The 54,549-nt window shown below is 57.3% G+C and carries 61 protein-coding genes, 1 tRNA gene, 1 other RNA gene and 1 pseudogene (2 of these 64 running past the window's edge); 47 read left to right on the top strand and 17 right to left on the bottom strand.

Annotated elements, in window-relative coordinates; genetic code table 11:
• From ODJ80_RS10385 to ODJ80_RS10345, 9 genes are all read left to right on the top strand, one after another.
• Positions 1–804 carry the 3' portion of a dihydroorotase gene (locus ODJ80_RS10385; RefSeq protein ID WP_263042012.1) on the top strand. 462 nt of this gene lie to the left of the window's left edge, so the window shows 804 of its 1,266 coding nt (coding positions 463–1,266); its start codon lies off the left edge, out of view; the stop codon is at positions 802–804.
• Positions 805–859: 55 nt separating this feature from the next.
• Positions 860–1,795, top strand: coding sequence for an orotidine-5'-phosphate decarboxylase (gene pyrF / locus ODJ80_RS10380; protein WP_263042011.1), 936 nt, complete (start codon positions 860–862; stop codon positions 1,793–1,795).
• 15 nt (positions 1,796–1,810) lie between these two features.
• Positions 1,811–2,569, top strand: a complete 759-nt coding sequence (locus ODJ80_RS10375; protein WP_263042010.1) for a dihydroorotate dehydrogenase electron transfer subunit — start codon at positions 1,811–1,813, stop codon at positions 2,567–2,569.
• Between the two features lie 13 nt (positions 2,570–2,582).
• Positions 2,583–3,494 carry a dihydroorotate dehydrogenase gene (locus ODJ80_RS10370; protein WP_263042009.1) on the top strand — a complete coding sequence of 304 codons (912 nt, stop codon included), beginning with the start codon at positions 2,583–2,585 and terminating at the stop codon, positions 3,492–3,494.
• Positions 3,488–4,150, top strand: coding sequence for a histidine phosphatase family protein (locus ODJ80_RS10365; RefSeq protein WP_263042008.1), 663 nt, complete (start codon positions 3,488–3,490; stop codon positions 4,148–4,150). The genes ODJ80_RS10370 and ODJ80_RS10365 overlap by 7 nt, the downstream gene beginning before the upstream one ends.
• Positions 4,147–4,575, top strand: coding sequence for a Holliday junction resolvase RuvX (ruvX, locus tag ODJ80_RS10360; RefSeq protein ID WP_178862874.1), 429 nt, complete (start codon positions 4,147–4,149; stop codon positions 4,573–4,575). The genes ODJ80_RS10365 and ruvX overlap by 4 nt, the downstream gene beginning before the upstream one ends.
• 105 nt (positions 4,576–4,680) lie before the next feature.
• Positions 4,681–5,553: a DegV family protein gene (locus ODJ80_RS10355; protein WP_263042007.1), complete on the top strand. Its 873-nt coding sequence runs from the start codon at positions 4,681–4,683 to the stop codon at positions 5,551–5,553.
• Positions 5,554–5,915: 362 nt separating this feature from the next.
• A complete protein-coding gene (mgtE, locus tag ODJ80_RS10350; protein ID WP_263042006.1) occupies positions 5,916–7,250 on the top strand; it encodes a magnesium transporter in 1,335 nt (444 codons plus the stop codon).
• A 105-nt stretch (positions 7,251–7,355) separates the two neighbouring features.
• On the top strand, positions 7,356–8,402 hold the full coding sequence (locus ODJ80_RS10345; protein ID WP_178862871.1) for a Gfo/Idh/MocA family protein: 1,047 nt from the start codon (positions 7,356–7,358) through the stop codon (positions 8,400–8,402).
• Positions 8,403–8,511: 109 nt separating this feature from the next.
• On the opposite strand, the gene ssrS is transcribed toward ODJ80_RS10345, so the two are convergent.
• Positions 8,512–8,716, bottom strand: a non-coding RNA gene (ssrS, locus tag ODJ80_RS10340) — 6S RNA.
• A 62-nt stretch (positions 8,717–8,778) separates the two neighbouring features.
• Positions 8,779–9,078 (bottom strand): DUF1292 domain-containing protein, encoded by a 300-nt coding sequence (locus tag ODJ80_RS10335; RefSeq protein ID WP_178862870.1) that lies wholly within the window; start codon positions 9,076–9,078, stop codon positions 8,779–8,781.
• Positions 9,079–10,293: 1,215 nt separating this feature from the next.
• Here ODJ80_RS10335 and ODJ80_RS10330 point away from each other — a divergent pair.
• The 8 genes from ODJ80_RS10330 (at position 10,294) to ODJ80_RS10295 (ending at position 17,782) form a co-directional block, all read left to right on the top strand.
• Entirely contained in the window at positions 10,294–10,860 is a 567-nt protein-coding gene (locus ODJ80_RS10330) for a hypothetical protein (RefSeq protein WP_263042005.1), read from the top strand.
• A 125-nt stretch (positions 10,861–10,985) separates the two neighbouring features.
• A complete protein-coding gene (locus ODJ80_RS10325) occupies positions 10,986–11,417 on the top strand; it encodes a GtrA family protein (protein ID WP_263042004.1) in 432 nt (143 codons plus the stop codon).
• Between the two features lie 60 nt (positions 11,418–11,477).
• Positions 11,478–12,761, top strand: coding sequence for an LCP family protein (locus ODJ80_RS10320; RefSeq protein ID WP_263042003.1), 1,284 nt, complete (start codon positions 11,478–11,480; stop codon positions 12,759–12,761).
• A 24-nt stretch (positions 12,762–12,785) separates the two neighbouring features.
• Complete coding sequence (locus ODJ80_RS10315) at positions 12,786–14,096, top strand: LCP family protein (RefSeq protein WP_263042002.1); 1,311 nt, start codon at positions 12,786–12,788, stop codon at positions 14,094–14,096.
• Positions 14,097–14,129: 33 nt separating this feature from the next.
• A complete protein-coding gene (locus ODJ80_RS10310; RefSeq protein ID WP_263042001.1) occupies positions 14,130–15,050 on the top strand; it encodes a nucleotidyltransferase family protein in 921 nt (306 codons plus the stop codon).
• Between the two features lie 325 nt (positions 15,051–15,375).
• The gene (secG, locus tag ODJ80_RS10305) at positions 15,376–15,624 is read left to right on the top strand and encodes a preprotein translocase subunit SecG (protein WP_178862860.1); all 249 of its coding nucleotides are present in this window, start codon (positions 15,376–15,378) and stop codon (positions 15,622–15,624) included.
• Between the two features lie 131 nt (positions 15,625–15,755).
• The gene (locus ODJ80_RS10300) at positions 15,756–16,487 is read left to right on the top strand and encodes a GNAT family N-acetyltransferase (protein WP_178862856.1); all 732 of its coding nucleotides are present in this window, start codon (positions 15,756–15,758) and stop codon (positions 16,485–16,487) included.
• 14 nt (positions 16,488–16,501) lie between these two features.
• Positions 16,502–17,782 (top strand): methionine gamma-lyase family protein, encoded by a 1,281-nt coding sequence (locus ODJ80_RS10295; protein WP_263042000.1) that lies wholly within the window; start codon positions 16,502–16,504, stop codon positions 17,780–17,782.
• Positions 17,783–17,838: 56 nt separating this feature from the next.
• Here the strand turns inward: ODJ80_RS10295 and ODJ80_RS10290 are convergent, their stop codons facing one another.
• The 4 genes from ODJ80_RS10290 to ODJ80_RS10275 are packed head-to-tail and all read right to left on the bottom strand — an operon-like array spanning position 17,839 to position 21,233.
• The gene (locus tag ODJ80_RS10290; RefSeq protein WP_263041999.1) at positions 17,839–18,744 is read right to left on the bottom strand and encodes an alpha-hydroxy acid oxidase; all 906 of its coding nucleotides are present in this window, start codon (positions 18,742–18,744) and stop codon (positions 17,839–17,841) included.
• A gap of 38 nt (positions 18,745–18,782) precedes the next feature.
• On the bottom strand, positions 18,783–18,935 hold the full coding sequence (locus tag ODJ80_RS10285; RefSeq protein WP_178862850.1) for a FeoB-associated Cys-rich membrane protein: 153 nt from the start codon (positions 18,933–18,935) through the stop codon (positions 18,783–18,785).
• 9 nt (positions 18,936–18,944) lie between these two features.
• Positions 18,945–20,990: a ferrous iron transport protein B gene (gene feoB / locus ODJ80_RS10280; protein WP_263041998.1), complete on the bottom strand. Its 2,046-nt coding sequence runs from the start codon at positions 20,988–20,990 to the stop codon at positions 18,945–18,947.
• Positions 20,991–21,011: 21 nt separating this feature from the next.
• Positions 21,012–21,233 (bottom strand): FeoA family protein, encoded by a 222-nt coding sequence (locus ODJ80_RS10275; protein WP_178862846.1) that lies wholly within the window; start codon positions 21,231–21,233, stop codon positions 21,012–21,014.
• Positions 21,234–21,544: 311 nt separating this feature from the next.
• Here ODJ80_RS10275 and ODJ80_RS10270 point away from each other — a divergent pair, with 311 nt between their 5' ends.
• From ODJ80_RS10270 to ODJ80_RS10250, 5 genes and pseudogenes are all read left to right on the top strand, one after another.
• Positions 21,545–22,321 (top strand): type III pantothenate kinase, encoded by a 777-nt coding sequence (locus ODJ80_RS10270; RefSeq protein ID WP_178862844.1) that lies wholly within the window; start codon positions 21,545–21,547, stop codon positions 22,319–22,321.
• Positions 22,322–22,506: 185 nt separating this feature from the next.
• Positions 22,507–23,673 carry a lysylphosphatidylglycerol synthase transmembrane domain-containing protein gene (locus ODJ80_RS10265; protein WP_178862842.1) on the top strand — a complete coding sequence of 389 codons (1,167 nt, stop codon included), beginning with the start codon at positions 22,507–22,509 and terminating at the stop codon, positions 23,671–23,673.
• A complete protein-coding gene (locus ODJ80_RS10260; protein ID WP_263041997.1) occupies positions 23,663–24,115 on the top strand; it encodes a cytidine deaminase in 453 nt (150 codons plus the stop codon). The genes ODJ80_RS10265 and ODJ80_RS10260 overlap by 11 nt, the downstream gene beginning before the upstream one ends.
• Positions 24,112–24,546 (top strand): annotated as a pseudogene (locus tag ODJ80_RS10255) (GNAT family N-acetyltransferase); the annotation flags it as partial. The gene ODJ80_RS10260 and the pseudogene ODJ80_RS10255, both read left to right, overlap by 4 nt.
• Before the next feature lie 147 nt (positions 24,547–24,693).
• Positions 24,694–25,155, top strand: coding sequence for an HD domain-containing protein (locus tag ODJ80_RS10250; protein ID WP_263042026.1), 462 nt, complete (start codon positions 24,694–24,696; stop codon positions 25,153–25,155).
• Between the two features lie 53 nt (positions 25,156–25,208).
• Here the strand turns inward: ODJ80_RS10250 and ODJ80_RS10245 are convergent, their stop codons facing one another.
• A complete protein-coding gene (locus ODJ80_RS10245; protein ID WP_178862840.1) occupies positions 25,209–25,790 on the bottom strand; it encodes a uracil-DNA glycosylase in 582 nt (193 codons plus the stop codon).
• A gap of 149 nt (positions 25,791–25,939) precedes the next feature.
• Between ODJ80_RS10245 and ODJ80_RS10240 the strand changes: the two genes are divergently transcribed.
• Positions 25,940–26,497, top strand: coding sequence for a PduL/EutD family phosphate acyltransferase (locus ODJ80_RS10240; protein ID WP_442863913.1), 558 nt, complete (start codon positions 25,940–25,942; stop codon positions 26,495–26,497).
• A gap of 189 nt (positions 26,498–26,686) precedes the next feature.
• On the opposite strand, the gene ODJ80_RS10235 is transcribed toward ODJ80_RS10240, so the two are convergent.
• The gene (locus tag ODJ80_RS10235) at positions 26,687–27,565 is read right to left on the bottom strand and encodes a LysR family transcriptional regulator (RefSeq protein ID WP_263041995.1); all 879 of its coding nucleotides are present in this window, start codon (positions 27,563–27,565) and stop codon (positions 26,687–26,689) included.
• A gap of 132 nt (positions 27,566–27,697) precedes the next feature.
• Between ODJ80_RS10235 and ODJ80_RS10230 the strand changes: the two genes are divergently transcribed.
• Positions 27,698–28,726, top strand: a complete 1,029-nt coding sequence (locus tag ODJ80_RS10230; RefSeq protein ID WP_178862835.1) for a YeiH family protein — start codon at positions 27,698–27,700, stop codon at positions 28,724–28,726.
• 39 nt (positions 28,727–28,765) lie between these two features.
• Here ODJ80_RS10230 and ODJ80_RS10225 read toward each other — a convergent pair whose 3' ends face one another.
• From ODJ80_RS10225 to uxaC, 7 genes are all read right to left on the bottom strand, one after another.
• Positions 28,766–30,913 carry an ATP-dependent helicase gene (locus ODJ80_RS10225; protein ID WP_263041994.1) on the bottom strand — a complete coding sequence of 716 codons (2,148 nt, stop codon included), beginning with the start codon at positions 30,911–30,913 and terminating at the stop codon, positions 28,766–28,768.
• A 184-nt stretch (positions 30,914–31,097) separates the two neighbouring features.
• A complete protein-coding gene (locus ODJ80_RS10220; RefSeq protein ID WP_178864158.1) occupies positions 31,098–32,399 on the bottom strand; it encodes a TRAP transporter large permease in 1,302 nt (433 codons plus the stop codon).
• 3 nt (positions 32,400–32,402) lie between these two features.
• Positions 32,403–32,882, bottom strand: a complete 480-nt coding sequence (locus tag ODJ80_RS10215) for a TRAP transporter small permease (protein WP_263041993.1) — start codon at positions 32,880–32,882, stop codon at positions 32,403–32,405.
• Between the two features lie 17 nt (positions 32,883–32,899).
• Positions 32,900–33,934, bottom strand: a complete 1,035-nt coding sequence (locus ODJ80_RS10210) for a TRAP transporter substrate-binding protein (protein ID WP_263041992.1) — start codon at positions 33,932–33,934, stop codon at positions 32,900–32,902.
• Positions 33,935–33,961: 27 nt separating this feature from the next.
• Positions 33,962–34,816 carry an SDR family oxidoreductase gene (locus ODJ80_RS10205; RefSeq protein WP_263041991.1) on the bottom strand — a complete coding sequence of 285 codons (855 nt, stop codon included), beginning with the start codon at positions 34,814–34,816 and terminating at the stop codon, positions 33,962–33,964.
• 34 nt (positions 34,817–34,850) lie between these two features.
• Positions 34,851–35,900, bottom strand: coding sequence for a mannonate dehydratase (gene uxuA / locus ODJ80_RS10200; RefSeq protein WP_263041990.1), 1,050 nt, complete (start codon positions 35,898–35,900; stop codon positions 34,851–34,853).
• A 34-nt stretch (positions 35,901–35,934) separates the two neighbouring features.
• Positions 35,935–37,341 (bottom strand): glucuronate isomerase, encoded by a 1,407-nt coding sequence (uxaC, locus tag ODJ80_RS10195; protein ID WP_263041989.1) that lies wholly within the window; start codon positions 37,339–37,341, stop codon positions 35,935–35,937.
• Positions 37,342–37,518: 177 nt separating this feature from the next.
• Between uxaC and ODJ80_RS10190 the strand changes: the two genes are divergently transcribed.
• Positions 37,519–38,370, top strand: a complete 852-nt coding sequence (locus ODJ80_RS10190; RefSeq protein ID WP_263041988.1) for an AraC family transcriptional regulator — start codon at positions 37,519–37,521, stop codon at positions 38,368–38,370.
• 397 nt (positions 38,371–38,767) lie between these two features.
• On the opposite strand, the gene ODJ80_RS10185 is transcribed toward ODJ80_RS10190, so the two are convergent.
• A tRNA-Leu gene (locus ODJ80_RS10185) sits at positions 38,768–38,854 on the bottom strand.
• 179 nt (positions 38,855–39,033) lie between these two features.
• On the opposite strand from ODJ80_RS10185, the gene ODJ80_RS10180 reads away from it, so the two are divergent.
• From ODJ80_RS10180 to ODJ80_RS10095, 18 genes are all read left to right on the top strand, one after another.
• The gene (locus ODJ80_RS10180; protein WP_263041987.1) at positions 39,034–39,990 is read left to right on the top strand and encodes an ROK family protein; all 957 of its coding nucleotides are present in this window, start codon (positions 39,034–39,036) and stop codon (positions 39,988–39,990) included.
• A gap of 5 nt (positions 39,991–39,995) precedes the next feature.
• A complete protein-coding gene (locus tag ODJ80_RS10175) occupies positions 39,996–41,048 on the top strand; it encodes an aldose epimerase family protein (RefSeq protein ID WP_263041986.1) in 1,053 nt (350 codons plus the stop codon).
• 88 nt (positions 41,049–41,136) lie between these two features.
• Positions 41,137–41,556 carry a bis(5'-nucleosyl)-tetraphosphatase gene (locus ODJ80_RS10170; RefSeq protein WP_263041985.1) on the top strand — a complete coding sequence of 140 codons (420 nt, stop codon included), beginning with the start codon at positions 41,137–41,139 and terminating at the stop codon, positions 41,554–41,556.
• Positions 41,557–41,675: 119 nt separating this feature from the next.
• A complete protein-coding gene (locus ODJ80_RS10165; RefSeq protein ID WP_263041984.1) occupies positions 41,676–42,704 on the top strand; it encodes a stage III sporulation protein AA in 1,029 nt (342 codons plus the stop codon).
• On the top strand, positions 42,607–43,086 hold the full coding sequence (locus ODJ80_RS10160; protein ID WP_178864168.1) for a stage III sporulation protein AB: 480 nt from the start codon (positions 42,607–42,609) through the stop codon (positions 43,084–43,086). The genes ODJ80_RS10165 and ODJ80_RS10160 overlap by 98 nt, the downstream gene beginning before the upstream one ends.
• 30 nt (positions 43,087–43,116) lie before the next feature.
• The gene (spoIIIAC, locus tag ODJ80_RS10155; RefSeq protein WP_178864169.1) at positions 43,117–43,311 is read left to right on the top strand and encodes a stage III sporulation protein AC; all 195 of its coding nucleotides are present in this window, start codon (positions 43,117–43,119) and stop codon (positions 43,309–43,311) included.
• Positions 43,312–43,313: 2 nt separating this feature from the next.
• Positions 43,314–43,703, top strand: coding sequence for a SpoIIIAC/SpoIIIAD family protein (locus tag ODJ80_RS10150; protein ID WP_263041983.1), 390 nt, complete (start codon positions 43,314–43,316; stop codon positions 43,701–43,703).
• A gap of 13 nt (positions 43,704–43,716) precedes the next feature.
• Positions 43,717–44,829 (top strand): stage III sporulation protein AE, encoded by a 1,113-nt coding sequence (locus ODJ80_RS10145; protein ID WP_263041982.1) that lies wholly within the window; start codon positions 43,717–43,719, stop codon positions 44,827–44,829.
• On the top strand, positions 44,826–45,293 hold the full coding sequence (locus ODJ80_RS10140; RefSeq protein ID WP_263041981.1) for a hypothetical protein: 468 nt from the start codon (positions 44,826–44,828) through the stop codon (positions 45,291–45,293). Before ODJ80_RS10145 ends, ODJ80_RS10140 begins: the two co-directional genes overlap by 4 nt.
• Before the next feature lie 24 nt (positions 45,294–45,317).
• Positions 45,318–45,848, top strand: a complete 531-nt coding sequence (locus tag ODJ80_RS10135; RefSeq protein ID WP_263041980.1) for a hypothetical protein — start codon at positions 45,318–45,320, stop codon at positions 45,846–45,848.
• Positions 45,849–45,894: 46 nt separating this feature from the next.
• On the top strand, positions 45,895–46,458 hold the full coding sequence (locus ODJ80_RS10130; protein ID WP_263041979.1) for a SpoIIIAH-like family protein: 564 nt from the start codon (positions 45,895–45,897) through the stop codon (positions 46,456–46,458).
• Positions 46,459–46,616: 158 nt separating this feature from the next.
• Entirely contained in the window at positions 46,617–47,036 is a 420-nt protein-coding gene (gene nusB, locus ODJ80_RS10125) for a transcription antitermination factor NusB (protein ID WP_263041978.1), read from the top strand.
• The gene (locus ODJ80_RS10120; protein ID WP_263041977.1) at positions 47,029–47,967 is read left to right on the top strand and encodes a Kae1-like domain-containing protein; all 939 of its coding nucleotides are present in this window, start codon (positions 47,029–47,031) and stop codon (positions 47,965–47,967) included. Before nusB ends, ODJ80_RS10120 begins: the two co-directional genes overlap by 8 nt.
• Positions 47,964–49,169, top strand: a complete 1,206-nt coding sequence (xseA, locus tag ODJ80_RS10115; RefSeq protein ID WP_263041976.1) for an exodeoxyribonuclease VII large subunit — start codon at positions 47,964–47,966, stop codon at positions 49,167–49,169. Before ODJ80_RS10120 ends, xseA begins: the two co-directional genes overlap by 4 nt.
• Before the next feature lie 2 nt (positions 49,170–49,171).
• Positions 49,172–49,396: an exodeoxyribonuclease VII small subunit gene (locus tag ODJ80_RS10110; RefSeq protein ID WP_442863911.1), complete on the top strand. Its 225-nt coding sequence runs from the start codon at positions 49,172–49,174 to the stop codon at positions 49,394–49,396.
• Entirely contained in the window at positions 49,374–50,258 is an 885-nt protein-coding gene (locus ODJ80_RS10105; protein ID WP_263041974.1) for a polyprenyl synthetase family protein, read from the top strand. Before ODJ80_RS10110 ends, ODJ80_RS10105 begins: the two co-directional genes overlap by 23 nt.
• Positions 50,259–50,305: 47 nt before the next feature.
• A complete protein-coding gene (locus ODJ80_RS10100) occupies positions 50,306–51,130 on the top strand; it encodes an RluA family pseudouridine synthase (protein WP_263041973.1) in 825 nt (274 codons plus the stop codon).
• 30 nt (positions 51,131–51,160) lie between these two features.
• Complete coding sequence (locus ODJ80_RS10095; protein ID WP_330672313.1) at positions 51,161–52,021, top strand: zinc dependent phospholipase C family protein; 861 nt, start codon at positions 51,161–51,163, stop codon at positions 52,019–52,021.
• Between the two features lie 92 nt (positions 52,022–52,113).
• On the opposite strand, the gene rpmB is transcribed toward ODJ80_RS10095, so the two are convergent.
• The gene (rpmB, locus tag ODJ80_RS10090; RefSeq protein WP_016406415.1) at positions 52,114–52,302 is read right to left on the bottom strand and encodes a 50S ribosomal protein L28; all 189 of its coding nucleotides are present in this window, start codon (positions 52,300–52,302) and stop codon (positions 52,114–52,116) included.
• A gap of 151 nt (positions 52,303–52,453) precedes the next feature.
• Here rpmB and ODJ80_RS10085 point away from each other — a divergent pair, with 151 nt between their 5' ends.
• The 4 genes in view from ODJ80_RS10085 to ODJ80_RS10070 are tightly spaced (at most 15 nt apart) and all read left to right on the top strand, a layout consistent with a single transcriptional unit that may run on beyond the window.
• Positions 52,454–53,149 (top strand): site-2 protease family protein, encoded by a 696-nt coding sequence (locus ODJ80_RS10085; protein WP_178864181.1) that lies wholly within the window; start codon positions 52,454–52,456, stop codon positions 53,147–53,149.
• Positions 53,150–53,152: 3 nt separating this feature from the next.
• On the top strand, positions 53,153–53,866 hold the full coding sequence (locus ODJ80_RS10080; RefSeq protein ID WP_178864182.1) for a segregation and condensation protein A: 714 nt from the start codon (positions 53,153–53,155) through the stop codon (positions 53,864–53,866).
• Entirely contained in the window at positions 53,863–54,420 is a 558-nt protein-coding gene (scpB, locus tag ODJ80_RS10075) for an SMC-Scp complex subunit ScpB (RefSeq protein ID WP_263041971.1), read from the top strand. The genes ODJ80_RS10080 and scpB overlap by 4 nt, the downstream gene beginning before the upstream one ends.
• Positions 54,421–54,435: 15 nt before the next feature.
• Positions 54,436–54,549, top strand: the 5' portion of a protein-coding gene (locus tag ODJ80_RS10070) for a hypothetical protein (RefSeq protein WP_263041970.1). 561 nt of this gene lie beyond the right edge of the window; only the first 114 of its 675 coding nucleotides appear in the window; it begins with the start codon at positions 54,436–54,438; the stop codon falls past the right edge of the window.

The raw sequence follows: 54,549 nt of genomic DNA, 5'->3' as shown, positions 1-54,549 counted from the left end.
GTGGTGAATACCCGCCGCCTGCTGGAGGCATTGGAACAGGCCCCCTCTCTGGGGCTGACCGTCACCGCCCACTGCGAGGACTTGTGCCTAGCTGCCGGTGGCCTGATGCACGAAGGAGAGATCTCCCGCAAGCTGGGGGTGCCCGGCATCCCCGCCGCCGCCGAGGACTGCGGCACCGCCCGGGAAATCGCCGCGGCAGCTTCTATTGGCGCTCCCATCCACATCTGCCACGTGAGCACCAAGGGCTCGGTGGCCCTCATCCGGGACGCCAAGGCCCGGGGGGTAAAGGTCACTGCGGAGACCTGCCCCCACTACCTGCTGCTCACGGACAAGGCCCTGGAATCCCAAGACGCCGACTACCGCATGAACCCGCCCCTGCGCACAGAGGAGGACCGCCTGGCCCTCATCGAAGGTTTGCAAGACGGCACTTTGGACGCCATCGCCACGGACCACGCCCCCCACACGCCCCAGGAGAAGGCGGACTTCCTCAAGGCGCCCAACGGCTCCATCGGCATGGAGACGTCCTTGGCCGCCACCCTCACCGCCCTGGAAGGGGAGCTGACCCTTCTCCAGGTGATTGAGAAGATGAGCACCAACCCCGCCCGCATTTTGGGTATCCCCGCGGGGACCTTGCAGGTGGGCGCCAACGCCGACGTGGTCCTCTTCGACCCGGAGAAGAAGTGGGTGGTAGACCCGGAGAAGCTCCACGGCAAGAGCAAGAACACGCCGTTCAAAGGGATGGAGCTCAAGGGCAAGGTGGCTTTGACCATCTTCCGGGGCCGCATCGTCTACGACGGCCGCTGACATCGCAAAAACGGGGAGACCCCCGGGAAATATTCATAAGGGAGAGAATGATTTTATGTCCATGGATAAACTGATCGAGAAGATCGTGGAGAAACAGAACCCCACTGTGGCGGGCTTAGACCCCAAGCTCAGCTACATCCCGGAGCACATCCGCAGCGCAAGCTACGAGAAGTACGGCAAGACCCTGGAGGGTGCGGCGGACGCGCTGCTCCAGTTCAACAAGGGCCTCATCGACGCCCTGTGCGATGTGGTCCCCGCGGTTAAGCCCCAGGCCGCCTACTATGAGATGTACGGCTGGCAGGGTGTGAAGGTCCTCACAGAGACCATCGCCTACGCCAAGAGCAAGGGCATGTTCGTCATCACCGACGGCAAGCGCAACGACATCGGCGCCACCATGACTGCCTACGCCGCCGCCCACCTGGGCTCCACCACCGTGGAAGAGGAGACCTTCGAGCCCTTCGGCGCGGACGCCCTCACCGTCAACGGGTACCTGGGCACCGACGGTATCCAGCCCCTGCTGGAGGTGTGCGGTAAAGGGGACAAGGGCATCTTTGTGCTGGTAAAGACCTCCAACCCCTCCTCCGGCGAGCTCCAGGACAAGCCCCTGGCCGATGGCAACACCGTCTACCGGGCCATGGGCGCCATGTGCGAGGGCTGGGGGGAGAAGCTCCCCGGCCAGTACGGCTACTCCGGCGTGGGGGCTGTGGTGGGCGCCACCTATCCCGCCCAGCTGGAAGAGCTGCGGGCCGCCATGCCCCACACCTTCTTCCTGGTGCCCGGCTACGGCGCCCAGGGCGGCGCTGCCGACGATGTGGCTCCCGGCTTTGACAAGAACGGCCTGGGCGCTATCGTCAACTCCTCCCGGGGCATCATGTGCGCCTGGCAGAAAGAGGGCGTGGACGGCCAGGAGTACGCCGCCGCCGCCCGCCGGGAAGCCATCCGCATGCGGGACGAAATCGTGGGCCGCATCGGCCAGATCAAGCTGCCCTGAGGAAGGAGAAAGATCATGAAATACGATTCCAAGCCCTGCAAGCTGCTCTCTGTCCGGCAGCTCACCGGGGACGTGTTTGACTTTGTGCTGGAAGCCCCTGCCCTGGCGGCTGCGGCTCAGCCGGGCCAGTTCGCCCAGATTCTGGTGCCGGGCCACACCCTGCGCCGGCCCATCTCCATCTGCGGCATTGACAAAGCCGCCGGCACCCTGCGTTTCGTGTTCCAAATCCGGGGCCAGGGCACCGCGGAGCTGGCCCAGTTCCAGCCCGGCAGCACCATTGAAATTCTGGCTCCGCTGGGAAACGGTTTCCCCATCGACCCCGAGAAGCGCACCCTGCTGGTGGGCGGCGGCATCGGCGTGCCGCCCCTGTTGGGCGTGGCTGCCCAGCTGGGGGAGAAGGCCATCGCGGTGTTGGGCTTCCGCAATAAGGACGCCGTGATTTTGGAGGAGGACTTTCTGGCCGCTGGGGCAAAGACCCTCATTGCCACCGACGATGGCTCCTACGGCCACCACGGCCTGGTGACGGACCTGTGCCAGGACCAGGAGTTCGACTGCGTCATGGCCTGCGGCCCGGCCCCCATGCTGAAGGCGGTAACGGCCTTGGCGGAGCAGCGGGGCGTGCCCTGCTACGTCTCCTTGGAGGAGCGTATGGCCTGCGGCATCGGGGCCTGCCTGGGCTGCGCCGTGGCCCTCTTGAACGAGGACGGCGCCCAGTATTTTGGCCATGTGTGCAAAGACGGTCCGGTGTTCGAGTCCCACCGGGTGGCATGGTAAAGGAGGCAGAACAATGGCAGATTTGCGCGTAAACGTAGCTGGCGTGGAGTTTCAGAACCCCCTCATCGCCGCCTCGGGCACCTTTGGCTTTGGCCGCGAGTACAACGAATTCTATCCCCTGTCCGCTTTGGGGGGCATCTCCTGCAAGGGCATCACCATTAAGGAGCGGCCCGGCAATCCGCCGCCCCGTGTGACGGAAACCCCCGGCGGCATGCTCAACGCCGTGGGCCTGCAAAACCCCGGCGTGGATCACTTTATTGAACACGACCTGCCCTGGCTCTCCCAGCAGGGGACAAAGATCATCGCCAACGTGGCGGGCAACGCCCCCGAGGACTACTGCGCCACGGTGGAGAAGCTGAACGACACCTGTGTGGATATGATCGAGCTGAACATCTCCTGCCCCAACGTAAAGCAGGGCGGCGTCCAATTCGGCACCACCACAGAGGGCGTGTACGGCATCACTTCAGAAGTGCGCAAGCACTGCAAAAAGCCCTTGATGGTGAAGCTCTCCCCCAACGTGACGGACATCTCCGAGATGGCCGTGGCCGCGGAAAGTGCCGGTGCCGACGCCCTCTCCATGATTAACACCCTCACCGGCATGCGCATTGACATCCGCACCCGGCGGCCCATCATCCGCAACAACACCGGCGGCCTGTCCGGCCCGGCGGTGCTGCCCGTGGCCTTGCGGATGGTGTGGCAGGCCAGCCAAAAGGTGAAAATCCCCATCGTGGGCCTGGGCGGCATCTCCACCTGGCAGGACGCCGTGGAAATGCTCCTGGCGGGGGCCACTGCCCTGCAAATCGGCACAGTGCTGTTCACCGACCCCTACGCCCCCATCAAAATTGCCCAGGGACTTTCCCGCTATATGGACGAAAACGGCATCCAGGGCCTGTCTGAACTGACCGGAGGTGTAAAGCCTTGGTAACCACCCTGTACATCATCCGCCACTGCCAGTCGGCTGGAAACGCCGGCGGCCGGTTCCAGGGCCGGTTTGACGGGCCCGTCAACGAACAGGGGGAGAAGCAGCTGGAATTGCTGTCCCTGCGCTTTCGCAACGAGCATTTGGACGCCATCTATTCCAGCCCTCTTATCCGGGCCTACCGCACGGCGGAGGCGGTGAACAAATTCCACGGCCTGCCCATCTGCAAGGATGAGGGCCTACTGGAGATGGATGTAGGGGAAATCCAAAATAAGACCCTTTCCGAAATCGCGGAAGAGTATCCCCAGCTTGCCCACAACTGGGACCACGCCCCGGACTTGTGCGTGTTCCCCGGCGGGGAGACCATGGCCCAGGTCTATGAACGGGTGGGGGAGACCATCCAGCGCATTGTGGAGGAAAACCCTGGAAAGGTGGTAGCTGTGGTCACCCATGGGGGCTTTATAAAGAATCTCAATGCCCGCATCGTCTATGGTTCTGTTGAGGGGTTGCGGAAAAGCGCTGTTTTCGGCAACACCAGCGTGAGCATCCAGGAGGCGGAGGGCGGCGTTCTTCGCTGGAAGTCCGTCAACGACATGTCCCATCTGCCGGAAGAGCTGCAAAAGGCCCCCATGCAGTACACCTTCCACACGGAGGCGCTATGATTATCCTGGGCATCGATTTGGGCAAGGCCCGCACCGGCGTGGCCATTTGTGACAAAGGGGAGCTTTTGGCTTCCCCGCTGACCGTCGTGCAAGAGCATAACCGGGAGCGCCTGGTGGACCGCCTGACCGCGCTGGCTCAGGAGAACCGGGTGGAGCTTTTGGCGGTGGGCCTGCCCCGGAACATGGACGGCAGCGAGGGGGAGAGCGCCCAAAACGCCCGGGACATAGGCGCCCTGCTGGAGGCTGCCACCGGCCTGCCTGTGGAGTTTGTGGACGAGCGGGGCACCACCATCACGGCCCACGGCTATCTGAACGACACCAACACCCGGGGCAAGCGCCGCAAAGCCGTGGTGGACGCCGTGGCCGCGACGGTGATCTTGCAGAACTACCTGGACGCCCGCCGCCTGCGCCGCTCCCAGGAGTAATCCTGTAATAATCACAGAACTGGTTTACTTTCTTTTTGAAATCCAGTATACTTAACTTAATAAGAGTTGTATTGGATGCGCGAAACGCGCGGAGAGGAGACCAGTATGGGAAATTATCGCATCATCACAGATTCTACAGCGGACCTGACCCCAGAGCTTATTCAGGAACTGGATGTCCAGGTCATCCCGCTCTGCTATATGATGGGTGGAAGAGTGTATCACAACATTCCCGGCGGCGGAGAGATGACAGAACAGGCTTTCTATGCCAAGCTGCGGGCTGGCACAATGTCCACCACCACCCAGGTGAATTCCGAGGAGTTCCTCCATGTGTTTACCCCCTTGTTAGAGGGGGGAGAGGACGTGCTTTACATCGCCTTTTCCTCCGGTTTGAGTGGCACCTGTCAAAGCGCGGTTTTAGCCCGGAATGAACTGAAAAAGCGGTTCCCCAACCGCCGGTTGGAGGTTTTCGATTCTCGCTGCGCCTCTATGGGAGAGGGGCTGCTCGTTTGGCACGCGGCCAAGCTGCGCCAGCAGGGGAAAAGCTTAGAGGAGGTCCTGGCCTGGCTGAAGGAAAATGTGCTGCGGCTTTGCCACTGGTTCACGGTGGATGATTTGAACCATCTGAAACGGGGCGGCCGTGTTTCCACGGCCACTGCGCTGGTTGGCACCATGCTGGGCATTAAGCCTGTGCTCCATGTGGATGACGAGGGCCACCTGATCCCTGTTTCCAAGGTGCGGGGCCGCAGGCAGTCCCTGGACTCCCTGGTCAAGCACATGCAGGAGACTGCCATTGATCCGGCGGGGCAGATGGTGTTTATCAGCCATGGCGACTGCCTGGAGGACGCCCGCTATGTGGAAGAGCAGGTGCGCCAGCGCCTGGGCGTGCAGGAGGTGCGCGTGGGGTATATCGGGCCCGTAATCGGCGCCCACTCCGGGCCGGGGACAGTGGCTCTGTTCTTCTTGGGAAAAGAGAGGTAATTTCACAAAAAAAGCCTGCGGAGATTTAACATTCCGCAGGCTCCTTTTTTCTTGACAAATCCCCGGGAAGCGAGTAAAGTAATACTGGCGGTTTTCTGGTGGAAGACCGCCGGAGCTTTTGAAAAAAGAGGTGAGCAAGGTGATCGTTCCTCGAAGTAGCGGCGGCACAAGACCCGGGGGGGAAGGTGCGGCTGAAGATGTTTTAAATCCTGCTTTGGGCAGGTCCCCTTGCTGCCAGGTGTTTTTCTCATACAAGGCAGGTTTCTAAGGGGAAGGCGGCTCTGTACCGCGGTTTGCTGCGCTTTCGGTTTTGTGTTGTAACATTCCCTCCCATACAAATTTTGTGATGTGGAGGCGGGCCTATGCGCGAAGAGATCTTAGAGCTTTTGGAAGAGAAAAAATATCCTCAGATTGCCGCCCTGGTCAAGGACATCAACCCGGCCGATGCGGCGGCCTTGCTGGAGGATTTGCCGGAACAGAGCATGCCCATCCTGTTCCGTCTGCTGCCTAAGGAACTGGCAGCGGATGCCTTTGCCTATATGGATGGCGACGCCCAGGAGATTCTGGTGCGCGGTTTCAGCGACAAGGAGCTGGACGAGGTGATGGGCGAGATGTTCTTGGATGACACGGTGGATCTGATCGAGGAGATGCCCGCCAACGTGGTGAAGCGGATCCTTCGCCATGTGGATGAGGATACCCGCAAAATGATCAACCAGGTGCTCAATTATCCCAAGGACAGTGCTGGCAGCATTATGACCATGGAATACGTGGATCTGAAGCGCAGCATGACGGTGGAACAGGCCTTTGACCACATCCGCTCTACCGGCGTGGACAGCGAGACGGTGTACACCTGTTATGTTACAGACAGCCGCCGGAAGCTGGAGGGCATTGTCACGGTGCGTGAATTGCTTCTGGCCCCCAAGACAGAGCTGCTGCGGAACATCATGGAGACCAACGTGAAGTTCGTCAGCACCCATACGGACCAGGAGGAAGCTGCCCGCCTTTTGAGCAAGTATGACTTCTTGGCCCTGCCTGTGGTGGACGCGGAGGAGCGTCTGGTGGGCATCGTCACGGTAGATGATGCCATGGATGTTATTCAGGAAGAAGCCACAGAGGATATGGAACGGATGGCGGCCATCGCCCCCTCTGATAAGCCATATATGAAGGTTTCGATTTTTGAAAACTGGAAGAAGCGGGCGCCTTGGCTGTTGTTTTTGATGATCTCCGCCACTTTTACAGGGAGCATTATCACCCACTTTGAAACGGCGTTGGCGGCAAACCTGGTGCTTTCCAGCTTCATCCCCATGCTGATGAGTACGGGCGGCAATACGGGCAGCCAGGCGTCCACTACCATCATCCGCAGCCTTTCCCTGGGGGAGATCCGCTACCGTGATATTCCCCGGGTGCTGCTAAAGGAGTCCAGCACCGCTGTGTTGTGCGGCGCGACTTTGGCGGTCGCCAATTTTGCAAAGCTGATGCTCCTGGATCATGTGGGCATCCCCGTTGCACTGGTGGTTTGCCTGACCATCATGGCTGTTGCGGTGGTGGCGAATATGCTGGGAAGCCTGTTGCCGATGCTGGCCAAGCGCATTGGTTTGGATCCCACGGTGATGGCCAGCCCGTTAATCAGCACCATATTAGATGCTGTAAGCTTGATTATATTCTTTAATATTGCGGTGGCGGTGCTGGGTATTTAAAGGTTTTGGCCGCTGCCAAATAAGTTTTGCGTTGTATGACAAGGGCAGGCGGAAGCTTTTTCCCTGCCTTGTGCATAAATCTATTTCTTTTCGGAGGAATTTACAATGGGAAGAATCGTTAATGTTGCCGTAGTTGGCTACGGCGGAATGGGCGGCTGGCATACCCGCCGGCTGCAGGAAATCCCGGAAGTGCATCTGGCTGGTGTGTATGATATCCTGCCGGAGCGCAACCAGGCCGCAGAAGAAGTGGGAATTCATGCCTACAGCAGCTACGAGGAGCTGCTGGCTGACCCCAATGTGGATGTGGTTACGGTTGCCATTCCCAACGACGCCCACAAAGACGTGTGCATCCAGGCCATGGAGGCCGGCAAGCTGGTTATCAGTGAGAAGCCCGTTACCACTTCTTCTGCCATTTTGGAAGAGATGATCGCCGCTTCTGAGCGCACCGGCTCTGTGTTCACTGTGCATCAGAACCGCCGTTGGGATGAGGATTTCCGCGTGGCTGAGAAGATTGCCAAGTCCGGCGACTTGGGCCGCGTGTTCTCCATCCAGTCCCGGGTCCATGGCTCCCGCGGCATCCCCGGTGACTGGCGCAACACCAAGGAGCACGGCGGCGGAATGGTGCTGGACTGGGGCGTCCATCTGCTGGATCAGATGAACATGATGATGGGCAAGATGCCCAAGACCGTATATGCCACCCTCTCCAACGTGACCAATGAAGAGGTGGATGACGGCTTTACTGCCACCTTTACCTTCGACGAGGGGCTGGTCTTCACTGTGGAAGTGGGCACCAGCAACTTTATCAACCTGCCCCGTTGGTACATCCAGGGCCTGAACGGCACCGCCCAGATCGACGATTTCGCTGTCAACGGCAAGATCGTGGTGGCCACCAGCGACGAAAAGCACGACGCTGTGCCGATCATTACCGCTGCGGGTCTGACCAAGACCATGGCGCCCCGCACGGATGACACCATTAAGGAGATGCCCCTGCCCCGCATCGACTGCGATATCCACGACTACTATCGCAACATTGCTAAAGTGGTCAATGGGGAAGAGAAGCCCATTGTCACGCTGGATCAGCAGCGCGAGGTTATGCGCCTGATGGAGGCTATTTTCGAGTCCGCTGAAAAGAACGAGGTTGTCGCCTTCTAAAATGGAAGAAAAAAGGCCCGCGGTGGCAGAAAGCACCGCGGGCCTTTTTTGTAGAGAACGGCAGTATGGGAAAAGGCCGCAGGAAAAAATCCTGCGGCCTTTTTGGCAAAAAAATCCCGCCCGACCGTATCGCGCAACTCAATAACCTGCTACATAAAAGCAGGTGGGTGCCCCCCCTCCTGTTTCACGCTCCCTTCCTCCAGCAGCCGGCAAAAGCCGTGCCGGGAGGTCTGCAATCCACAGGCGGAGACAGGGCTCCCTTTCAATCGAGTGTAGGGTTATATGTGCGCAGTCCGCGAATCGGGCAGGAAATTGATTCTTCTATGCAGCGAGAGGGAAGAGCATCCCTTTCCAGCATACGCGGAAGAGGGGTGGATTATTCCTCTTCGCCGTCGAAATACGCCTCGTTAAAGCGCTCCTCAAAGATGCCGGCCAGCTTATCCAAAAGGGCGTCATCGTCCACCTCTTGCAGCTGTTCCTCGCCATCCTCTTCAATGACTTCAAAGATATAATATGTCTCCGCATCCGAAGCGATTTCATCCGGCTCCTGCTGCGTGGGGACCAGGGCCAAAAAATGGCCGTCATCATTTTCCAGCTCGTCAATAATCTCGAACTCGTGCTCCTGGCCTTCGTCATCCAACAGGGTGAGAAGGTCGGCTTCATACTCATGATCCATTTGCACACGCTCCTTTCTCCAGAAGTCATTGTACCGTAAAAAGCAGGTATAGTCAAGCAGAGATTTTTTACAAAGGGTCTGTTTCTTCACTTTTGGGCGGAAAACAGCCCTCCCAAGGGAGGAAGATAGGTTCAATAAAAAAATTCAAAATATTTGAAAAAATCTGTTGACAAAATGGCCGATGGGCGCTATAATATAGGCGTAGACAAGGAAAAGAGAAATCTACCAAATCTACATCAGGCAGCTTCGCTTAGACCGGAAGTAAGTGAAGGGAATGGAACAGCTTGTTTTCCAACAAAGGAATTTCTTCTTGAAGATTCTTAGATGACATCTAAAAAGAAGAGAGATGGAAAAGCTGATCAATTCTTTCAGGTTGAAAACGGTGAGGAGCATTGTGAAAAGGGATTGAGTCGTGAAATCCTAGTAAGGTAGGGAAAGCTTTCGTAATGTGAGTAGCTGCAAAGGCAGCGAAAGATGAAAAGCAGACGGCTCAAAAAGCGAAGCAGGCCAAAAATAATTTTGCAGAAAGGCGGGTGAGTCCCATGGGCCAAAACGAACCTCAGAACTTGGAGTCTGCGGACTCACATTTCGCAGACTAAATAGATTTAAAAATATAATAGAAGGAAGGTTCCTAATTCTGATCATTCCTCAGATGCTGGGAAACCAATCAGGCATGGATCTGTTTTAAGACCGTAACTTTTATGCTTAGTAAAGCGTGACCAACGCCATTTTGATGGCTGGTAGATAAATGAACGGTGACATTAAAACGGTACTGATATGCCGGAAAACTGGGTAAAGACCAATGTACTAGTTCATTATGCTGAATGATGAATTCCTGTAAAAGAGAGAAAATGTTTTTCTCCTGCACAGGAAACAGTATAAAGGGATACCAATGGAAGATGGTTCTCAAAGATGGATGGCAGACCGGTTTGATCAAGCGGCTTTGTGACGAGAAAGCAAAGAAGCGTAAATCGTTTGCAGGCTTTGGAACCAGTTCAAGTTGGAATTAATACCTACGTAAAATAAAAGGGGCTTTTGGGGTGTTTCTCAAAAGCCCTTTTTGTATGCCTGTTTCTGCCATTGTTTTTTGCCGCCAAAATCCCTTCTTTTTCCTCTTGTTCTCAAAAGCTGCGCGTGCTATAATAAAGTCCGAAAATAAGTTGCGTTCTTTATCAGCAGGCCATTCAAAACAAAAAGCAAGGGGCAGGTGTCTTCATGGGGAAAAAGTCTTGGGAACGTCTTTGTGAGGAAAGAGAGTTCAATGCCTTTTACCAGGCGCTGGCGCAGCAATCCGGTTTTGAACAGATTGGCCGGTTTTTGCAGCACGGGTCCACCACCCGGCTAATGCATTCTGTGGCGGTGGCTTACTACAGCTACCGGTTGGCTAAGATCACCCGCTTGTCTTTTCACTGGGAAGAAATGGTGCGGGGGGCTTTGCTTCACGATTACTTTCTTTACGACGCCCAGGACGGAGACCCCGCACACAAGTGGCATTGGACCCGTCACCCCGGGATTGCCGCAGAAAACGCGAAACGTGAAATGCCACTCACCGCGATTGAAGAGGACACAATCCGCTGCCACATGTTTCCTCTCACAGTAAAGCCCCCCAAATACAGGGAGGGCGTTGTGGTCTCCCTGGTGGATAAGGCTTGCTCGGTGTATGAATTTTTTTCCCGGCGGACGCCTTATGCCAAATTGCAGGAGGACGTTGTAGGCGCTTCCTCCGCGGCTGGACCTCAAATCATCGTTTTGCTGCCGGAAATGGCGGGGAAAAGGCTGTAGTTCCCTTGCATGATGCAGAAGCTCCCGTGTGGGGGCTTTTTTCTTGCCATTTCCCAGTTTTTCTGCTATACTAAACTGTTGTGAAACCTAGGCGGGTGTCCCCGCGGCTGAGAAAGGAAAAAGCCATGGAAAAGTGGAAGGCACTGTTTTTTAAATATAAGGAATTGATTCTTTATGTTTTTTTCGGCGGTCTAACCACCCTGGTGAACTGGGGCGGCTATTGGCTGCTGGCAGATCTGTTTCATGTGCCCTATCTGTGGGCCACTGCCATTGCCCAAATCGCCTCCATCTTGTTTGCCTATGTGACAAACAGAATTTGGGTCTTTGAGAGCAAGGCCAAAGGCTGGGGGCCTGTGTTGGGAGAAATGGTGCGTTTCTTTGGCTGTCGGGCCTTTTCCTTTGTGTTAGATTTGGTGTGCATGCGGGTTGGCGTGGGAATGTTGCTCATCAATGACAAGGTGATGAAGCTTCTTTCCAACATCATCGTTATCATCGTCAACTATGTGTTCAGCAAGGTGTTTGTTTTTCGTAAATCCCAGGAAAAACAGGGACATTGACGTGGCACCCGCTTTCGGGTATAATAGTAAAAATTATGTCAAGCAGGGAGGACTTTTCCCATGGCGCGAAAAAGTCAGGAAAGCTACCAGCAGTTTGAGGACGTTTCCAGCTATTCTTCCTCCAAGGAATACAAAAAAAGGAAAAAGAACCGGCGGGGCCGCGCGGTGCTGCGGGGCATAGGCGTGTTCTTTTGCCTCTTGTTCATCCTCTTTGGCAGTGGTTTGGTCTATGTTTCCACCGGCCTGCTTTCCGATTTGACCACCACCTCCATCGCCAAGGACAACGAGACCCTGGGGATTGATCCGGAAAATATCGTTATGGATGACAGCGTCCGCAATATTGCCCTGTTCGGCGTGGATTCCCGCAACGGGGATTTTACCGGCCTTTCCGATGTGGTGATGATCCTTACGGTGGATAACAAGCATGGGAAGATCAAGATGACCTCGATCCTGCGGGACAGCGAAGTGCAGATCGAGGGCGAAAGCTACAACATGGGCTACTTGAACTATACGGATAAAATTAACGCTGCCTACCAATACGGCGGGCCGGAGCTGGCCATCCGTACCCTCAACCAGAATTTCAGCGTCGATGGCTCCAGCTTGAATATCCGGGACTACGTCACGGTGAACTTTGCCAACATGGCCGCCATCGTGGACGCTTTCGGCGGGGTAGATATCGAGCTCACCGCTGAGGAAGTGGGTGCAGTCAATGACAACCTGTGGGCCCTCAGCCAAGAGGTGGAGCAGCAAAAAGAAACCGATCAGGCAAACGGTACCTACGAGGAACAGACCTACGCGGAGATCACCTCTGAGGATTATATCCCGGATATCAACGGGGAGATCAACATTGCTTATGGCGAGTATGAGGATGGTACATACCACTTAAACGGCAATCAGGCAGTGGCCTATGGGCGCATCCGCTATGTGGACAGCGACTGGGGCCGTGTGGAGCGCCAGCAGACGGTGCTGATCGCCTTGGTGAGCAAGCTGACCGAAATGGGGATTTCCGATTATACCAGCCTGATCTCTCAGCTGATGCCCTATTGCGAGACCTCTTTGGACCTTGCGGATATTGTCTCTATGACCCCGATCCTGTTTACAGGGTTTTCTATGGATCGGATCAGCGTGCCGGATCCTGATTATGAAACTGACCTGTTTAGCGATTATATCGACAATGTCTATCATATGCAGTACAGCACAGAAGGCGCGGGAGAGCGCATCAGCGCTTTCATCTATGAGGAGGATTCCCCCTATTGGGAGATTTATGGAGATACCTCGCAGGTGACCAGCAGTGAAAGCAGCGCCAGCGGCGCGAACGGAAGCAGCAGCGGCTCGGAGGAATAAGCCGGGCCAGCGCGGAGGAATGGAATGGGTTATCGAGACTATCAGAACGGCCCCCGCCACAGCGGGGGAAACCGTGGGCAAAATGGCGGACGTTCCCGGCGGGAGCCCCTGCGGGACCACTACTATTATGAAGAACCGCCCCGCGGATGGAAAGAAGGGGACGCCTTTCAGGACATTTCCAGCTATTCCTCCCCGGAAAAGCGCCGGGCCGACCAGAAGGCCATGGAGGAACAGCGCCGTTCTGCCCAGCGTGCTTCCGGCAGAAACGCGGGGAAAAGCGGCAAAAACAGCCAGGATATTTACAGCAGCAGCCGTCCCGTCCGTTGGAAAAAGTCCGGCTTGGGAAAGAAGATCGTTGCGGTGCTGCTTGTTCTGGTCGTGGTTTTGGCTGGAAGCCTCGTCTATATGCTCAGCGGCCTGACGATGACCTCGATCTCTAAGGATTCCGGCTCCCTGGGCATCCAGTCCGGGGCTTTTTCCGATTCTCGAATCGTTAACATCGCCCTCTTTGGCCTGGACGCCCGGGAGGATACGGACAGCGGCCGCTCGGATGTGGTGATGGTTCTCTCTGTGGACAAGCGGCACCACACCCTGAAGCTTACCTCTATTTTGCGGGACAGCGAGGTGGCGATTGAGGGCTATGGGTATGATAAGATCACCCACGCCTATGCCTATGGCGGGCCAGAGCTTGCGATTAAAACCATCAACCAGAATTTCAATTTGGACATCAAAAATTATGTTACAGTCAATTTCCATCAAATGGCAGAGATTGTAGATGCCTTTGGAGGTGTTGACATGGATTTGACTGCCGACGAGGTCTATCAGCTCAACCAGAACCTTTGGACCCTGAGCCAAGAGTCTCCCGGTACGGTGGTATCCTCTGATTACATTCTCAATATCTATGGGGAGATGGACCTGATCAACGGCCCCTTTGAGGGCGGCACCTACCATCTGAATGGCAACCAAGCTGTGGCTTACGCCCGTATCCGCCACATCGACAGCGACGATGTGCGGGCCTCCCGGCAGCAAGAGGTGCTTCAGGCCCTGCTGCAGAGCCTGAAGAAAAAGAACATATTCCAGATCCCCGGCCTGGTCCGCAAGGTCTTTTCCGTCTGCGAGACATCCCTCAGCGTGGGGGAGATGCTCTCTCTGACACCCATTGTCTTTGGCGGGCTGAACTTGCAGACCCTCTCCATCCCCGGAGAGGAAGAGCAGGCATACGGCGCTTACACAGATAGCGGCAGCTGGGTGTATGAATATGATTTGACGGCGGCCTCCCAACACATCAGCCGTTTTATTTACGAAGAGGAATCCCCCTATTATACAGGGGAATGATAAGACCAGAATACAAAAGAGAGGACGAGTTATATGAGCGATCCCGTATTGGTCATTATGGCTGCCGGAATGGGCAGCCGGTACGGCGGCTTGAAGCAGATTGATCCGGTGGGGCTGTGCGGGGAGAAGATCATCGACTTTTCCCTGTTTGACGCCCGGCGGGCTGGCTTTAAAAAGGCCGTCTTCATCATCAAAGAGGAGCTTCTTCCCGATTTCCAGGAGGCCGTGTTCCAGAAGGCCTCTCAATATATGGAGATTGGCTGGGTGTTCCAAAAGCTTACGGATGTACCGGAGGGCGCCGTGGTGCCGGAAGGCCGCGTAAAGCCCTGGGGCACAGGGCACGCGGCTCTCACTGCCGCCCGGATTTTAGGGGACGCTCCCTATGCTGTCATCAACGCCGACGATTTTTATGGCCGGGAGGCCTTTGAGAAAATTTACAAGTTTCTCAAAAATGCCCAAGATGGGGAAAAGCTGGATTTCGCCATGGTGGGCTTTTACCTGAAAAACACGGTTACGGAAAACGGCTATGTATCCCGGGGCGTGTGTGAAACAGCCGGCAGGATGCTGCGGGGGATTACAGAGCGCACCCGCATTGAGAAGAAAAAAGATGGTATTGCCTATTCAGAGGATGAGGGACAAACTTGGATCCCCCTGTCTCCGGACGCGGTAGTCTCCATGAACCTGTGGGGCTTTACCCCCGGCTTTACCTCGGCATTAGAGGAGGATTTCCGGCGCTTCTTCCAAGAAGATGTGCCGAAAAATCCGGAAAAAGCGGAGTTCTTCCTGCCCTTTGTGGTCAACGACCTGCTTGCTCAGGGAAAAGCCCAGGTGACGGTGTTGTCCTCTGCGGACAAATGGTACGGGGTCACCTATAAAGAGGATAAGGAAAAGGTGGTTGACGCGATTCGGACCATGACAGAGCAGGGACAGTATCCCTCGCCCCTGTGGCAGTAACACCCTGAAAAAAACTGGCCCTTTGGCGCCTCCCCTGCAGGAAAAGCGGCCAAAGGGCGAGCGGCCGGAGCCCTTGGGAACTGGATATTCCGCGATGCCCCCCAAAGAGCCCCGGTCCTTTTGGACGATATCCCGTTCTTCCAGGCAGCAAACGCTTTCCTGGCCGCTTGACCATAGTGTGGGCAAACTGTGCGGGTTTATGCAGCTGCGCGGAATTTTTTCCGGGACATGCTTGCAAAATCCCGTCAGATATGGTATGATAAACACCGTTATTTTGGATATGCCACTATCCCCGTGGAACGCTTTTAGGAGGAATCAGAAGAACATGAACCCTATTGAGATCATCCTGGGCATTGTGCTGTTGCTCTTTGCCATTGCCATCATCATCGTGATCCTGCTGCAGGAAGGCAGCCAGAAAAACCTGGGCGTTGTCACCGGCGGCGCAGACACCTTCCTCTCCAAGAACAAGGCCCGCTCGGTGGACGCTTTCCTGTCCCGCTGGACCAAGTTTATCGCCATCGGCTTTTTTGTCCTTGTAATTGTCACTAACATCATCCTGTATTTTGTGGTGTGACGTCAATCCTGCGCCGGTTGTTTGGTAAAGGCGCGGGTGGTGCCGCGTTTTATCCGCATCGGGCTCCCATGCGCCCCGCGATCTCGCGGGGCGTTTTTCATTGAGTTGATAAGAAAGGAGGAAACACCTGCGTGATACGCCTGGTGGAAAGAGAGCAGGACCAGCGCCGCCTGCTGGCTTTGTGTGAAAAGACAGCCTTTGGTTGCAAGATCGCCTCTTGGGCTACCGCCTATGGATTTGATAAAAGCTTTGCCTGCTTTTGGCTGGATACAGAAGCGGATGTGGTGTTCTGCCTTGCGGATGGTGTGATGCTGCTTTCCGGCACCGTGCTGGATGGTTCCTCTTTGCGGGTGTTTTTCCGTGCCGTGGGGGCGAGAGAGGTTTTTTGCGCTGTGCGAAACGCAGAGGCGCTTGGCCTGCCCAAGGCCGTCTCAGGGGATGTGTTAAGGCATCCTTTGGCGCATGGAGAGGCGCCGCCCATGCCGCTGTTCCCAGTGAATATCCGGGAGATTTACGCCCTGCTGGAGGAAAACAGCATGGTGGAAGAATTTGAACCCTTCTACCTGGACCTTTCCCACAAGCTCCGGCATCAGGCCGCCTTGGCTCTTTCTGTGCCAGGGCGGGATGGGCTGCGCGCCTGCGCGGTGGTGTCCTCCATCACGCAGCGGGGAGCGATCCTTTCAGCCCTGGCCGTAGAGGAGTCCTCCCGCCGCCAGGGGCTGGGATCTGCGCTGGTAAAGAAAGCGGAATCCTATTTCCCTGGAAAGACCATGTATGTCTTCCGGGAGAAGAATAAAAACAAGGAATTTTACCGGGGCCTGGGTTACACCAAGACAGATACCTGGGTTCATGCCAAGCTGTAAGGAGAGGTACCCCTATGGAGCTTTATCCCTATTTTCACATTGCCCCCAAGCTGCTGGAGGCGGCCCAGCGGGCCGAGGAGTTGGCCCGGCCTCAGTTTCGGGAAATCGAGTCCATCCAGCGCTACAACCAGCAGAAAATGCTGGCCGCGTTCAACCGGGCCGGTGTCAGCGAGAGCCACTTTGTGGGAAGCACCGGCTATGGCTACGGAGACCGGGGCCGGGATGTGCTGGACCAGGTCTACGCCTACGCCTTTGGCGCGGAGGACGCCCTGGTGCGCCACAACTTTGTCAGCGGCACCCATACCCTCACAGTTGCCTTATTCGGTGTTTTGCGGCCGGGAGACAAGATGCTCTGCGTCACGGGCACTCCCTATGATACCATTCAGGGTGTCATTGGCATGAGTGGCCGGGAAGAGCCCGGCTGTTTAAAGGAGTTCGGCATTCAGTATGAGGAGCTGGACCTGCGGCCCGATGGCATGCCCGATTTGGAGGCCATGGAACAGCGGATCAGCCCGGAGTACAAAATGATTTATATTCAACGTTCTCGGGGCTACAGCCTGCGCCCTTCCTTGCGGGTGGAGGACATCGCTCCCATAGTGGAGATAGCCAAGCGCAAGGCGCCGGATTCCATTGTCATGGTGGATAACTGCTACGGCGAATTTGTGGAGCGGGAAGAGCCCCTGGCTGTGGGCGCCGACATGATTGCCGGCTCTCTCATCAAAAACCCCGGCGGCGGCATCGCCCCCACCGGCGGCTATATTGCGGGCCGCCGGGATCTGGTGGAGCTGTGCTCCTACCGGTTGACCACCCCTGGTACCGGCCGGGAGATTGGCTGCACCCTGGGCAACAACCGGGAGCTGTTCATGGGCGCCTTCCACGCGCCCCATGTGGCTGGAGAGGCGTTGAAAACCGCTGTGTTTGCCTCCGCTCTGTTCTCTCAGCTGGGCTTCGGCGTTACCCCCACGGTGGAAGAGAAGCGCGGGGACATCATCCAAGTGATGATGCTGGAAAACGCCAAAAACTTGATCGCCTTCTGCAAGGGCGTGCAGAAGGGCGCGCCGGTGGATTCCTTTGTGGTGCCCGAGCCCAGCGACATGCCCGGCTACGACAGCCAGGTGATTATGGCCGCTGGCGCTTTTACCCTGGGCTCCTCCATCGAGCTCTCCGCCGACGCCCCCCTCCGAGAGCCCTACGCCGCCTGGATGCAGGGCGGCCTCAATTACCACAGCGGCCAGCTTGGCATGCTCTTGGCAGCCCAGGAGATGCTGGACGAGGGCCTGTTGAACCTCCAGTAAAAACACGCAGCAAAAAGCCGCCGGGCCATGCCCGACGGCTTTTCTTGTGGGAAAAATCAGTGCAGATGCTTCCCGTCTATCCACAGCAGGGAGGTGTCGATATGCCGGACGTCCCGGGAGCCCGTGCGGGCCATGGCCGCCGCCAGTTCCCCGGTGATGTCCTCCAAGGTGTGCTGGCAGCCCTCCGGGCCCTGCTGCTGGATGGGCGGCATCAACGCCCGGCCTACGCCTACGCCGTCGGCCCCAAGGGCCAAAGCCTTAAAAACATCCATACCGTTTTCAAAAGATCCGTCTACAAAAACAGGGATCTTTCCCTTTACGGTCTCTACAATTTCCGGCAAAACCATCAATGCCGGCACCGCAGAGGCCATAATCCCGTGGTGGTGGGAGACCAGGACACCGCCCACCCCGGCGTCTAAACACTTCTGGGCGTCCTGGGCGCTGAGCACCCCCTTGATGAGGAAGGGCAGCTTGGTGCGCTTGCAGTAGGAGGCAATCTCTGCCAGCGTCTTGGGGCGCATGGGCATGCCCAGCACGTTGTCCGGCTGGCCCTGGCCGTTAAAGCTGTGGTCAATGTCCATGCCAATGGCCACAGCGCCAAGTTCTTCCGCCTGCTCCATGCGGGAGAAAATCTCTCTTTCATCCGCATAGGGCTTGATAATCCGCACCAAAGGCACGCCGGTTTTGGCGATTTCCCCGTACTGCTCCAGGCTGGTCATGCCCACCCAGGTGAGGGCCCCGGCTTTGGCAGCGCCCTGGGCCATCTGCACCATGCCGTCCCCGTCTTTCCCCGGGATATGGGAGAGGGCGGCCGTCATCACCGGTGTGGAAAATTTCCTGCCGAACAGCTCCACAGAGGTGTCCGGTACCACCGCATCCATGTACCGTGTCTCCACCAAAATCCGCTCAAAATACCGCTCCGTAATGGCGTTGGAATCTCCTGGCTTCCGCCGCGTTTCCATACAGGCAACTCCTTTCCACTGTGCCCGCAGGCACGCTTTCAGCGCTTCTTACATTGGGAAAGCCGGTTGGAGCACCCGCTGCACCCAGCGCAGTGGCCGCCGCAGCCTTTGCGCCTGCGGATGGATCTTCCCGCGAAATACACAGCCACCGCCAGTAATGCCAGCAGCAGCGCGGTAAAAAATGTCCCCATGGCGCCGCCTCACACAAACAACAGGCCAATATGGTACACTGCGAAGGTGATAACCCACGCCACCGCGATCTGGAAAACCGCCGTCAGGCCCACCCATTTCCAGCTGCCAGTTTCCTTTTTGATGGTGGCCAGCGTGGCCGCGCAGGGAACATACAGCAGGGAGAAGGTCATCAGGCAGTAGGCGTTCAGCGGGCCAAAACCAATGGCAGAAAGGGCGCTCATCAAAGAGGCCATGCCCTCGGTGGAGGTGATGCTGGTCACCCCGAAGAGCACCGCTGTGGAAGACACCACCACTTCCTTGGCAGAGATGCCTGCAATCAGTGCCACTACAATCTGCCAGAACCCCAAACCGATGGGGGAGAAGAAGGGTACGATAAACCGGCCGATCATGGAGCCAAAGGTGTTGCCCATGTCCTGTGAGTACCCAGAGGGGCCGAAGTTCAGCAGCACCCACATGATGATGGAGGCTACAAAGATAGTGGTACCCGCTTTGGTGAGATAGTCCTTCACCTTTTCCCACACATAGATGGCAATGGTCCGCGCGCTGGGAGCCTTGTACTCCGGCAGCTCGATGAGCAGGGAATTTTCCCGCTGCTTTTTTCGGTCCATCAAGTGGAGGACAAAGGCACTGGCAATGGCAACCAAAATCCCCAGCAGATACATGGAATAGGCCACCAGCAGCGCGTTCTCCGGGAAAAACAGCTCGGAAAAAAGCACATAGATGGGCAGCCGGGCGCTGCAGGACATAAAGGGCGTGATCAGCATGGTCTTGTACCGGTCACGCTTGTTCTCCAGGGCACGGGAAGCCATAATGGCGGGCACCGTGCAGCCAAAGCCCAGGATCATGGGGATGAAGGAGCGCCCGGAAAGCCCCAGCCTACCCATAATGCTGTCCATCACATAGGCCACCCGGGACATGTATCCGCTGTCCTCCAAAAAGGCCAGAGCCAAAAACAGGATGAAGATATTGGGCAAAAACAGCAAAATGCCGCCCACGCCGGCGATGATGCCGTCCACTATCAGGGAGTTGAGCAGCGGCGCCACATGGAGCGCCTCCAGCCCGGCGGCCACCCCTCCGGAGATGGCGTCCAGCCCCAGCTGGAAGTAGCCTTTCAGCCAGTCGCCCACCGTAAAGGTGAGGAAGAATACCAGCGCCATAATGCACAGGAAGATGGGCAGGCCCCAAATCCGGTGGGTCAACAGCTGGTCGGCCTTGTCAGTCAGCGCTTCCTTGGCGGATTTGTTTACCAGCACCTCTTGGATGACCTCGTCGATGAAGTCATACTTCTGGTTGATGATGTCCTTCTCATAACTGCGGTCCAACACGTCTGGAAGGTCCACCGGATAGTCCCGGGTGATCTCCGTGTCGTTCTCCAGCAGCTTGATGGCGTGCCAGCGCAAGTTATCCAAATCAGGATATTTCCGTTTCAGCGCCTCCATCAGCAGGTCGATCTTGTCCTCAAGCGCATCGCTGTACACCATCACATATTCTTCGTGGTGGTCGTGGCGGTGGCGGGTCTGCTCGGTGTGGTGGTGGCTGGTGGCCTCTGTGGCCTTTTGGTCTTTGTGGTGGGCTGCTGCGTGCATCAAAATATCCAAGCCGGTCTTTCGCCGGGCGGATACCGGGATTACCGGAATGCCCAGCATTTCCGGCAGGCGGTGCAGGTCAATTTCCATGCCCCGCTTCTGCACAATGTCCATCATGTTCAGCGCCAGAATAACCGGCTTTCCCAGCTCAATCAGCTGTAAGGTCAGGTACAGGTTACGCTCCAAAGAAGAGGCGTCTGCTACATCAATGATGACATCTACGTCATCACTCAAAATATACTGCCGGGTCACCTGTTCCTCCATGGTGTAGGAGGTTAAACTGTAGGTGCCCGGCAGGTCCACCAGCTTGTACTCGTGATCGTGGAACTGAAAGAGTCCCTCTTTTTTCTCCACCGTGACGCCGGGCCAGTTGGCCACCTTCAGGTTGGCCCCGGTATAGGCGTTGAACAACGTGGTCTTGCCGCAGTTTGGGTTCCCCACAAACCCAATAGATAGCTCGTGTGCCATAGATTCCCATTCCCCCTTGTTTTACAGCGCTGCTACGCCAATGTGGGAGGAGATCCCCCAGCCCACAGCAAAACGCGTGCCCCGTACTTTGATAATCATGGCGCCCCTGCGTTTTTTTCGCAGTATAGAGATGGTGCTTCCCTCGATCAGCCCAAGGGCCTCTAAGCGTCGTTCCAGCTCCACAGGCAAATCCAGCCCTTTTACAATATATTGCGCGCCTGCGTTTCCCTCCTGCAAGGTCATTTGGAAAATCCCTCTTTTCTCAAAAAATCGCCGCTCAGGGCGGCGGAAGAGGAAGGACAAGGGCCTGCTGAACCCTTAAGCCCTCTCAAGTTAGTTCACTATAAACAAACTAGCACATCCCTCCCCAATTGTCAACTTGTTAGTTTTGACTACTTCTTCAAAAAGTTCGCCGCTTTCCCATTGCGCAGGGGGTTAACGCAAATTTTTCTGGGATTTCTTCCGCTTGTGCGGAAACTGTGGTATACTGAAAACCCAAAGCTGTGCGGCGGGCTTGCCCGTCTGTGTAAACCATGGAAAGCGAGGCGCTTTGTATGCTGTTAGCGTTGGATGTTGGAAACACCAATATTACATTAGGGGTATTTGACGGGGAGCGGTTGCTGTTTGTTTCCCGCATGGCCACGGACGCCTCCCGCATGGAGGATCAATATGCCATTGAGCTTCGCGACATCCTCCATCTCTATGGGGTGCGCCGGGCCAACATCACCGGCGCGGTGCTCAGCTCCGTGGTGCCGAAGCTGACAGGCTATCTTTCCCACGGGGTGGAAAAGCTCTTTTCTGTCAAGCCCCTTATCGTCAGCTATGAGACCGTAAAGGAATTTCTGCCCATTGCCATTGACCAGCCAGAAACCACGGGCCCCGATCTGATTGCTGGGTGTGCGGGAGCGAAGGCCCTGTATTCCTGCCCCTGCATTGTCATCGACCTGGGCACGGCCACCACCCTGGTGGCTCTGGACCGGGAGGGGGTAATGGTGGGGGGCGCCATTGTGCCCGGCGTGGGGATCTCCCTGGATGCCCTCACCAGCCGCGCTGCGCTGTTGTCCTCGGTCAGCCTAGAGCCCCCCGCCCATGTGGTGGGGCGCGATACGGCGGAGTGCCTGCGTTCCGGTGTGCTCTACGGCGCTGCGGCTATGCTGGATGGGTTGTGCGACCGAATGGAACAGGAGCTGGGCTACCCCTGCCGGGTCATCGCAACGGGAGGCTTGGCCGGCCTGGTGGTTCAGCACTGCAGGCGGCAGGTAGAGTGCAGCGATACCCTTCTTCTGGAAGGGCTGAAAGAAATTTATCTCCGGGCGGGCGCAGAGCGCTGAGATCGTAAGGAAACCGTAAGAGTGCCGTATTTGCATTGAAGGGGCAGCCGTGGTACAATAAATACCGTGTTTGCGGAAGACGCGCTTGGCTTTGATTCTTTTTTGATTTCTTTTCGGTATTCTGTACTGTGGGGGAGAAGCCAGGTTGTCTCCCGCCCTATTTTGTGCATTGGATCGGTGGACTTATGGAAAAGATGGAACAGAAAAAGCAAGAGTGCGCGAAGGCGGAGAACGTGGCTCCGGCAGGGGAAGAGAAGGGGAAAAGGCGGAAAATCCCCTGGAGCATGCTTTACATTGTGGCTACCATTGTGGCAGTGCTGTTGTTTGGCTTATTCAACCGGGAGTTTGGCAATGTGTTCCGCACCATCGCCAACCTGACTCCCGGCTTTTTGACCCTGGGTGTGGTGGTCAGCCTGGTGTATTTCCTTTTCGAGGGGGAGATTTTCCGGCTGCTGCTCCATAGCCAGGGATACCACATCAGCGTGCTGGAGGGCTTGAAAAACGCCCTTTTGGGCCTGTACTATTCCTACATCACCCCCAGCTCCACTGGCGGCCAGCCGATGCAGTCGGCTTATCTGCTGCGGGATAAAAAGATCCCTGTGGGCATTTCCACGGCTGCGCTGATCATTAAGTTCATGTGCTTTCAGTGCGCCTTTGTTTTGGTATCGGTGGCGTCCTTTGTGGGAATGTACACGAAGCTGGCTGCGGAGAACCCAGGTATCATTCCGTTTATAATTTTAGGGCTTGGAATCAATGGCTGCTCCATTGTGTTTTTTGCCTCCTTGTTCCACAAGCCCATCCTGCATCAGATTTGCCGGTTTGCCAAATGGCTGATGGGACGGTTTGGATTCCTGCGCAGGCGCACCGGCCTTTTGAACTCCATCGACCGGTTTGAAGCGGACTTCAGCAGCTATACGGATGACTTTAAAGGAAAGCAGAAAAGCCTGATCGCCGCGATGCTGCTGTCCATTCCGCAGTTCATCTTGCAGATGAGCGTCATCTATTTTATTTTCCGGGCCTTTGGCTATCACGATGTAAGCTACCTTGAGGTGCTGGCGGTGCAGAGCATGCTGCAGGTATCGGTTTCCTTCATGCCCATGCCCGGGGCCTCCGGCGCGCAAGAGATCGGTTTTTCCTCTTTTTTCCGCAACTATTTTGTCAACGACGACCTCTATGCCGCTGTGATGGTCTGGCGCTTTTTTACCTATTATCTCGTGGTCATCGCCGGAGCCATCCTGGTGGTGGCAGACCAGTTTGTGTACCGCCGGAAGAAGCTGCGGGAGGCGCTGGCTTCTCCAGTGGCAGAGAACGTGGAGGAATATAAAGAGGAGGGAACTCAAGATGAATCGTGAGGCCGGGATAGAAGAGACCCTCTACCGCTTGGCGGTGGAGCTCATACAGAAAAGATACCCCAAGGGCTGGGGCGGCGCGGCAGTGCTGCGCACAGAGCAAGACCACTACCTGACCAGCGTGGCCCTGGAGACCGCCAACGCCAGCGCAGAGCTGTGCATTGAAGTGGGCGCTATGTGCGAAGCCCATAAGCTGCAAGAGCGGGTCACCCATGGCCTGTGCCTGGTGCGGGAGGATGAGCAGAGCCCCTTCACGGTGCTCACGCCCTGTGGCATCTGCCAGGAGCGCTACCGCTTCTGGGGTGAGCAGGTGAAAGTGGCGGTCACCACGCCGGACAACTCTCTGCGGTTCGTTTCCTTGGGAGAGCTCCAGCCCTACCACTGGAGCGCCGCTTACCCGCCGGAGGAGCTGGAACACTATCAGCCTAGGGAGGAACTTCTATGAAGGTCCTTGAAACAGAGCGCCTGATCCTTCGCCCCTGGCGGCTGGAGGACGCGGCGGACATGTATGCCTACGCCAAGAATCCCAACGTGGGCCCCAATGCCGGCTGGAAGCCCCACGAGAGCGTGGAGGAATCCCGGGCCATTTTGGAGAGCTGGATTCACAGCGGCGCGGAGGAGGACATTTGGGCCATCGTCCCCAAAGAGACGGGCCGGGCCTGCGGCTCCATTGGCCTCCACCAGGACGGCCGCCGCCCAGGTGTGCCCAACTGCCGGGAGCTGGGCTACGTCCTGGGCCAGGAGCAGTGGGGCAAGGGCTACATGACCGAGGCCGCTAAGGCGGTCCTCCGTTACGGCTTTCAGGAGTTGGGCTTGGGGCTTATCTCAGTACGTCATTCTTCTTACAATCAGCGCTCCCGCCGGGTGATCGAGAAATGCGGCTTCCACTATGAGGGCACTATGCGCCAATACAACCGCCTGTACGATGGCACCATCTTGGACGGCTGTTTCTACTCCCTTACCGCCCAGGAGTTCGCCGCGGGGAAGCCCGTGCCCCGGGACAACAGTGCCTTGGCCCGGGCCATGTGCCGCTACGAGGGGGACTGCGTCCAGCGGGTCAACCATTTTCTCAAGGTTCACGGCTTCGCCAAGATTATTGGAGAGGGGGAGGGCTACCCGCCGGAGATCCGCCAGCTGTTAGAAGCGGCAGCCCTGGTCCACGATATCGGAATCCGTCCCAGCCTGGAAAAGTATGGCAGCTCCGCCGGCCCTTACCAGGAAAAGGAGGGCCCCGCCGTCGCGAAGGCCATGCTGGAGGAACTGGGGTATCCGCCCGCCTTTGTGGAGCGGGTGTGCTTTCTGGTGGGCCACCACCACACCTACACCGCCATAGACGGAGTGGACTATCAGGCTTTGGTGGAGGCGGATTTCCTGGTCAACATTTCCGAGGACGGTATGGAGCGCCCTGCCATTGAAACGGTTGAGAAGCAGATTTTCCACACGGCAGTGGGCAAAGAGCTTTTGCGGACCCTGTACCTCGCATAAGGTTGTAAATGGAAGAAGCGCCGGAGAGATTTCTCCGGCGCTTCTTGTGGGTTCTATCCTTTTTTTGCGATGTCACACCCCAGTTCGTCGATCTTTTCCCGCAGCTTCAAATAATCCTCGAAAGCGGCGGGCTTTTGAGCGGGGTTGCGCAGCAGGGCGGCGGGGTGAAGGGTTGCCATCATCAGGGTTTCCCCCTTCTCAAAGAAGATGCCGTGTTCCTTGGTGATTTTGATGTCCGGCTTGATGAGCTTCATGGCGGCAATGCGACCAAGGCACACCAAGATCTTGGGCCGCAGCAGGGCGAATTGGTTGCGGAGATAGCCGATGCAAGCCTCCTGTTCCTCGGGCTTGGGGTCCCGGTTCATAGGGGGGCGGCATTTCACAATATTGGTGATATACACATTCGTCTTCCGGTCTAGGTCCACAGCGGCTAAAAGCTTATCCAGCAGTTGGCCGCCCCGGCCCACAAAGGGCTCTCCTTGCAGATCCTCGTTTTCTCCGGGCCCTTCCCCCACGAACATCACCTGGGCCTTGGGGTTGCCCACGCCGAACACCACGTGGTTTCGGGTTTCGCAGAGAGCGCACTTCCGGCAGCTCAGACAGGCTTCCTCTAATTCGCTCCAATGATTCAGCATAATGTTCTCCTTACAGCGTGGATTCTCGTTCAAAATTGTACCACAGGCAGGCCGCCTTGTAAATTCCCATTGAAATTTTCCTTCTCCGGTAGTACAATGAGAGTGCAAACTGCTGGATGTTATTAAAGGAGGAATTTCCCGTGAAAGTTATGGTCGAAACATCCGCCCATCATGTCCATGTTTCCGAGGCGGACCTGGAAGCCCTGTTTGGCAAGGGCGCTACTCTCACCAATAAAAAGGACCTTTCCCAGCCTGGCCAGTTCGCCTGCGAGGAAAAGGTGGAGGTTGTGGGCCCCAAGGGCACAATGAAGATGTCCATTCTGGGCCCCACCCGTCCTGAAACCCAGGTGGAGATCTCCCTGACCGATGCCCGCAAACTGGGCGTCACCGCTCCCATCCGGGAGTCCGGCGATCTGGAAGGCACCCCCGGCTGCGTGCTGCGCGGCCCCGCTGGGGAAGTGACCATTGAAAAAGGCGTCATCGCCGCTAAGCGCCATATCCACTTCAACCCCGACGAGGCCAAGGAAGCCGGCGTAGTGGACAAGCAGGTGGTCTCTGTGAAGGTGGATTACAACGGCCGCAGCCTGATCTTCGGCGATGTGGTGTGCCGCGTCAGCCCCAAGTACGCCCTGGCCATGCATGTGGATACGGATGAGTCCAATGCCGCTGCCCTTCCCGGCACTGTGGACGGGGAAATCATCCTGTAAAAATCGAAAAATAGTATACAGAAAAAAGAAAGCAGGCGCTGTTCACAATGCGTCTGCTTTCTTTTACATCCGCTATTTTTACTATTTTTAAGCCAGCCAAGCAATCGTTCTGCAGATTAGAGGGAATAACTAACCGAGATACCTTTGAAGTCGTCCCTTGGAGGGATTCTGGACGAAGGCCATGCTTTTTCACCCCTCTTGCAGAAGCTGAAAAATCCTGCGGAATTCTTCCTCGAATACGCTTCCCTGCTGCCAGAGAAAGGTAAAATCGTGGTGGATGGAGCAGTCCTCCAAGGGGATTTCCTGCAGCAATCCAGACTCCAGTTCTCTTTGTACCACTGGCTGATAAAAGAAAGAAACCCCCGCCCCCGCCTTTACCAGGCTTTTGATCAGATTTAGGCTGCCTAGCTCCGTCCAGCGTCTAAAACTCTCCACCGAGAGGTTGTTGGCCTCCAGAACCCGTTCTAGAATGCTGCGCGTGCCGGAGCCAGGCTCCCGCACAAGAAGCCGCTCCTCCAACAGGTCTTCCAGACGGTGTACCGGGCGGGTGAAGGCGTAGCCGGGGGCCGCCACGGGGATATAGCGCTGTGTGCTGTAAACAAGGCCATCGTAAGCGGAACGGTCAAAGTTTCCTTCCACTATGGCGAAGTCAATCTCACCACGGTCCAGCAGAGAGAGCAGTTCCTGGGTGTTGGCGGCCAACATCCGCAGCCGGAGTTCGGGGTCCTTTTGAAGCAGGCGCAGCAGCGGCTCCGGCATGATGTATTCTCCGATGGTTAAGGTAGCGCCAAACCGCAGAAGGCGCTCCTTTCCCATTTGGCGCAAGGACTCCTGCAAACGTATCGCGTCCTGGCGCATGGTGCGGGCAGTACGGAGAAACAGCTCGCCTTCCTCTGTCAAAAAGAGCTGGCGGCTTTTATAGCGGAACAGCTTTCTGCCATATTGCTCTTCCAACGCCCGAACCTGCTGGGATACAGCCGGCTGGGTGATATGCAGCAGGCTGGCCGCCTTGGTAAAATTCATCGTTTCGCAGACCGTTAGAAAGGTCTCTACGCGAGGGTCCAGCATGGGCTCACCTCCTTCTCTTATTATAATATATATTTATTAAAAAATAAAGAAATATAATTTTACAGAATTGATTTTTTGGGATATAGTGGAACAGCAATCCAATTCTTCAAAAGGGAAGGGAAGCGGTTCCATATGAAAAAAATCAAAAGCAATCTCCCCGGCATAGGCCTGTGTTTGGCCTTGGCGGTACCCAGTTGGCTTCTGGGACGAGTATTCCCCTTGGTGGGAGGTCCGGTGTTCGCCATACTGATAGGCATGGTGATCTCCTTGTTCTACCGGCAAAAGGGGGGTGCTCAGGCAGGCATAGCTTTTACCTCTAAGAAGATCCTACAATATGCAGTCATTCTGCTGGGGTTTGGGCTGAATTTATCGCAAGTGGCCCAAGTGGGGGCCATGTCCTTGCCCATTATCCTCTCCACCATTACCACTTCTCTGCTGGTCAGCTTTGCGCTGTGCAAGCTGATGAAAATGCCAGCCAATATCTCCACTCTCATAGGAGTGGGCTCCTCCATTTGCGGAGGCTCGGCCATTGCTGCCACCGCCCCTGTAGTGGGTGCGGACGACGAGGAAATAGCGCAATCCATCTCTGTCATTTTCCTTTTCAACATCGCCGCCGCCCTGATCTTTCCCACGCTGGGAGGTTTTCTGGGCCTCTCGGACCAAGGCTTTGGTCTCTTTGCGGGCACCGCGGTCAATGACACTTCTTCGGTCACAGCGGCCGCGGCTGCCTGGGACGGCATGCATCCTGGCGCCAACACCTTGGATTATGCCACGATTGTTAAACTCACCCGTACGTTGGCCATCATTCCCATCACGCTGGCTCTGGCGCTTTGGCGCACTGCGGGGGCCAAGCGCTCTGGCGGAAGCCGGGAAAACCGTTTTTCCCTGAAGAAGGTATTCCCCTTTTTCATCCTGCTTTTTGTGCTTGCCTCCCTGATCACCACAGCTGCCACCTCTCTTGGCGTTCCCGCGGACTTTTTTCAGCCCTTTAAAGAGCTCTCCAAATTCTTTATCATTATGGCCATGGGGGCCATCGGTCTAAACACAAATCTCGTCAAGCTGGTGCGTACCGGCGGTAAGCCCATTTTGATGGGGTTGTGTTGTTGGGCTGCCATTGCCGCAGTCAGCCTGGGCATGCAGCGTGTGCTGGGAATTTGGTAAACGCGGCCCTTGTGGCAGGAAAACTTGTCCGCTGTCTCTTCAGCACAGTTCCAGCTTCACCCGGAAGGAGATTTTGCGGGGGGTTGCCATCCCGTCAAACAGGATGACATAGGCGCCCTTGTCACGGTCTGTCTCCAGAACGGTCCCCTCCCCGAAGAGGAAGTGCCGGACGCGCTGCCCTTCCGGCAGGATGGGCGCCTCCTCTTCCGGAAGGAGGCTCTGGCTGTGGCGGATGAAGTTTTGCGCCTCCTGAAGCAGCCCTTCCTCAGGCGGCTCGGTAAAGGAAAGCAGGCTCGGGTCAATCTCCAGCAGAAATCGGGAGGGATAGCGGGGAGAGCCGTCAAAATTTCTCCCGTCTGCTTCCGAGAGGTACAGCCCCTTTTCTGCCCGGGTAAAAGCCACAAAGGCCAGCCGGCGCTCCTCCTCCATTCCCGGCAGGGTACGCACTTTCCGAGAGGGGAAGATGCCCTCATTCATGCTGCAGAGGAACACATAGGGAAACTCCAGTCCCTTGGCCGCATGCACTGTCATCAGCTTTACCTGGTCTCCAGGTTCTCCCGTGTCCGCGTTGGTAAACAATGCCACATGGTTTAGATAATGGGGCAGGGTGACTTCCTCCCCGCAGGTGGTCTCATATTCATAGATGGACTGTTTCAGTTCGGCAAGGTTGTCCAAACGCTCCTGGCTTCCCTCTGTCCGAAGCATGGCCTCATAGCCGCTGGCGTTCAGCAGAGCGGACAGCACTTCTGAGACGGGCCTGCCTTCGTAGTTTTGAGAAAAATCCTTGACCAGCGAGAGAAACTGCTTTGCCTTGGTCCCTTGGAAAAGGGGGCCGTCCACATGATCCTCCAGCGCTTGATAGAGGGAGCAGCCCTGGGCCTCCGCGGCCTCCTGCAAAAAGGCCATACGCCGCTTGCCCAGGTTCCGTTTAGGGGTGTTGACCACCCTCCGGAAGGAGAGATCATCCTGATAGGCAATCATCCGCAGATAGCTCAGGGCGTCCTTGATTTCCATTCGATCGAAGAACTGCACGCCGCTGTAAATGGCATAGGGCACCTTTTCCCGCAGCAGCACCTCTTCCACCGCCCGGGTCACATAGTGGGCGCGGTAGAGCACTGCCATTTCCCGGTAGGGGACGCCCTGGCGGTGCAGCTCCTGGATCTGCCCAGCAATCCAGCCGGCCTCTGCTTCCTGGCTGCCGGCAAGGTGGCACACCACCGGGTTACCGGAGGGCAGGGTGGGGAGGAGGTCCTTCTTAACGCGGTGGGCGTTCTTGTCGATGAGGGAGTTGGCCGCCGCTAAGATCTCTGGAGTGGAGCGGTAGTTCTCCATCATCAGGATTGTTTTTGTCCCGGGAAACGCTTGGTCGAACTCCAAGAGGAATTTCACATTGGCGCCCCGCCAGGTATAGATGGTCTGATCCGGGTCCCCCACGATGAACAGGTTTTTGTGATAGCCGCACAGCACGGTCATCAGGTCGTACTGCAGCTGGTCGATGTCCTGAAATTCATCGACCATGATGTATTCCAGCCGCTCTTGCCATTTCAGGCGTATGTCCGGGTGTTCCTCAAAAATATATAGGGAGAACTTGATCAGGTCGTTGTAATCCAGCCCAAAGCACTTTTTCTCCTGGTAGAGGTACCCGTAAAAGATGATGTCTCTGGCTCCGCTGGCCTGGTCATACTTTTCCTTCAGGGTGTCCAGCGGCAGGGTGATCATGTCCCGGTAATACTCTGGGTCCTTGAAAAGCTTGCGAATCTCGATCATATCCCGGGCGGCGGAAAAGGTCATATCCCGCAGGGTCAGGCCCCGTTCCTCATAGATGAGCTGCAGCATGGAGTCAATGTCCCCGTTGTCCAGCACCAAAAAGCTCTTGGGATATTGGACGGCGTGGCTGTCCTCCTGCAGGATGGAGACACAGAAACCGTGAAAGGTGTTCACGTATCCGGTGTCGTTGTCTCCGGTGAGCCGGTGGATGCGCTGGCGCATCTCGTTGGCAGATTTGTTGGTGAAGGTGACGCAGAGGATGTTGCCCGGCAGAATACCCAGTTCGTTGACCAGATAGGCAAACCGGTGGGAGAGGGCGCGGGTCTTTCCCGAGCCTGCCCCGGCAATGACCCGCACGAACCCCTCAGTGGAAGTGACAGCCTGGCGCTGGGCGCCATTAAGACCTTGCAGCAAATCCATGGTGAACCCTCCTGAGCAGAACATTTGTTTTTATTATACCAGAAAAGATTCTTCAGAACAAGAAGTCAGAAGATGTTTTGCGACAGCGGCCGCTGCTAAATGGGTTTGCGGGTAATTGAAAATGGAAAAGGGCCTTCGCGGTGCGAAGGCCCTTTTTTGCATGTTCTCAGCCAGAGGGACCGGCCTATGCCAGCCCTGTGAGCTGGGGCAGAATCATACTGACCGCGGGGATATAGGTCACCAGAAGCAGCCCCACGAGGATGGCTACATAATACCAGAGCATGTAAGGCATGGTTTTGGAGAGGGTGCTCCGGCCCACCTTGATGGCCACAAACAGGGTGTTGCCTACGGGCGGCGTGATGTTGCCAATGCACAGGTTGTACACCAGCACCAGGCCGAAGTGGATGGGGTCCATGCCGAAGGTCTGCACGATAGGCAGGAACAAGGGGGTGAAAATCAGGATGGCGGGGGTCACGTCCATAAAGGTGCCAGCTACCAACAGGATCAGGTTCATGATGAGCAGGATGATGATGGGGTTGTCCGTGATGCCCAGCAGCAGGGCGGACACCGCCTGGGGGATCTGTAAGAAGGCCATGACCCAGCCCAGGATGTTGGACACACCAATGAGAAACACCACCATGCCGCTCATTTTGGCGCTCTCCACCACAATGTTCCAGAAGGACTTGAGGGTGATGTTCCGGTAGCAGATGCCTAGGATCAGGGAGTAGATCACCGCGATGGCAGAGCCTTCCGTGGCGCTGAATACGCCGGCTACAATGCCGCCAATAACCACCACGATCAAGGAGAGGGAGGGAAGTGCCTGCAGGGTGGCCTTGCCCAGAGTAGCCCAGCTGAACTTGCCGGGGGTGCCTTTATATCCCTTCTTCTTCGCTAGGATAATGGCCACCGCAATGCAGCACAGGGCCCAGATGACGCCGGGCAAGTAACCCGCCATGAACAGAGCCGCTACGGAAGTGCCGCCAGCGGCCAAAGAATATGTAATCAGCGCGTTGGAGGGTGGGATCAGCAGGCCAGAGGGAGCCGAGGCGCCATTGGTGGCGGCGCACAGGTCCTTGTCATAGCCCTGCTCTTCCTCGCCTTCCCGCACCATGGAGCCCACGGCGGCGGCAGCGGCGGAGGCCGAACCAGAGATCGCTCCAAACAGGGCGTTTGCGCCCACGTTGGTCACCAGCAGCGCGCCGGGCAGCTTGCCCAGAATGGCCATGACGAAATTCACCAGCCGTTTGGCAATGCCCCCTTGGTTCATCAAATTGCCTGCCAGGATGAAGAAGGGGATAGCGGTCAGGCTGAATTTGCTCATGCCCACAAAGATGCGCTGGGCCCCCGTGACCACAGAGATGTCCAGAGGGACGGTTTGCAGAATCGTGACCAGGGAAGCAATGCCAATGGAGTAGGAGATGGGAACGCCTACCACCAGCAACACTGCCAGAATGCCAATGATCATCAGCAGAGATTGCATTGCCATAGCTTACGCCCCCTCCTTTTTGCCTTTGCAGATGTCATAGATGTTTAAGATGGTGTACAGGATGTTGATGACACCACACACCGGCATGGCCACATAAAATACGCCCACGGCCACCCCCAAAGAAGAGGTCATCTGGCCCATGGCCAGCAGGGTGATGCGGTAGCCTCCATAGATGAGGATGATGGCGGAGAAGGCCATGGCGATGAGTTCTCCAAAGACACCGAAAAATTTTTGGGCCCCCAAAGGCATCTTTTCCACCACCACAGGGATGTTCATGTGGCCCCGCTCCCCGGTGATGAGAGAGGCGCCGAACAAGCTGGCCCAGGCGAACAGGTAGCCCACCAGTTCTTCCGACCAGGTGGAGGGGTTGTTTAAGACATAGCGGGTAAAGACCTGCCAGCAGGTCAGGGCGGTCATGGCAATCAGGCTTACTCCCGCCAGGACATTCATAATACGGTTGAGCACTTTACGGGTAGCTTGCATACAGAAACGCCCTCCTTTCACTGGGAATCCGCCGGGTACTCGGCGTTGTGCTCCTGGATGAGCTCATAGATGGGGGCCAGATCGGGATAATCCTCCAGCATCTCCTGATGCATAGGGGCCACCGCCTCCTGGAAGGGGGTAATGTCCGGATAGCTGAAATTCACGCCTTGCTCATTCTCAGCTTTTTCTTTGGCCTCCTCTACAGCGGTTTCCCAGGCATCCCGCTGAGTCTGATTGAGGATCTGGAACCCCTCGTCAAAGATGGCCCGCTCTTCCTCGCTCAGACCTTTCATAAAGTCCAGATTGCCGATGAGGATATCCGGGATCATCTGGTGCATGGTGTAGGAGTAATACTTACAGATGTCACCGTGGCCGTTGTCTGTCAAAGCCAGCTCGTTGTTTTCCGCCCCGTCCAGCATCTGGGACTGAAGGGCCGTGTACACGTCGCCAAAGCCCATGGGGGTGGCAGAGCCCCCCAGCAGCTCCATCATCCGCACGTTGGTGGGGGATTGCTGCACCCGAATCTTTAAGCCCCGCAGGTCCTCCGGCGTCTCGATGGGTGTGTTGATGGTGTAGAAGTTCCGGGTGCCCGCGTCCAGCCAGGTGACGGCCTCAAAGCCTGCCTGCATGGTGGACTCGAAAATGGGTCCCACGATGTTTGGGTCGTCCATGGAGGCGTGGTAGGCTTCCGGACTGGCGAACAGGTAGGGCAGATTAAACAGGGTGTAGTTGTCTGAGAAGGTCTCCAGCAAGGAGTTGGAGGCCACGCAGAAGGTGATGGCGCCGGTCTGGGTCAACTGCACCATCTCGTTCTGAGAGCCCAAAAGCTCGCTGGGGAAAATCTGGATGTCATATTTGTCCCCCAGCTCCCCTTCAATGTACTCCTCAAAAGCCAGCAGGCCCGTATGGGTGGGGTGGTTGGTGGATTGGTTGTGGCCAATGCGGATAATCTGTACGCCACTGGCGGAGGCGCCTCCCGAGCAGCCGGAAAGGGCTGTCAATGCCAACGCGCCAGCCAGTGCAAGGGCGGCCGTGCGCAGTATTTTTTTCATAGAGCCTTCCTTTCTCCGAAAAGCTGTTTACACGCCGGAATAAGCGGAGAAGCCGCCGTCAATGGGAATGCACACGCCGGTGATGAAACTGGCGGCTTCGTTGTTCAGCAGGAAGAGTACAGCCCCTGCCAGCTCTTTTTCGCTGTCGCCAAAACGCCCCATGGGGGTGGCCGCCAGAATTTTTCCGGTGCGGGCAGTGGGGGTACCATCCGGGTTAAAGAGCAGGGCGGCGTTCTGCTTGGTAGAGAAGAAGCCGGGGGCGATGGCGTTTACCCGGATGCCCGCCTTGGAGAAGTGCACCGCCAGCCACTGGGTAAAGTTGGTGATGGCTGCCTTGGCACCGGAGTAGGCGGGGATTTTGGTCAGGGGTGTGTAGGCGTTCATGGAGGAGATGTTCAGAATGTTGCACCCTTCCCGGCCCACCATCTGCCGTGCAAAGGCTTGGGTGGGGATAAGGGTGCCGATGAAGTTCAGGTTGAAGACAAATTCCACGCCGCTTTCATCCAGGTCGAAAAAGCTCTTGGTGTCTGCCTCCAGGTCGCCGGGCTCAAAATACTCCTTGTCGGTGGTGGCCCGGGGATTGTTGCCTCCTGCCCCGTTGATCAGCACGTCGCAGGGCCCCAGGTCGGCCATAACCTGGTCTGCCACGGCATAGCACATGTCCTTGTCCAGCACGTTGCACTTGTAGGCCCGGGCCACGCCGCCCTCGTCATTGATCTCCCCGGCAAACTGCTGGGCGGCCTCCTCGTTCAGGTCCAGCAGGGCCACCTTGGCCCCCGCCCGGGCCAGCACCTTGGCAAAGGCGGAGCAGAGCACGCCGCCTGCGCCGGTGACAACCGCCACTTTTCCAGTTAGATCAGTGTTCAGCACGTTCTTTTCCATGTTCATACCATCCTTTCTTAGAGTCTATTTTGTATCACGATTTTTTGGCCTTTTCACAAGCCTCAAAGAGCCCATTGATGTACGCGGCTCCCAAAGCCCGGTCATATAGCCCGTAGCCGGGTTTGCCGGTCTCGCCCCAGATCATGCGGCCATGGTCGGGGCGGACGTAGCCGTCAAAGCCGGTTTCCACCAGGGCTTTGACGATCTCGTACATATCCAGGCTGCCGCAGCTGGACAGGTGGGCCCGCTCCTCAAAGGAGCCGTCCTCCAAAATCTTCACGTTGCGCAGGTGCATAAAGCCAATGCGCCCGGCGGCGGAATACTTCCGCACCAAGGCGGGCACGTCGTTGAACTTGGCGCAGCCCAGGGAGCCGGTGCACAGGCACAAAGCGTTGGAGGGGGAATCCACAATGGAGAGATAGCGGTCCAGGTTTTCCTCGCAGGTGATGACACGGGGCAGCCCGAAGATGGGGTAGGGCGGGTCGTCAGGATGCAGGGCCATGACCACGCCGCACTCCTCGGCCACGGGGATGACCTTCTTCAAAAACACCTCGATGTTTTTCCACAGGCCCCCCTCGCCCAGCTCGCCGTAGGCGCGGATTAAGTCCCGCACCTGCTCCTGGGTGTAGCTGGAGTCCCATCCCGGCAGGTGGATGTCGTCGGTGAGGGGGTCCAAGCCCTTCATCTGCTCCCAGTACATCACCAGGCTGGTGGAGCCGTCCGGGGCTTTTTTATCCAGCTGGGTGCGGGTCCAGTCGAACACCGGCATAAAGTTGTAGGTGACGCACTTGACGCCGTACTTGGCGCAGCGGCGCACGTTCTCGCAGTATGCCTCGATGTGGGCGTCCCGCTTCTCCGTGCCCAGTTTGATGTCCTCGCTGACAGGGATGGACTCCACCACGTCGAAGACCAGGCCGTGCTCTTCGCACTGGGCCTTCAGGCGGGCCAGGGATTCCTCCGGCCACACTTCGCCGGGTTTTACGTCGTATACAGCGGTGACAATAGAGCGCATGCCGGGGATTTGGCTGATGTACTCCAAAGAGATGGGGTCGGAATCCCCATACCAGCGGAAGGAAAGTTTCATAATGTCTTTTCTCCTTTCATAAGAGGCGGGGATGTTACCCCTCGATACCGATGAATTTTGCCACGTTGTTGTAGCAGATATCCTGCACCATAGCGCCCAGCAGAGCGTAGTCGGCAGGGGCCTGGCCATCTTCCACCCAGCCGCCGATCACGCGGCACAGGATGCGGCGGAAGTACTCGTGGCGGGGATAGGACAGGAAGGAGCGGGAATCCGTGAGCATGCCGACAAAGCGGCTGAGCACGCTGATGCTGGACAGATCCCGCAGCTGCTTTTCCATGCCGTCCAGATGGTCATTAAACCACCAGGCAGACCCGAACTGCACCTTTCCGGCGGTAGCAGCGTCATGGAAGCAGCCTCCTCCCGCCACCAGCTTCTCATTGTCTGAGGCGTTCAGAGTGTAGAGGATGGTCTTGGGAAGGGCATCCCGCAGGGCCAGACGGTCCAGCAGAGAGGCCAGAGAGGCGGCCGGGATGCCGTCGCCGATGGAGTCGCATCCTATGTCGGCACCCAGAGCTTGGAACCGCTTGGTGTTCAGGTTGCGCAGGGCTCCCAGGTGCAGCTGCATGGTGAAGCCCCGGGCAGCGTACTCCCCACCCAGGAAGTCCATGAGCAGGGACTGGTAGGCCGAGACCTCGTAGTCCAGGGGCGCCTCCCCGTCTAAAGCCTTCCGCATGGCCTCTTGGGCAGCCTCTTCATCCCATATGGTGAAATCCGGGGAGCCGAAGGACTGGTCGGACAGGCGGCAGCCGCAGCTGGCGAAGTAGTCCAGCCGCTGCTTCAGGGCAGTTTTCACATCGTCCAAGGTGCGGATGTACACCCCGGCAGCGGCGCCCAGCTTCTGGAGGTAGACGGGGTACTCGTCGTTTTCCACGTGAAGGATTTTGTCCGGCCGGAAGGTGGGCAGCACCTGGGTGCCAAAGCTCTTGTCCTCCGCCAGCAGCTTGTGGTACTGCAAGTCATCGGCGGGGTCGTCGGTGGTGCACAGGGCCCGGACCTTGCTGGAGGCGATCAGAGCGCGGGCCGTGCCCTGCGGGCTTTGGAGGACTCTGTTGGCCTTGTCCCAGATAGCGGGGGCGCTCTGGCTGTCCAGCAGCTCCTCTATGCCGAAAAAGCGCAGCAGCTCCAGGTGGGACCAGTGGTAGATGGGGTTGCCCACCAAGGCAGGCATCACGGCGGCGAAGCGCTGGAATTTCTCTTGGAAGGAGGCCTTGCCGGTGACGTACTCCTCGGGCACGCCGCAGGTGCGCATCACCCGCCATTTGTAGTGGTCGCCGGCCAGCCAGGCCTCGCCAATGTCGGAGAACTGCTTGTCCTCGTAAATCTCCTGGGGATTCAGGTGGCAGTGGTAGTCGAAGATGGGCATGTCCTCGGCATATTCATGATAGAGCCGGCGGGCAGGCTCGCTGTTGAGCAGAAAGTCGTCAGTAATGAAGGTTTTCACAATAAGAGCTCCTTTCCAAAAAGAATGCAGATAACGCAGCCAGCAGAAGAGGGAAACCTCCCTTTTCCTTTATTTTACTGAAAAAAAGCGGGCATGACGTGGGATAATCTGCTTGAAAACAGGTGATAGTTGCTATATAATAGAAAAAACGAACTTGCGGGGGCTATTTTATTGGGTTTGACGATTGAAAATTTCACGCTCCGCCAAACCATGCAGGACAGCTTGTTTGAATGCCATCACTATTTGGACAAGGTTCCTCCTGAAGTGGAGTTTCACGAGCATGAGTTTTATGAGATATATTTCTTCCTGTCCGGCGCTGTCTCCTATGTGATCGAGGGACGTACCTATCAGCTGCGGCCGGGGGATATTTTGCTGACCAATAATGAGGATATCCACCGGCCAGAGGTGCGCGAGGGCAAACCCTATGAGCGCTATGTCATCTGGATTCGCCCGGAAGCCATCCAGTCCTTCCGCAGCTTGGGAGATGATTTGGCCGCTTGTTTTTTAGATGCGGCAAACCGGCGCTTTAAGCTCATTCGGCCGGACAGCAGTACCGTGACACATCTGAGAAGCCTGTGTGAAAAGATCATTCAGGCGCGCCGGGAGGACTGCTTTGCCAAAGAGACCCTGGCCTATCTCTACCTGTGCGAGTTTTTAGTCTATTTAAACCGCGCTTACTTTTCCCTGCCGGACAGCATTTGGCAGGATGTGAGCGAAAATGAAAATGTCAACCAAGTCATTGCCTATATTAACGACCACCTGTCGGAAGATTTGAGCTTGGACCGGCTGGCAAACCACTTCTATGTGAGCAAGTATTACCTCAGCCACAGGTTTAAGGAGTACACAGGTTTGACCCTCTATCAATTCATCATCAAGAAGCGCTTGGTGGTGGCCCGCAATATGCTGCGGGAGGGCACACCGGTGACTACGGTCTGCCTGCAGTGCGGTTTCAATGACTACTCCAATTTCCTCAAGCAGTTCAAGCGGGAATTTGGCCGCAGTCCAAAGGAATTTATGCGCCAGGATTAAATCCGCGGCTGCCGCTGGCTGCGACTCCTTCCCGTATGAGAGCGTCCCGCCTGGGCGGCAGTAACCACGAGCGGTTTAAAAAGGCCGGGTACCCCCGCGGGACCCGGCCTAGCTGTGTTTACAAAGAAGGCGTGAAAGGCCTTTTTAGAGCGAAACGGCGGAGATACCGGCAAAAATACCCCGTGGAAGTGCAGGCGAAAAAGAAAACGCTGAACCTAGAACGCGAAATGCGTTCAGGCTCAGCTGGGATTAAGGAGGCAGAATAACCGCCAACAGGAAACGGGGAGCGGCAGTTTGCCGCTGGTCGAGGTGGAAGGAAAACTGCCCGCTGCAAGCGTGAGGGAAAAGGCAAAAGAAAAAGCTGAGCTTGGAACGCGGATTGCGTCCAGGCTCAGCCTGGTGCCGCTGACCGGACTTGAACCGGTACGGGATCGCTCCCGAGGGATTTTAAGTCCCTTGTGTCTGCCGATTCCACCACAGCGGCCGATGGATAGAAATGATAACTAGAAAATAATACCACGAGAAACAGAGAAAATCAAGAGGGAGGCTACGGAAAAAAATATGGAAATTTTGCTGAGAGTCATTTACTTTTGAGGGGATAGTATAGTATACTTTTCATGTTGGGGAGATCCCAGGAATCTTTGCTGAAGGAGCAATGCTGTTATGTATTACCTAGGAATTGACTTGGGCGGCACCAATATTGCCGTCGGCATCGTGGATGAGAATAACCAGATCATCGCGCGGGCTTCCTCTAAAACAAAGCTGGAAAACGCCGAGCAGGTGGCGGACGCTATGGCTGAGACGGCCTATGCCGCTTTGAAGAACGCCGGCATTACACTGGCCGATGTGCCTTGGGTGGGAATTGGTTCTCCCGGTACCATCAATAAGGCCACGGGCATCATCGAGTTTGCCAACAACCTGCCCTTTAAAAATACGCCCATGCAGAAGATGCTTTCCGAGCGCATGGAGGGAAAGCAGGTCCTTATGGAGAATGATGCCAATGCCGCGGCTTACGGCGAGTACATGGCTGGTGCCCTGAAGGGCGCTGACAACGCCATCGCCATCACTCTGGGCACTGGCGTGGGCGGCGGTGTCATTATCAACCATAAGATTTATTCCGGCAGCAACTATGCCGGTGCCGAATTGGGCCACACGGTGATCGTGGTGGATGGCCGCCTGTGTACCTGCGGACGTCATGGCTGTTGGGAGACTTACGCCTCTGCCACCGGCCTGATCAAGACCACCAAGGAGCACATGGACAAGGCCCCCAAGGATTCTCCCCTGTGGACTCTGGTAGAGGGCGACATCAATAAGGTCAGCGGCCGCACCGCCTTTGACGCCATGCGTCAGGGTGACCCCATCGGCAAGGAGATCGTGGATGAGTACATCAAGTACCTCAGCGTGGGCATCGTGGACATGGTGAACATCTTCCAGCCTGACATCCTGTGCATTGGCGGCGGCATTTCCAACGAGCGGGAGACTCTGCTGGCCCCTGTGCGGGAATTTGTGGCAAGAGAGCAGTATGCCATGAACTCCGCGAAGAAGACCGTGATCTGCCGTGCTGAGCTGGGCAATGACGCTGGCATTATCGGCGCAGCGCTGCTGGGCAAGGAGGTTTGAGTTTCATGTCCGTGGAAAAGGCTGTGTTCGGCACTCTCCCCGACGGGCGGGAGGCTGCCCTTTATACCTTGAGAGCCCGCAGTGGTATGACGTTGGTCACCACGCCCTACGGATGCCGGATTATCCGGCTGCTGGTGCCGGATCGCCTGGGGAGGCTGGGCGATGTGATTCTGGGGCACCGCACTTTGGAGGAGTACTTTGGCGCGGATTACCACGGAGCGTTCATCGGCCGTTATGCCAACCGCATTGGTGGGGCGCAGTTTGTTTTAGACGGCAAGACCTATAGCCTGCCAGCCAACGATGGGGCCAACACCTTGCACGGCGGCCCTGGGGGCTATCACCAGGTGCTGTGGGAGGCATCTGTTCAGGAGGAGGGGGACGAGCCCTCTATCACCTATACCTATGAGAGCCCCGATGGAGAAGAAGGGTTCCCTGGCAGCCTGAAGCTGCAGGTGACCTATACCTTGAAGAAGGATAACACACTCTCTTTGGAGTATACGGGTACCAGCGACCAGGCCACTCCCTTCAATCCAACCAACCACGCTTTCTTCAACCTCTCCGGAGACCACCAAAAGGAGGTCCTGTCCACCTGGCTGCAGCTCAATGCCGAGGAGACCACAACGGTCTCGGACGGCCTGATCCCCGATGGGAACATCGTCTCCACCTTGGGCGGGCCTCTGGACTTCACCGCTGGAAAGGAACTGGGGAAGGATATGTTTGCCGATGACCACTTGATCCAGCTTTGCGGCGGTTTTGACCACAATCTGTGCATCAAGGGCGAGGGCTTCCGCCAGTTCGGCGAGGCATGGGACCCCGACAGCTGCCGGGCCATGGAGATCTGGTCTGACCTGCCTGGCGTACAGCTGTACACCTTCAACTCGGTGGACGAAGGCATTTTGGGTAAGGACGGGCTGCCCATGAAGCCCCACACCGCCTTCTGCTTGGAGACCCAGTTCTACCCGGACTCGGTGCATCACGAGAACTTCCCGTTCCAGTACCTGCAGCCCGGTCAGCCCTTTACCACAAGGACAGAATACCGGTTCTCCGTGAAAAAGTAAGTCATAGCGGGGCCGCCCGGGGCCATGCCCGGGGCGGCTCTGCTCTTTTCTTTTCCGCACCACACTCTAAAAGAAGGAGGCTTTCCCGTTGAAAAAAGAAAAATCCTGCGGTGCCGTTGTCTGCCGGAAGGGGGAAAACGGCCTGGAGATCTTGCTCATCCAACACAAGAACGGCGGCCACTGGGCCTTCCCCAAGGGCCATGTGGAGAAAAAAGAGACCGAAGAGGAGACCGCCCTGCGGGAGATCAAGGAGGAGACCGGCTTGAAAGTGGCCCTGGATACGGCCTTTCGGAAGATGGTCACCTATTCTCCCAAGCCCGGTGTGATGAAGGACGTGATCTACTTTGCCGCCAAGGCAAAGAAGGACAGCGCCCGTCCCCAGCCGGAAGAAGTGCTGAAATTGTGCTGGAAGTCCCCCGAAGAGGCCCTGGAAGCTGTCACATATGACACGGACCGCCAGGTCCTCCAGGCCTTTCTGGAATACCATAAGAAGGCCTCTGAAAAGTAGATCACTGTTTCCACGGAGAAAAGCCCCTGCCATTTGGCGGGGGCTTTTCTGCCGTCTGTTCTATTTGGCTGCCCTTGTCCATAGATATGAAACATCCCATGAACAAAGGAGGAACGGCTATGGAGCCTTCCGGGTTCGATTATGTAGCGCGGCAGGTCCCGCTTTATCGGGATTTGCTTTTATCCCTTCCCCAATGGGTGAAGGAGCAGGCCTTCGACTTTCATTTCAGCGCGGGACAACCTATTTCCCTTTGCGGTAGAGAGGGGATCTGTTTTCTGGTGGGGAGGGGCTGCGTTTCCCGCTGCCCGCAGGATGCCCCTCCGGTCACTTCCCAACAAATACGGGAGCTGTTTTTACAAATCTGCGGCTATTCCGTGTATGCCCACGAAGATGAGCTCCGCCAGGGCTATGTGCGCTTGGGGGAGGGCTGCCGGGTGGGGGTCTGCGGCTCGGCTGTTATGGAGGGAGGCGTGGTGCGCGGTTTGCGGGATGTCACTTCTCTGGTGTTCCGCATCCCCCGCCGAAGATGGGGCTGTGCGGACAGGCTCTTTACAGGAGGCATCCCTGTGGAGAAGGGGGTCCTGGTGGCTGGCCCGCCTTCCAGTGGAAAGACCACCTTCCTGCGGGATATAGCCCGTTCCCTCTCCTTGGGGCGGTTTGCCTCCGGCCGCCGCGTCGCCATTGTCGATGAGAGGGGAGAGCTGGGGGGATTTGACTTGGGGCCCTGTGCGGATATCCTGCGGGGATATCCGAAGGAAACCGGCCTGGAGGTGGCTCTGCGAACGCTCTCGCCAGAGGTCATCGTCTGCGATGAGCTCTCCCAACGGGATTTCAAGGCGGTGCAAGGGGCGGTGGCCGCGGGGGTGGCACTGGTCGCCTCTGTTCATGGAGACACAAACGGGCTGTTGCAAAGGCCCCTGTGCCGGGCCCTTTTGGAGAGCGGAGCCTTCCAGACGCTGGTGTGCCTAAAGGGGCGCAGCGCGCCGGGAGAGCTGGCCTGGATCCAAAAGGTGGCCCCCTGGGGCCGCGGCGAGAGGGGAGAAAACGCCTGTGAAGCTGTGGGGAATGGCATTGATCGTGCTCAGCGGCCTGTTGGCGGGCTTGCTGGTGGCGTCCCGTCTGAAACGGAGGGTACGCCTGCTGCTTGATCTGAAAGCGCTGCTCCAGGGCTTCTCCACTGGAATACGATTTTGCAGCGGAAGCCTTTCTGAGCTGATTGTAGAGCATCAGGAATCTCCGTTCTGCCGCCAGGCGGAACGGGAGCCGGAGTTTCCAGAGGACCCGGCGGCCGCCCTGGAACAGGCAGGCCGGGTTTTGCTGTGGGAGACCGGAGACCTGGAATGGTATCAGGGGATGGTGCGGGGGCTGGGGGTCAGTGATACCCAAGGGCAGTTGGAGCATCTCTCCCTGTACCAGGCCTTGTTGGAACCCCGGCTGGAGCAGGCTCGGGAAGAAGCTCGTCAGAAATGCCGTGTACAGGTTGCCTTAGGGCTTTTTTCCGGAATTGTGCTCAGCCTGCTGCTGCTTTAAGAAATGGAGTGGAAAGGGAGGCGTGTCCTCGTGGAAGTGGATCTGATATTCCAAATTGCCGCAATCGGCATTATTGTAGCCGTGCTCAACCAGCTGCTGGTGCGTTCCGGCCGGGAGGAGCAGGCCATGATGACCACGCTGGCAGGCCTCATTGTGGTGCTGATGATGATTATTCGGCAGATTGACGCCCTGTTCCAGGCGGTCAAATCCATTTTTTCTCTGTAGCGATGGAGATATTTGGAATAGGGGTCTGTGCCCTGTGCGCGATGCTTTTCGCGGCTCTGGTGCAGAAGAGCAACAAGGAATACGCCCTGCTTATCAGCCTGGCGGCAGCAGTTGGCCTGCTCCTGCTGATCCTGAGTAGGGCAGAGCCCTTGGTGAGGCAAGTGGAAGACTTAGCGGGCGGCGGCCCCCTGGAAGGCGAGCCTGTCAAGCTGATGCTGCAGGCTGTGGGAATCACCCTGGTGGGGCAGCTGGTCTCTCGCCTGTGCAAGGATGCCGGAGAGTCCGCCCTCAGCTATACAGTAGAGCTGGCGGCCCGAGCGGCGGTGTTGGCAGCAGCCCTGCCCGCGGTGGGAGAGCTTTTAAAATATCTAGGGGAGATTGCCGCCCTGTAAGGATGTGAGGCGTATGCGGAACAAGAGGGCTTTTCTGCCTCTGCTCCTGGCAGTTCTGCTGCTGGTGTGCCTGTGCCCCGTGAGGGCGGCTGCCTCAGAGGTGGGGGAGATCTACAAAAAAAGCGGTGCGGAAGGGATCTATGATTCCCTGGATCAGGAGACGCAGGCACTGCTCTCCCAAATAGGAGTGGAGCAGGGGGAGCCCCTGCCCAGCGAGGAGGGAGAGGGACTGCTGCAGACGCTTTCACAGCTGCTCCGAGAAAAACTGGCAGCGCCATTAAAGGGAATGGCGGCCCTGTTGAGTGTGGTGGTCTTGAGCCGCCTGGCCGTTGTTTTTGAGGAGGGGGGTGATACCGTGATTTTGGCGGCGGCCCTGGCCTGTGCCGCTGTGCTCACTGCCCCGCTTCTCGAGCTCATTCAGGCAGCGGAGCAGGTCATAGACAGCGCCTGTGCTTTTTTGGGAGCCGGCGTGCCGGTCTACGCCGCATTGATGGCGGCTTCTGGCAGCGGAGGGGCGGGCGGGGCTTACAGTGCGCTGGCCCTGGCGGTGGGAAGCTTAATCCCAATTCTCTCCTCTGCCGTGCTGCTGCCTCTTCTCCACGCTTTTTTGATGCTGGCGCTTGCCTCCCCCCTCTGCCAGTCCCGGTTTGACCATTTGATTTCCAGCCTTTACGGTTTTGCCAAATGGCTGCTGGTGCTTTCTGTCACGCTGTTTTCGGGGCTGCTCTCTGTGCAGACCATGCTGGGCGCCCAGGTAGACGCCGCCTCCAGCAAAGCGGTCAAGCTTCTTGCTTCTTCCGCTATCCCTATTGTGGGCGGCGCCTTTGGGGATGCAGTGGCCGCTATCCAAAACAGTGTGCAGATTGTAAAGTCCGGGGCAGGAGCGTTCGGGATTTTGGCGGCTCTTTGTATCTTTGCCCCCACTTTTCTGCAGGCGGCCTTGTGGCTGGGCGTGTGCCTGGTCTGCCAGGCAGCCGCTGGGCTGTTCGATGCCTCCCGGCTGGCGGCGCTGTTTGGGGCCTGTGGTTCGGTGGCCAGAATGCTGCTGGCCTTGCTGGCCAGTGTTTGCGCTGTGGCAGTGGTGTGTGTAGCGATGGTGCTTCTTGTAAAGGGGAGCCTGACATGAGTACCGTGATGAGCAGCATCCTAACCGTGTGCCTGGTACTGATTGCTACAGAGCTTTTGCGCAAGCTTTGTCCAGAGGACCGGATGGTCCAGTTTGTAGCGGGACTCATTGCCCTGGGAATGCTCTTGTCCCTGGTGGGAAGCCTTCTCTCCTTGGATGTGGATTTTTCCTTTTCGGAAAAGCAGGCCCAGCGCCAGCAGGAGGATTTGACCTCTTATGTGGGGGACCAGCTGGAACAAGCCCTTCAGCGGGATGCCCAAGAGTATGTGGAGGGCCTTTTAGCGGCAGGGGGCCTGCAGGCAAAAGAAATCCGTGTTTTGACAGATAGAAACGAAGGGGGCAGCATAGTATTGACTGAGGTGGCCGCCTTGTTTGCCTATCCATCCGATGGGGAGCGGGCCAGGGTGCTGCTGCAAAACGCCTTGGGCGAAGAGGTTCGCGTCAGTGTGGAGGTAGAGCCATGAGCCCTGGCGGGGAAAGGAGAGACCATGGAACAAGCCAAGCAGACGTTTCTTGCGTTCTTTCGCAGGGAAAAACTGCTAAAATGGGTGGTGGCTTTGGGGCTGTGCGGAATGGCACTGATCTATCTTTCGTCTTTCTGGACTCCCGAAGGGGAAGAGCCAGCACCCCCCACGGATGCCGGCAGTTCCGCGGAGTACAGCCAGTCTCTGGAGCAGGAGCTTTCCCGCATCATCTCCGCCATCACCGGGGAAAAGTCCCCTGCCGTGCTGGTGACTTTGGAGGACAGCGGCCGCAGCCTGTACGCTGAGGACGGCCGCAGCACTACCCAGCAGGGAGAGGCCTCCAGCGAGGAGAGGGAGAGCACCCATGTCCTTTTTGAGGATTCTCAAGGCAACCAGCAGCCTCTTACCATCACGCGGACCCAGCCGCAAGTGCAGGGGGTGGTGGTGGTCAGCGCCTTCGCAGAAGACCCGGCTACCCGGGAAAAACTGGTAACGGCTGTGTGCACCGCCTTGGATCTTTCCTCGGCTAAGGTGTGTGTTGTCAGCGGCGGATAGCCGTCTGATAAAGTAGATCAATGCAAAACGATGGAGGGATTTGACCATGAAATTTGGAAAAAAACAGCTGGTGTTGGCTTCCCTGGTGTTGGCTCTGGGGGCGGCGGTGTATTTGAACTGGCAGTTTGCAGGTACAAACCGTTTGCCGGTGGGTGAATCTTCAGAGGAGAGCAGCCAGCTGGGGGCCGCCCAGCTGGTAAACAACGCCTATGTAGAGACAGTCAATGACGGTTTGGAGGCCAACGCCTCCAGTGAATCCGGGGAAAGCGGGGCTCTGTCGCAGGCGCGCTTGGACCGTCAGGCGGCCCGGGACGAGGCGTTGGACCTGTTGGATGAGGTGCTGAAGGATGTGGAGTCAGACAGCGCTGCCAAGCAGCAGGCTGTGGACCAGGCTTCGGCCATAGCGGAAAATATCCTGGAAGAGTCCAATGTGGAGAGTCTGCTGGAAGCCAAGGGCTACACGGACTGCGTAGCCTACATCACCTCGGAGGAGTGCAGCGTGGTGGTCTCCGGCGCCCTGGAGGACTCCGATACCCTCATCGTCCAGGAGGTGGTCATGGAACAGACGGGGCTGACGGCGGACAAAATCAAAATCATCGGCACAAATTAGTTGGAATCTGGAAACGGTTGTGTTATAATAACTCCATCGAATACCGCCGCGTGCGGTTTTCCCGGTGGAGCTTGAAAACATGATGCTGGAAAAGGACCTGTTTGCAAAGGCTCACCGTGGAAGCGGTGGGCTTTTTTATTATTTCGGGAGGTTTGGCTATGACAAGAAGGGAAGCCAGGGAACAGGCGTTTATTTTGGTGTTTGAGCAAGCGGTGCGGGAAGAGCCTATGGATGGCATCCTCCATGATGCGGCAGAGGCCCGGGACTTTGTCCCCGGTTCCTTCGCCGAAGGCGAGGCCCTGGGAGTGGAGGCCCATCAGCAGGAGATCGACCAGCTGATTGAGGGGCACATCCGGGGCTGGAGCCTGCGGCGCCTTTCCAAGGTGGCTTTGGCTTTGCTGCGCCTGGCAGTGTATGAGATGATGTGGGACGAGGGCATCCCTTACAGCGTTTCCATCAACGAGGCGGTAGAGCTTGCCAAGACCTATGGCGGCAAGGATGACGCCTCCTATGTCAACGGGGTGCTGGCATCCATTTCCAAAGCGCTGCCGGAAAAGCGGGACAAGCCCCATGAGTGAGTGTTTTTTGGGCATCGACACCAGCAACTACACCACCTCCGCCGCCCTGTTCGGGGAGGGGAAAGTCTTGGAAAACCGGAAGCGGCTGCTGCCGGTGAAGCCGGGAGAGCGTGGCCTGCGCCAAAGTGACGCAGTGTTCCATCATGTGCGGCAGCTGCCAGAGGTGCTGGGCTCTGTGTTAGAGGAGCTAAAGGAAACGCCCCAAGCCATTGGGGTGTCGGTTTCTCCCACCACGGAAAAGGATTCCTATATGCCCTGCTTCCTGGTGGGGAAGACCACGGCGGAGCTGCTGGGCAAGGCTTGGGGCGTCCCGGTGGAGCACTTCTCCCACCAGCAAGGGCATATCGCGGCGGCACTGTACTCTGCGGGCAAGCTGGATTGGCTGGAGCAGGAGTTCCTTGCTTTTCACATCTCTGGGGGCACCACAGAGGCGCTGCGGGTGCGCCCTGATGAAAAGGGATTGCCCCAAATGACCCTGGTGGGCCGCTCTTTAGATTTAAAAGCGGGGCAGGCGGTGGACCGGGTGGGGGTGCTTCTGGGCCTTTCTTTTCCCTGTGGGCCGGAGCTGGAGCGTTTGGCCTTGCAATGGGAGGGAAAGCTCTCGTACCGCCCAGTGCTCAAAGGGCATGACTGCTCCCTCTCCGGGATAGAGAACCAGTGCAAGGCCATGATCCAGCGGGGAGATCCGCCGGAAAAGACTGCCCGCTACTGCTTGGAGGCCCTTGCCGCTGTGCTGGATAAGATGTGCGGCGGCCTGCTCCAAGAGCTGGGAGACCTGCCGGTGCTGTTCTCTGGCGGGGTGTGCTCCAATTCCCTATTGCGGCAGCGCCTCTGCGCAAAATATGGGGCAGCTTTCGCCGCGCCGGAGTTCTCCTCCGACAACGCTGCGGGCGCGGCTGTATTATGCTGGAAAAAGAGGTCAACACTATGAAAGCAGCAGTCCTCACCGTTTCGCAAGTGAATTTTTTTCTCAAGTCCCTTATTGAAGGGGACGGGCGCCTGAGCCATATCACGGTCTGCGGGGAGATCTCCAACTTTACTGACCACTACCGCTCCGGCCACCTCTACTTTTCCTTAAAGGATGAAAAGTCGGTGCTTAAGGCAGTGATGTTTGCCTCTGCCGCCTGCCGGCTGAAGTTCCGCCCGCAGGATGGTATGAAGGTCATTGTGCGGGGCCGCGTTTCTGTTTACGAACCCACAGGCCAATATCAGATGTATGTAGAGGACATGCAGCCCGAGGGCATCGGCGCCTTGAGCTTGGCTTTTGAACAGCTCAAAGAACGCTTAGCCGCAGAGGGGCTTTTTGGGCAGGAGCACAAGAAAACGATTCCCGCCTATCCAGAGAAGATCGGCGTTATCACCTCTCCCACCGGGGCGGCGGTGCGGGACATCTTACAGATCACGGCCCGGCGCTGGCCCCTGGCCCAAATCGTCCTGGCGCCAGTGCTGGTGCAAGGCAGCCAAGCGCCTAGGCAGATCGTCGCGGCCCTTCGGGAGATGGACCGGCAGCGTGCCTGCGACGTGATTATCCTGGGACGGGGCGGCGGCTCCATGGAAGATTTGTGGGCCTTTAACGATGAGAGCGTGGCCCGGGCCGTGTATGCCTGCTCCCTTCCGGTGGTGTCAGCGGTGGGCCACGAGACGGACTTTACCATCTGCGATTTTGTGGCGGACTTGCGGGCTCCCACGCCCAGCGCGGCGGCAGAACTCTGCACACCGGACTGGCGGGAGGAACTGGCCCAGGTGCGCTCTTACCACCGGTACTTCCAGCAGGAAGCCAAGGGCCTGGTGGAGTACCTTCGCCAAAGCCTGGACCTGCTGGTGCAGGATTCTCCCTGGGGGCAGCCTGCTGGTTTTTTGGCAGGCCATCGGGCAGAAGTGCAGGGTTTAGAGCTGCGGTTGGAGCAGGCTTTCCGGCGCCGGGTCGCAGAGGAGCAGAAGCGCTTGGCCGTGCTTTCCGGCGCCCTGGATGCGCTGAGCCCTTTGAAGGTGCTTTCCCGGGGCTACGCGGTAGTGCAAGGGCAGGACGGAACGCTTCTCAAGCAGGCAAAAGCCGTCCAGCCAGGAGAACGGGTTCAAATCCGCCTGGCGGAGGGCTGCCTCTCCGCGGAAATTTTGGATAGGAGGGAATGAGCGTGGCGGCAAAATTAAAATTTGAAGATGGCATGAAACGGCTTCAGGAGATTGTAGCCAAGCTGGAAAACGGGGAAGAGACCTTGGAGGAAGCCATGAAGCTCTTTGAGGAAGGCGCTAAGCTCTCAGCCCGTTGCTATGAGATGCTGGATAAGGCGGAACAAAAGGTGACGGAGCTGGAAAAGCTGCCAGGAAAGGAAGAAAATGACCATGAAGGAGACCTTTGAGCGTTACCGGCTGCTGGTAGAGGATGCCCTCTCCCAAACCCTCCCACCCCATGACCCCGAGGAGCCGGACGCTCTTGTGTGGCAGTCGATGGCGTACAGCCTGCAGGCGGGCGGAAAACGGATCCGGCCTGTAATGGCCCTGGCTTTCTGTGCCCTGTGCGGCAGCCAGCCCGAGAGGGCTGTGCCCTTTGCATGCGCGGTGGAAATGGTCCATACCTACTCCCTGATCCACGACGATCTTCCCTGTATGGATGACGACGACCTGCGCCGGGGAAAGCCTACCAACCACAAGGTTTATGGGGAGGCCATGGCCCTTTTAGCGGGGGACGGCCTTTTGACTCTGGCCTTTGAAGCTGCCTTACGCTTTGACGGGCCCGCTCAGGACGCCTTGCGTGGAGCCAGGGTTTTGGCGCAATGCGCCGGCGCCTCCGGCATGGTGGGCGGACAGTGTATAGACTTGGAATCCCAGGGGAAGACAGCGGATTTGGACCTGCTTTGGAAAATGGACCAGGGCAAGACGGTTGCGCTGATTTCGGCTGCCTGCCAAATGGGCTGTATCGCTGCCGGGGCAGGGGAGAAAGCCCTGGAAAATGCCCGCCGCTACGCGGAAGGGGTGGGCATGGCCTTCCAGATTCGGGATGACATTCTGGATGTTCTGGGCGACGCACAGACCTTGGGAAAAAACGTGGGAATGGACTCCGCACGGGATAAGCGCAACTATGTGTCCCTGTTGGGGGTGGAAGAAGCCCAACGCAGGGTGGATTCCTATACGGCACAGGCTTTGAAAGCCTTGGAGGGCTTCCAGGGGGACACCCTCTTCCTGAAGGAACTGGCAGAATCCCTGGCTACCCGGGACAAGTGAGCCGGACCCTTTCCTATGCCATTCCCCCTGAGTGGCAGAGCCGCCCTGTGAAGGATTTCCTTCGGCGCCAGCTGGGCCTTTCCGCCCGGGCACTGGCGGAGCTGAAACGGCTGGAAGGCGGTTTGACGCTGAATGGGAAGCCTTGCCGCAGCGTGGACCCTCTCCCGGCGGGGGGAGTATTGGAACTGCGCCTGCCTGCGGAAAATGTTTTCTATGAGCCTGTAGCGGGCCCGCTTTCCATCCTTTATGAGGACGAGGATTATTTGATTGTGGATAAACCGCCCGGAATGCCCATCCACCCGTCTCCCGGGCATGACCGGGACAGCCTGTTGAACCGGGTGGCGTATTATTATGGGAAAACGGGCCAAACCCCCGCGTTTCGGCCTTTATACCGATTGGACCGGGACACCAGCGGTCTGGTGGCGGTGGGAAAGCACCGGTTGGCAGTGTCCTCGGCCCAGCAGGAGAAGACGTATTTGGCTGTGTGTGAGGGGTTCCTTTCCGGTTGTGGTACAGTGGATGTACCCATCGGGCTGGAGGTGGGGAGCAAGATCAAGCGATGCTGCGGCGCAGAAGGTGCCCAACCCGCGGTGACGCACTGGAGGGCTATAGCCCAGCGGGAGGGTCACACCCTTCTGGAGCTTCGTTTGGAGACGGGCCGCACCCATCAAATTCGGGTTCACATGGCTTTTTTGGGCCACCCATTGGCCGGGGATGACTTATATGGGGGCTCTTGCACCCGCATAGCCCGCCAAGCCCTTCACTGCGGACGGTTACTCCTCTCCAGCCGCGCTCTGCAGGTATCCCGGCTGTTTTCTGCGCCGTTTCCCGGCGATTTGCTTCAGTCCTTTCCCTGGCTGTCCACGATATGAACGCTAAACGCTCTGTTAGGAGATGATTCTATGCCCGCCTGCCTGACACACTATTTCTTTTCTCAAAATGTCCGGGAGGATTTGAAAGACAAGGCCGAACTGGACCCCTGCGCTTACGCCTGGGGAGCCCAGGGGCCGGACTTTTTCTTCTGTCACCGTTTCCTGCCCATTTGGAAGGGGGAGTCCCTGCGGGAATACGGCGGCCGCCTGCACGAGGAGAGGCCCTCGAAGGTGCTGGGATCTATGCGCAGCTTTCTTCAGGGCCATCCCGATCCTGCAATTCAATCCTATGTGTGGGGCTTTGTGTGCCATTACTCTTTAGATTGCACCGCCCATCCTTACATCAACTGGCTGGCTCAAGAGCTTGTAAAGCAGCGCCCCTGGGAGACCCCCTCTACCATGCACGGGGAGATTGAAGGGGCCTTGGACGCCATTGTCCTGCGGTATGAGACGGGCAAGCTTCCCTCTGAGGTGAACTTGAAGGCCATGTTCCCGAAAAATGAAGGGGTCCAACGGAAAATTGCCCGGCTGTACCGCCAGGTGTTGTTTGACCTTTACGGAGAGGATGTGCAGGAGGAAAAGCTGGTGCAGGCCATGGCGGATGCCCACCAGGTTTTTGCCCTAGTCACAGACCGGACTGGGTTAAAAAAGAAGCTTTTCAGCTGGGTCGAGCGGAACAGGCCCAGCGTAATTGGCAGCCACATCGTGCCCTTAACCGAAGCGGAGGATATCGACTACGCCAACACGCAAAATTCCCCTTGGGGGGAGGAGGGCTCTTGTCAGAGCTTTTTTGAGCTTTATGGCGAGGCCCAGGGAGTGGCAGGGAGAATCCTTTCCGGCTTTTTAGAGGGGGATCTTGCCGCACTGACAGAGGAAAAGCCCTTTGGATAATTTCGCAAAACAGAAAAACGGCTGAGAAAAAGGGCCATTCCCAAGGGAATGGCCCTCCATTTCTCAGCCGTGAAACTCCAGCGGACCGCCGCTTACACAGCGCGGGTCACTTTGCCGGAACGCAAGCAGCGGGTGCAGGCGTACACACGCTTGGGAGTCCCGTTGACAACAGCCTTCACACGCTTGATGTTGGGCTTCCAAGTCCGGTTAGAACGACGGTGGGAGTGAGAGACCTTGATGCCGAAAGACACATCCTTACCGCAGAAATCACATTTTGCCATATCTGCACCTCCTTACAAGAAACGAGATTCTTCCAAAATTACAACGGTAGAAATTATAGCAGATTCCCGCGGAAAATGCAAGTTATTTTTTCTAAGGATTGTCTTTTTTTCAAAAGTAGGGTATAATCCATTCAGATAAAGGAGGTTTCCCATGCTGATTAATACGCTTTTAAGCCTGCTGCGCGGCTATCACGTGGATCTAGGCACTGTGGCAGCCCAAGTGATTTCCATTCTGTTTGTGATCCTGTGCATCCTTCCCCTCCATGAGCTGGCCCATGCCTGGGTGGCGAACAAGCTGGGGGATCCCACCGCCAAGCTGGAGGGGCGGCTTACCTTCAATCCCCTGGCTAGTGTGGACCCTATGGGCGCCCTGGCACTGCTGCTTTTCGGTTTTGGCTGGGCTAAGCCCGTGCCAGTGGACAGCCGCTACTTTAGAAAGCCGAAGAGGGATATGGCCATTACCGCTTTGGCTGGGCCGGTTTCCAACCTGCTGGCCGCCTTCGTAGGGGCGGTCTTAGTGGCGGTTATGGAGGCGTTCTCCCCTTATAATGGCTTTACCAATTTTGTGTACAACGTACTGTGGTATTATGTGGTGGTGAACATCTCCTTGGCGGTGTTCAATCTGATCCCCATGCCACCCCTGGACGGCTCCCGCATTGTCGCCGCTTTTCTCAGCGACCGTGCCATGTACACTTATTACCGGTATCAGAACTTGTTTGTCATGGTGATGTTCCTGCTGCTTCTTTCCGGTGCTCTTTCCGGCCCCCTGGCCACAGCCCAGACCTTTTTTGCCAACATCATCTTCAGCCTGGCCCGCGCCCCTTTCCAGCTGTTTGGGCTGCTGTAAGCTATGGAGAAGCTGGAATACCATCTGCCCGTCTTTGATGGGCCCTTGGATCTGCTGTTGTCCCTCATTGCAAAGAACAAGCTGGATATCTATGATATCCCCATCGCGGAGCTTTTGGATCAGTATATGGAGCAGATCGCTCTGATGCGGGAAGAGAATATGGATGTGGCCAGCGAGTTTTTGGAGATGGCTGCCAGGCTGGTACAGATCAAGGCCGCTTCGCTTCTGCCCCGGCAGGAGGAAGAAGAGGACCCCAGGGCGGAGCTTACCGGCCAGCTGCTGGAATACGAGCAGTGCAGGCAGGCGGCGGCTGTCCTTGCGCAGAGGTGCTCTTTCGACCAGCTGACCCGCCGCCCAGAGCCTATCCCTGCGGATACCACCTACCGGCGTGTCCACGATCCCCGGGAGATCGCCCAGGCGCTTGTCTCCGCCTGGGGCAAGGGGAAGAGCCTGCTGCCGCCCAAACCGGAAAGCTTCTCTGCCATTGTTTCCCGCAAAATCGTGTCAGTGGCCTCTCAAGCTATTTCTATTTTGCGGCAGCTGTGGGGAAAAAAATCGCTGCCTTATCGGGCGTTGTTTGCTGGTAAGCATGACCGCTCTCAGCGGGTGGCCGCCTTTTTGGCGGTGCTGGAGCTGGTTAAGAACCACCGCCTTCGTGTGGAGGGAGATGGAGAGGACAGCGAAGTGCGGCTGTTGGATTGGGGGGAGAAACATTGAACCAGGATGAATTGACCGGCCAGACGGAGGCCATTCTCTTTGCCGGCGGAGAGCCCGTTTCCCTGGAGCGGATTGCCCAAGTGCTGGGGGTGCGCACCCCTGTGATCGAAAAAGCGGTCTCTGCTTTGCAGGAAAAGTACAATACCCCTCACAGCGGTGTGCAGCTGCTGCGCCTGGGGGAGAGCGCCCAGTTCTGTACCAATCCTGCTTACATCCAGCCCGTACGGGAGGTGCTGGATCTAAAGCGGAACGCGCCTCTTTCTCAAGCGGCCATGGAAGTGCTGGCGGTAGTGGCCTACAACCAGCCGGTGACAAAGGCTTTTGTGGAGCAGGTGCGGGGAGTGGACTGCTCCGGCGTCATCAGCAGCTTGATGCAGAAAGATCTCCTGGAGGAACGGGGGCGCCTGGAGCTGCCGGGACGGCCGTTGCTTTACGGTACAACGGAAACTTTTTTGCGCTGCTTTCAGCTTTCTTCTATTGATGAGCTTCCGCCCCCGCCTCAGCGGGGGGACGAGGAGGCGCCTGCCACAAAAGATGGGCAGCTCACCTTTTAGAAAGGCCGTGAGACGATGATCTCGCTTCTTATTCTTGCCGCCGTGCTCCTTGGGGTGACGTTTCTCCTGCTGGCGCCGGTTCGCCTGCAAGTGGACTTTCAGAAGGAATTTTCCGCCCAAGTTCGGTAC

This window comes from Acutalibacter sp. LFL-21, assembly GCF_025630755.1.
GTDB lineage: Bacteria > Bacillota > Clostridia > Oscillospirales > Acutalibacteraceae > Acutalibacter > Acutalibacter stercoravium.
Note: the sequence above shows the minus strand (reverse complement) of the source record. Positions and strands in the feature narration are given on the sequence as shown.

Coding starts and splice junctions, on each gene's coding strand:
- pyrF (WP_263042011.1), top strand. CDS start 860: ATGTCCATGGATAAACTGATCGAGAAGATCGTGGAGAAACAGAACCCC.
- ODJ80_RS10375 (WP_263042010.1), top strand. CDS start 1,811: ATGAAATACGATTCCAAGCCCTGCAAGCTGCTCTCTGTCCGGCAGCTC.
- ODJ80_RS10370 (WP_263042009.1), top strand. CDS start 2,583: ATGGCAGATTTGCGCGTAAACGTAGCTGGCGTGGAGTTTCAGAACCCC.
- ruvX (WP_178862874.1), top strand. CDS start 4,147: ATGATTATCCTGGGCATCGATTTGGGCAAGGCCCGCACCGGCGTGGCC.
- ODJ80_RS10355 (WP_263042007.1), top strand. CDS start 4,681: ATGGGAAATTATCGCATCATCACAGATTCTACAGCGGACCTGACCCCA.
- mgtE (WP_263042006.1), top strand. CDS start 5,916: ATGCGCGAAGAGATCTTAGAGCTTTTGGAAGAGAAAAAATATCCTCAG.
- ODJ80_RS10345 (WP_178862871.1), top strand. CDS start 7,356: ATGGGAAGAATCGTTAATGTTGCCGTAGTTGGCTACGGCGGAATGGGC.
- ODJ80_RS10335 (WP_178862870.1), bottom strand. CDS start 9,078: ATGGATCATGAGTATGAAGCCGACCTTCTCACCCTGTTGGATGACGAA.
- ODJ80_RS10330 (WP_263042005.1), top strand. CDS start 10,294: ATGGGGAAAAAGTCTTGGGAACGTCTTTGTGAGGAAAGAGAGTTCAAT.
- ODJ80_RS10325 (WP_263042004.1), top strand. CDS start 10,986: ATGGAAAAGTGGAAGGCACTGTTTTTTAAATATAAGGAATTGATTCTT.
- ODJ80_RS10320 (WP_263042003.1), top strand. CDS start 11,478: ATGGCGCGAAAAAGTCAGGAAAGCTACCAGCAGTTTGAGGACGTTTCC.
- ODJ80_RS10315 (WP_263042002.1), top strand. CDS start 12,786: ATGGGTTATCGAGACTATCAGAACGGCCCCCGCCACAGCGGGGGAAAC.
- ODJ80_RS10310 (WP_263042001.1), top strand. CDS start 14,130: ATGAGCGATCCCGTATTGGTCATTATGGCTGCCGGAATGGGCAGCCGG.
- secG (WP_178862860.1), top strand. CDS start 15,376: ATGAACCCTATTGAGATCATCCTGGGCATTGTGCTGTTGCTCTTTGCC.
- ODJ80_RS10295 (WP_263042000.1), top strand. CDS start 16,502: ATGGAGCTTTATCCCTATTTTCACATTGCCCCCAAGCTGCTGGAGGCG.
- ODJ80_RS10290 (WP_263041999.1), bottom strand. CDS start 18,744: ATGGAAACGCGGCGGAAGCCAGGAGATTCCAACGCCATTACGGAGCGG.
- ODJ80_RS10285 (WP_178862850.1), bottom strand. CDS start 18,935: ATGGGGACATTTTTTACCGCGCTGCTGCTGGCATTACTGGCGGTGGCT.
- feoB (WP_263041998.1), bottom strand. CDS start 20,990: ATGGCACACGAGCTATCTATTGGGTTTGTGGGGAACCCAAACTGCGGC.
- ODJ80_RS10275 (WP_178862846.1), bottom strand. CDS start 21,233: ATGACCTTGCAGGAGGGAAACGCAGGCGCGCAATATATTGTAAAAGGG.
- ODJ80_RS10270 (WP_178862844.1), top strand. CDS start 21,545: ATGCTGTTAGCGTTGGATGTTGGAAACACCAATATTACATTAGGGGTA.
- ODJ80_RS10265 (WP_178862842.1), top strand. CDS start 22,507: ATGGAAAAGATGGAACAGAAAAAGCAAGAGTGCGCGAAGGCGGAGAAC.
- ODJ80_RS10260 (WP_263041997.1), top strand. CDS start 23,663: ATGAATCGTGAGGCCGGGATAGAAGAGACCCTCTACCGCTTGGCGGTG.
- ODJ80_RS10250 (WP_263042026.1), top strand. CDS start 24,694: ATGTGCCGCTACGAGGGGGACTGCGTCCAGCGGGTCAACCATTTTCTC.
- ODJ80_RS10245 (WP_178862840.1), bottom strand. CDS start 25,790: ATGCTGAATCATTGGAGCGAATTAGAGGAAGCCTGTCTGAGCTGCCGG.
- ODJ80_RS10240 (WP_442863913.1), top strand. CDS start 25,940: ATGGTCGAAACATCCGCCCATCATGTCCATGTTTCCGAGGCGGACCTG.
- ODJ80_RS10235 (WP_263041995.1), bottom strand. CDS start 27,565: ATGCTGGACCCTCGCGTAGAGACCTTTCTAACGGTCTGCGAAACGATG.
- ODJ80_RS10230 (WP_178862835.1), top strand. CDS start 27,698: ATGAAAAAAATCAAAAGCAATCTCCCCGGCATAGGCCTGTGTTTGGCC.
- ODJ80_RS10225 (WP_263041994.1), bottom strand. CDS start 30,913: ATGGATTTGCTGCAAGGTCTTAATGGCGCCCAGCGCCAGGCTGTCACT.
- ODJ80_RS10220 (WP_178864158.1), bottom strand. CDS start 32,399: ATGGCAATGCAATCTCTGCTGATGATCATTGGCATTCTGGCAGTGTTG.
- ODJ80_RS10215 (WP_263041993.1), bottom strand. CDS start 32,882: ATGCAAGCTACCCGTAAAGTGCTCAACCGTATTATGAATGTCCTGGCG.
- ODJ80_RS10210 (WP_263041992.1), bottom strand. CDS start 33,934: ATGAAAAAAATACTGCGCACGGCCGCCCTTGCACTGGCTGGCGCGTTG.
- ODJ80_RS10205 (WP_263041991.1), bottom strand. CDS start 34,816: ATGGAAAAGAACGTGCTGAACACTGATCTAACTGGAAAAGTGGCGGTT.
- uxuA (WP_263041990.1), bottom strand. CDS start 35,900: ATGAAACTTTCCTTCCGCTGGTATGGGGATTCCGACCCCATCTCTTTG.
- ODJ80_RS10180 (WP_263041987.1), top strand. CDS start 39,034: ATGTATTACCTAGGAATTGACTTGGGCGGCACCAATATTGCCGTCGGC.
- ODJ80_RS10175 (WP_263041986.1), top strand. CDS start 39,996: ATGTCCGTGGAAAAGGCTGTGTTCGGCACTCTCCCCGACGGGCGGGAG.
- ODJ80_RS10165 (WP_263041984.1), top strand. CDS start 41,676: ATGGAGCCTTCCGGGTTCGATTATGTAGCGCGGCAGGTCCCGCTTTAT.
- ODJ80_RS10150 (WP_263041983.1), top strand. CDS start 43,314: ATGGAGATATTTGGAATAGGGGTCTGTGCCCTGTGCGCGATGCTTTTC.
- ODJ80_RS10145 (WP_263041982.1), top strand. CDS start 43,717: ATGCGGAACAAGAGGGCTTTTCTGCCTCTGCTCCTGGCAGTTCTGCTG.
- ODJ80_RS10140 (WP_263041981.1), top strand. CDS start 44,826: ATGAGTACCGTGATGAGCAGCATCCTAACCGTGTGCCTGGTACTGATT.
- ODJ80_RS10135 (WP_263041980.1), top strand. CDS start 45,318: ATGGAACAAGCCAAGCAGACGTTTCTTGCGTTCTTTCGCAGGGAAAAA.
- ODJ80_RS10130 (WP_263041979.1), top strand. CDS start 45,895: ATGAAATTTGGAAAAAAACAGCTGGTGTTGGCTTCCCTGGTGTTGGCT.
- nusB (WP_263041978.1), top strand. CDS start 46,617: ATGACAAGAAGGGAAGCCAGGGAACAGGCGTTTATTTTGGTGTTTGAG.
- ODJ80_RS10120 (WP_263041977.1), top strand. CDS start 47,029: ATGAGTGAGTGTTTTTTGGGCATCGACACCAGCAACTACACCACCTCC.
- xseA (WP_263041976.1), top strand. CDS start 47,964: ATGAAAGCAGCAGTCCTCACCGTTTCGCAAGTGAATTTTTTTCTCAAG.
- ODJ80_RS10105 (WP_263041974.1), top strand. CDS start 49,374: ATGACCATGAAGGAGACCTTTGAGCGTTACCGGCTGCTGGTAGAGGAT.
- ODJ80_RS10095 (WP_330672313.1), top strand. CDS start 51,161: ATGCCCGCCTGCCTGACACACTATTTCTTTTCTCAAAATGTCCGGGAG.
- rpmB (WP_016406415.1), bottom strand. CDS start 52,302: ATGGCAAAATGTGATTTCTGCGGTAAGGATGTGTCTTTCGGCATCAAG.
- ODJ80_RS10085 (WP_178864181.1), top strand. CDS start 52,454: ATGCTGATTAATACGCTTTTAAGCCTGCTGCGCGGCTATCACGTGGAT.
- ODJ80_RS10080 (WP_178864182.1), top strand. CDS start 53,153: ATGGAGAAGCTGGAATACCATCTGCCCGTCTTTGATGGGCCCTTGGAT.